The organism is Desulfoplanes sp. PS50, assembly GCF_053851535.1.
Map to the genome: position 1 here is coordinate 1 of NZ_JBSPZA010000012.1, position 56,794 is coordinate 56,794.

Sequence of the window (56,794 nt, forward strand, 5' to 3'; positions counted from 1 at the left end):
CTCGGAAGTTAAGCCCTCCAGCGCCGATGATACTCCGGTTCTAACCGCGGGAAAGTAGGTCGTCGCCAGGACTTCTTTTTTCAATCACCAAAGAGCCCCCACATCAAACGATGTGGGGGCTCTTTGGTGTCTGGAGAATCATTCCGAAGCCATCTTGACCAGTTTAGGATAAAAAAGGCCAATAGTCTCAACAAGTTCGCTTTGTGCAGACATCACTTGGTGAATATCTTTGTAGGCCATGGGGGCCTCATCGCATCCGGCCGAGATCAGGGTTACATGGTGTTTGTCCAGTTCGTTCTGGATGTCCGACCAGGAAAACCGCTGCTTAGCCTGTTTGCGGCTCATGCATCGCCCGGCTCCATGGGAGGCCGAACTGAGGGAGAGGGGATTTCCCAGGCCACGCACAATGTATGCAGGCATGGTCATAGATCCCGGAATGATTCCATGCATGCCTTTACCAGCTGGTGTTGCTCCCTTGCGGTGCACAATGACCTCTTTTCCTTGATGGATCTCTTTCCAGGCGAAATTGTGGTGGTTTTCCAGACTTGCCAGGGCGAACCTGCCGAGACGGCCGAGAATACCTGTGTGCATCAATTCATGGTTCGCCTTGGAATAGCCACCCATGAGTTCCATGGCTTTCCAGTATTCCCGGCCGAGTTCGCTGTCCATGTCCAGCCAGGCCAGGTGAGCGAGCGATTTGGGCAGCTCAGGATGCATTTCCCGGGCATATCGGCTGTAATACGAAGCGATTTCCCCTCCAGTTCCCCTGCTTCCACTATGACTTAACAAAGCCAGGTAGTTTCCCGGGGTAATTCCGAATGCTCCATGTTCGAGCTCGAGAATTCCGAATTCAACAAAATGGTTCCCCGCCCCGCTGGTCCCAAGCTGATTCCATGCCTTGTCCTTGAGGCCTTTGGTGATTCGCGAGAACGACCAATCTTCATCCATGACGGGATGGTTCTTGGGGGGTGAAAATGTACTGCCCACCCCGAATCGTGTTTCCTTTTCAATAGCCTGGATAAGCTTTTCTTGGTTGATTTCCAGGAGCTGTAAGTCTGTATCGATGACGCTCAGGCGCATTCGACAGGCGATGTCCATGCCCACGGCGTAGGGAATGACAGCCTTTTCGCAGGCAAGAACCCCACCAATGGGTAGACCATAACCGACATGGGCATCGGGAAGCAGGGCTCCCTGCACGGAGATCGGCAGACTGCATGCGTTTTCCATTTGCTGGACTGCAGCCGGATCGAGGTCATCTCCCCATGAGGCATAGGGCGCCGGTCTATCCCGCGGCACAAAAGTTTTTTGTGCCCTTTCCTTTTCCACAAGCATGGTTGCCAGAGGACCGAAAAGGTCATGGCCGCACCATGAATGCGGATCGTTGAGGATATCATTGATGGCAATGCGAATGGATTCTTTGTCCATGCCCTGAGCAGCTGCCTTTTTGGTTGTGCCTGTGGCTATTTTGCTGATTTTTCCTTTGGGAAGCCCCATTTTTATCAATTCGCCTGATCGCATGGCTGGATTCCGGTTATGGTTTTGAAAGGGCCCCTTCATGACTGCACAATGGTATGTAGAGTTCGTGAGCTGGCGTCAAGATTGCCGCAGCCAGGTTTTGCCCAATCTTTTTTTGGGGGTATCAAGGTCAGTTATCTCTGACATCACCGCTTCTGGTGCTCATTCCTGCAGGATGCATGATCCACAGGAACTTCCGGTGCCCTGGCATTTCGAAAAGGTGAATCCTCCTGGTAAAAATTTGTTTCGGTTTCCTTGACACGGTTCCCGCTTGGACCTAGGACCACTGCCTGCTACAGCTATCATTTTTACATCATTTTGTATTGTATGGTTTTTTTCAACTGAGGAGTTGTTTCGATGAAACGAGAACAATGGGGCACCAGGGTGGGGTTCATCCTGGCTGCAGTTGGTTCGGCCATCGGTCTTGGGAATATCTGGCGATTTCCCTATATCACCTATGAAAATGGCGGAGGTGCTTTTCTGATCCCCTATTTTTTCGCCATGCTCACGGCCGGTATTCCGTTCATGATTCTGGAATTCGGTATAGGGCATAAATGGAGGGGATCTGCGCCCAGAATTTTTGCCACCCTTTCAAAAAAATGGGAATGGCTCGGCTGGTGGCAGGTTGGGGTCGCGTTTACCATTGCGGTCTATTATGTGGCGGTTGTTGCCTGGTCCATTGTTTATTGCTGGCTCTCTTTCACCCAGGGGTGGGGGGAGAACACCAGTGATTTCTTTTTTAAAAGTTTTCTTCATCTTTCGGGAAGTCCGACTGAAATAGGCACCATTCAATGGCCTATTTTGGGGGCGATTACCTTTTCCTGGCTTGTCTGCTGGTTTTTTCTCTATCGGGGAGTGCGTACGGGAATCGAGACAGCGGGCAAGATCTTCATGCCGCTTCTTTTTTTCATGGTCATTCTGTTCATGGGAAGGGCCGTATTGCTGCCCGGGGCGAGTAACGGGCTGGAATGGTTTCTTAAGCCCGATTTTTCCCGGATTCTGGATTACAAGGTCTGGGCGGCAGCTTATGGTCAGATTTTTTATTCCCTGAGTATTGGTTTCGGGATCATGCTTACCTATTCGAGCTATCTGCCCAAGAAGTCCGACATCAACAACAACGCCTTCATCACCGTGTTTATCAATTGCGGATTCAGCATGATCGCCGGGTTGATGATCTTTTCAGTCCTTGGATATATGGCTGCTCAGCAGGGCGTACCTGTTTCGGAAGTGGTTACCTCTGGTGTGGGCTTGGCCTTTGTTACCATCCCCCAGGCCATCAATCTTCTGCCGGCGCCGGTCTTTTTCGGAAGTCTTTTCTTTCTGGCTCTGGTTTTTGCCGGGCTGAGTTCGGAAATATCCATCTGTGAAACAGTTATTTCTTCGCTGATTGACAAGTTCGGATGGAATCGGAAGATCGCCGCTACCATCTTTTGTGCTGTGGGCTTTGGCGTAAGTATTGTATTTTCAACAAGTGCCGGGCTTTTGATCCTGGATATCGTTGATCATTTCGCCAATAATTATGGAATTCTGCTCGGTGGATTTCTTGAGATTGTTTTTCTGTCCTGGCTGCTCAATCTCGAAGATGTCAGAACCTACGTCAATTCCATCTCGGATTTTACCGTTGGGGGCTGGTGGAATATAAGCCTCAAGTACGTGACCACCTTTTGCCTTGGCTACATGGTCATTGCCAATCTGGTCAGCGATTTTTCCCAGCCCTATGGCGGATATCCAACCAGTTCCCTGTTCTATTTCGGCTGGCATCTTCTCGAATTGACTCTGTTGCTGGCACTGATCATGCATTTCAAACCATCAGCTTCCGAAGTCCAGCCCGTCAATGTTTCCTGTCAGGGAGGTCATCACTAATGTCTACATCCGCAATCATTATGCTGGTCCTTGGATTGACCATCACCTGGGGAGGCGCTGCCGTGTGCATTTCCAAGGCGATGAAGAAAAAATAGAGATATCGTAGCAGTTCGACAACACATCACAAGGCCCCTGGTGTCATCACGCATCAGGGGCCTTGTGATGTGTCACGTGCGGGAAAGATTTTTGCAAACCAGTAAGCATCGATATGCCGTACAGAGGCCTGCATTCCAGGGAGCGGGAGTCTGCAAAGGGCCTGCAGAGCGGTCAGGATCCGGGCGCTGCTTTCGCTGCTTGTGCGTCTGAATAGACCAGGAGCAAAACGGCTCCCAGGATGGTCGAGACACCAAGATAGCCCAACAGGGTGAATCGTTCTCCCCACCAGAAATAGGCCATGACCCCGGCGACTACGGGCTCCAATGTGGCCACGACCGCGGCCTTGGATGCGTCGAGGTGTTTGAGCCCGATACAGTAGAAGGTGTAGGCTCCAAAGGTCGTTGCCAGGCCCAGGAAGAGGACCGCACCACAACCGATCAGGGTCATGGGGTGGAAATCGATCCACGGGATCAGTCCCAGCAATCCCACGGGAAGGGTGTAGGCAAAGATGGTGTGGGTCGGGTAGATGTTCAGGTAGTGTTTGCCGAAGATATAGTACAGGGCGTAGCTTAAACCGGCGACCAGACCGGCGGTAATCCCGAGAGAAGTGACATTGATGGTCTGACCGGATGATGAGCCAAAACCGACACCGATGACCCCGGCGATGGTCAGAAAAACGCAGACAAGTTTCATGGGTGTCAGGGTTTCCTTGAGAATCAGCCGCGCCAGGATGGCCACCCAGGCAGGTGCTGTATACAGAAGAACCGCAGCCAGGGCGGCTCCTCCGCTCTGAACGGCGATTTGATAGCTACCGAAAAATACGGTTACCCCGAGGAATCCGAATCCCACGATCATGGGAAGATCGTGCCTGGCGACCGTGTATTCCTTTTTCCATCCGGCCTGGACAAGAAAGAAGAGCCAGCCGAATCCTGCCCGCCAAAAGGCGACCTCCAGGGGCTCCATGCCCTGGGTGAAGGCAAGCTTGGAAAAAGGCCCCAGGCATCCCCAAAGGGTGGCGGCTGCGACTATGGGAAGAACTCCCCTGATGATCATTGTCTCTCCTTGTGATCCGTGTGCAAATGATGAATTAAAGGTAGTTACGAAGAGTCGGGAATGCGGGCAAGGGAAATCTTCTGCGCTCAATCAGAAGCTTGTGCCCGACTGCCAGAGGTGATTGGTGCTATGAGCCTATGTTCAGGCTGGTTTGCCCCTTTACCTGTGGGGCTGATGGTCGTAAGAGCCTTTTTTGTCGCTTGGCTGACTATGGATAGACGACCAGCTATAATGGAAGAACACGTATGGGAAAAAAGACGAACAAGGAAAAACGAGAGCGTCGGGCAGCAGAATCGGTCATGGTCGAACAATCTCGGACCATGCAGCGCAACACTGTCATCTATTATTGTATTCTTGCCGGGTTGTTCCTTCTTTTGCTTTTCGAAGTGTTCAATATCGTGTGACCCGTATGTTTTGACAACGTATCCCGGGCTGTGTCGCAACGTGTGTTTGCTGTGGCCTGTCTGATGAAATGTCTTTGAGCAGCTATTTCATTCGGGCCTTTCGGGGACCGGGAAAGCGGGATCGGAAAGATGGGCACGGCTCGCCGTGCCCCGACGGATTTTGGTCGAATCGCGGGATCGCCAACCATCACAAGGAGTTCCAATGCTAGAAATGACCATTGAAATGATCGAACGATTTCTTTTGAAGACACTGCCCGGCACTGTCAGGCTGACCGGGGTCGGGGAAATAGGATCGCTCGATGAACAGGGGATGAAGGATTTCGGATATGGCAAGCCCCTGCTCGTTTCCTATAAGCAGGACGGCGTTGCCAAACAGGCCGTCATCTCCTCCATGCGCGGTGACAAATACGGCCATCAGTTTTATTGGGACAGGGCAGCCATTCTCATGTTCCAGTATGAGACCGGAACCAGGATCAAGAAGCATGCACGTCCTCTCGGTCTGGGCTACGCCGATACACAGGGCAATCTGGTGCCCATGAACGATCCCGAGGAATTCTTCATCCTCAACGAAAAGGTCGAGGGGCATGATTATTTTCTGGACCTGGAGCGGATACGCAAGGGCCAGGACAGGAAGACCGACAGGGATCTGGCCAGAAAATTCGCCCTGTGGCTGGCTGATCTGCATACGGAAAAAAAGGATGATCCGGATCTGTATCTGCGCAGGACCCGGCAGCTCATCGGCGATTCCGAGTGTATCTGGGGGCTGGTGGACGGATATCCCCATCCGTACGAGCATTTCATGCCCGAGCGGTTTGTCGCCCTGGAGAAGAAACTGATCGACTGGCGGTGGAAGCTGCGTTCCTTTACCCATCGTCTGAGCGCCACGCATGGGGATTTCCATCCCTGGAATGTGCTCGTTCGGGAAGACAATGATTTCTCCGTGCTCGATTGCAGTAGGGGATTTTGGGGGGAACCCGGAGACGACGTGGCCACCATGAGCTGCAACTATTTTTTGTTCGGATTGTACGATCAGCCTCGATTGTCCGGACCCTTTGAGTCCATCTACCGCACCTTTTGGGATACCTATCTCGAGGCCACCGGGGATCAGGAGGTTCTCAAGGTTGTCGCTCCCTATTATGTTTTTCGCGGATTGGTCATTGCCTCTCCGGAATGGTATCCCAACCATCCCCTGGAAGTCCGCAAAGGGCTGCTTAGGTTTTTGGAGAATGTGCTCGAGGAGGATGTGTTTGATTACGCCAATATCAACAAGTATATGAAAGGATAGAAACGTGAGGAAGTGCGCAGGAAAGGCGAGGAGACGGGAGACAGGAGACGGGGAGACGGGACAAGGTGAATGTCGGTAGGGGCGAACCTTGTGTTCGCCCAAACAGGAGCGAAAAGTGACAATTTTTTTCCCAGGACTCGACACCATAAGGATGAAGACATGGCAGACCGTGTAGCAAGAAACAACAACGGCTGGGCTCTCTGGTTCGTGGGGCTGCCGGGTTCCGGGAAGAGTTCCGTGGCCAGAGGGGTCGCTGACGTGCTCAAGGGTCGGGGACTCGATGTCGTCTATCTGCAGATGGATGCACGCAGAAAGGCCTATTTCCCCCAACCCACCTATTCACCTGAAGAGCGGGCCAGTGCCTACGAGATGTTCGCCGAAGAAGCAGCCGATCTGGCCGGGCAGGGCAAGGGTGTCATCCTGGACGGAACCGCTCCGAAACGCGCCATGCGGACTCGGGCCAGGGAGATGATCTCCCGATTTGCCGAGGTGTATGTGGAGTGTCCTCTGGAAGTCGCCATGGAGCGGGAGAAGAGCCGTCCTGAAGGGTTGGTCATGGCCGGATTGTACGAAAAAGCCCTGGAACGAAAGGAAAAAGGGACTCAGTTCCCCGGTCTTGGGCAGGTCATCGGGGTAGATATTCCCTTTGAGGTGGATGCGCATGCCGAATGTGTCGTGGACAATGCAACATTGACTTTACAACAGGCCGTTGCCAAGGTCATCGACTGGTTCGACGGCTGGTCCCAAACCTTTTGAAGAAGGACTTTTCCGACCTCCTCGGCCCATGAAGGTCCGAGGAGGTATTCCGCTCGTTCGGAAAGAATCTTTTCCCCAGATACCATGTCATGCCGGATCTTTGCTCAACCATCCGATTTTCTCAACTTTCTTGAATTTCTCAAAGTTCATATTTTTTCTGAAATTTCCATACTTCTCAAATCTCTTACACTTTCTCAACCATTCATGAAATTTCATATCATCACCTTTGGTTGCCAGATGAACGTCTGCGATTCGGACTGGCTTTCCTATTATCTGCAAACCCTTGGCTGGGAACCTGTCGCCGAGGCGGAGGCCGAGTGCTTCATCGTCAATACCTGCAGCGTGCGGGACAAACCCGAGCAAAAGGTATATAGTCTTCTTGGGCGTCTCAAGGAATATTGGGAGGCCAATCCGCATTGTTTCGTGGCGGTTGGTGGATGCGTGGCCCAGCAGGTCGGAACGGCGTTCTGGAAGCGGTTTCCCTTTGTCCGTCTCGTCTTCGGGACCGACGGGGTTGCCAATGTCCCCGCTGCCCTGCAGCAGATCGGTGAGGATCCGGAAAAACGGATCAGCCTGCTTGATTTTCTCGACCAGTATCCTGAGCGGGAGAACCGTTTTCCTGCCTTTCTTCCGGCCCAGGCATTTGTGAACATCATGCAGGGGTGTGATAATTTCTGTGCCTATTGCATTGTTCCCTATACCCGGGGGCGACAGAAGTCCCGGGCGAGCAACCTGGTTATGGAGGAATGTCGCGCTCTGGTGGAGCGCGGTGTACGCGAGATTTCTCTGCTCGGTCAAAACGTCAACAGTTACGGCCTGGACAGCCACGGGGACGGGGTCAGTTTTGCCCAGCTTTTGACCAGCGTAGCTGTCATTCCCGGTCTCGAAAGGCTGCGGTTTACCACATCCCACCCCAAGGATATCGCCCCGGAAGTCATCGAGGCCTTTGGCGTGTTGCCCAACCTCTGTCCCCAGCTCCATCTGCCGGTCCAGTCGGGTTCCGACGTGCTCCTGAAATCCATGGGGCGCAAGTACACCCGAGAGCGATATGAGACAATCGTCCGTGAGCTTCGGTCGGTCTGTCCGGATATTGCCCTGACAACGGATCTCATTGTGGGATTTCCCGGAGAAACGGATCAAGATTTCGAGGAGACCCTCGACCTCATGCGTCTGGTCCGCTATGAAAGCAGCTTCTCCTTCAAATACTCGGACAGGCCGGGAGTACGCGCCGAGCGCATGGCCAACAAGGTCCCCGAAGAGGTCAAACAGGAGCGGTTGCAGCGGTTGCAATCCCTGCAGGCGGAACATACCATCGAGGCCCTTCGGGCGCGGGTGGGTAAACAGGATCAGGTCCTTGTGGAAGGTTTGAGCAGAAAGTCCCAGGATGCCACCTTGTGCTGGAGGGGACGAGATTTGGGAGGCCGGATCGTGAATTTCAGAAGCGAGACGCGGGATCTGGTCGGCAAGATCATTCCGGTGACCATCACCGGGGCGAAAAAGCACTCCCTCTGGGGAGAAGTGAGTGGTTCCCCATGGTAGAAATGAAGGTCTTTGGATTGGCATTGGACGAGGAATCTCAGATGCCGATTCTCATCCTCAAGGATGAAACCGATACCCATGTACTGCCTATCTGGATCGGGGCAGTGGAGGCCATGGCCATTTCCATGGCCATCAACAAGGTCGCCATTCCCCGGCCCATGACCCATGATCTGATTTTAAACGTGATGAAGGAGATGGGCGGTCGTTTGGATCATGTGGAGATCCTGGCCATAGACAAGGGGACCTATTATGCGGCCCTTGTTGTCAGCACCCCGCAAGGGATCAAACGCATAGACAGCAGGCCCTCGGATTCCATTGCCCTGGCCCTCAAGGCGGGTGTGTCCATCATGGCCTCCCAGTCCATGCTCGAACAGTCTCTTTCCCAACAAAAAGGGGAATATCAGGCAGTTATCGAAGGCGAGGATGCCAAACAATGGACCGAAATCCTGGCCAAATACAATCTTGACGATATCCGGTTCAAGATGTGAAAGGAATTTCTGAGTATGGGCGATTTAAAAAAATTTAGATATTTTAAACAGTTGAAATGGGTGTCATCAACCCCTTAAATTTCTCAGACTCTCTCATTTCTTAAATCCACTGTATAACGGCTCAAGGTATCCTTGAATATCAAACGGTTCGAGCAGCTCTTTTTTGACCCGAATAGGTGCGAATTTTTTTAACTTCCTTAACTCTTTACAACTTCGATACATCATCCATGATTGATCTGCATACCCATACCATTTTCAGCGACGGTGACCTCATTCCGGCCGAAGCTGCCCAGCGGGCCGCCACTGTCGGGTATCGGGCCATGGCCTTTACCGACCATGCCGATCCCTCCAATATCGATTTGATCCTGAAAAATATCTGCCGCGCAAGTGAACAGCTTTCCGTGTACGCAGATATTGAACTTTTTTGCGGGGTTGAACTGACGCATATTCCGCCGGGTCTGATCGATGAAATGACCAGGTATGCCCGTGCGGCAGGGGCTGAAATCGTTGTTGTCCACGGTGAGACCATTGTGGAGCCCGTTGCCGTGGGGACCAATCTGGCGGCTATCGAGGCCGGGGTGGACATTCTGGCCCATCCCGGACTGATAACGCCGGAAGAGGTTGCCCTGGCCGCTGAAAAAAACGTTGCCCTGGAGATTACCACCCGCAAAGGGCACAGCCTGACCAACGGACATGTGGCCGCTCTGGCCAGGGATTGGGGGGCGCATCTGGTAATCAACAACGATGCCCATACGGTGGGCGATATGGTTTCCAAAAAGATGCGACAAAAAATCGCCCTGGGGGCAGGGATGAGCATGGATGAAATTCGTAAGGCCGACACCACCTCGCAGTCTATTGTACAGGCTCTCATACGCCGGCGGATGCAGCGATTGGGGGAGATGACGGCTGAGAGTGCCCCGGCCGGGCCGAACGGATAGCCGGGCTAACCCGCATGATATTTCAGGCGGCTGGATGAGAACACATGTGCACCGGGACGTATTGAGTCCGGTCGTGCATGCCGACAATTGACATCAACGCCCGGGTAAAGGTTGTTTTCACCAGACAACGATCCGGGCATAACAGATGATGGGAATCACGCATGGATATGATGTCGCAACTTGGTTTTTGGTCGATGATTTCCGGGGCAACGCTTGTGGTCAAAAGTGTGCTCATCCTTTTGGGTGCCATGTCCCTGGGGAGCTGGACGATTATTTTTTTCAAGTGGATACAGCTTGCAGGTGTGAGGCGCCGGGCCCTTCGGGACCTCGAGGAGTTTGAGGCCACCGCGGATCTTTCCAAGGGCGTCGAGGTGTTGCGCAATGCCAAGGATTCACCGCTCTATCCCATCGCCTTTGATGCCCTGGCCGAAATGCGGCAGCTGGAAAAATCCTCCATGCACCCTTCCCTGCTCTTCAGGGTCTCGGGGGAGAATCTCAAGCGTGTCCTTACCCAGGGAGTGAGCAAGCAGCTCGGTCAACTCGCCTCGACCCTGTCCTTTCTGGGAACCTGTGCCAATGCCGCACCGTTTATCGGGCTGTTCGGTACGGTCTGGGGGATCATGCATTCCTTTCACTCCATCGGCCTGCAGAAGACAGCCGCCCTGGCGGCCGTGGCTCCAGGGATTTCCGAGGCCCTGGTGGCAACGGCCATCGGCCTGGGGGTGGCCATTCCTGCAGCCATTGCCTACAACTCCTTTCTTGGTCTGCTCAATGGAATCGAAACCGAGCTCGGGGCCTTTTCCGGGTCGTTTTTGAACCGGGCACAACGCGAGCTTCCCTGGATGCATGGCGGCACGACCAAAAAGGAATAGGACCGGGTCATGGATTTCAATCCCCATAAACGAGGCTTTCTGGCTGAAATCAATGTGACGCCCTTTGTGGATGTCATGCTGGTTCTTTTGATCATCTTCATGGTCACCGCCCCCATGCTCACGCAGGGGGTGGATGTGGACCTGCCCAAGACACAAACCGTGGAGACGCTGCCCGAGGACAGCGATCATCTCGTGCTGAGCGTCAAAAAGGACGGCTCCCTGTTTCTGGACACCTACGAGGTGACCCTCGATGAAATGGAAAAGCATATCAAGCGGCTGGTCAAGGACAAGAACAAGCTTCTGTATCTCAAGGCGGACAAGGATGTTGCCTATGGTGTCGTGGTCAAGGTCATGGCCCGGGTCAAGGCCGCGGGTATCGAGAAGCTCGGTGTGGTCGCCGACCCCGAAGAAGCACAACAACCATGAAAGGATGGCCTGTCCGTCTTTGCCATGATAGATTATGATCCGACTTGCCAGTCTGTTTTTTTCACTTGTTCTTCATGCTGCACTCATTGGTGCAGGGATGTATGCGTCCATGGGGAGTTCCATTCATGTTGATCTGAACAAAAAGGTCTACACGGTGGATCTGGTGCGTTTGTCCTCGCCCGAATCCTCCTCCAAACCGGCCCCGGTGAAGAAAAAGGTTGCGTCTGACAAGCAAAAGCCTGTGCCCTCCCCCTCAAAGACGGCTCCGACTCCTCTACCCAAGCCAAAGCCCAAGCCGAAGCCGACTCCTGAACCGTCCAAGAAGATCAGTCCCAAAAAATCACCCGCCCCGGCCAAGAGGATTGAGAAAAAAAAGCCTGCCCCTCCCAAGAAGACTGTTTCCTCCGAGCAGGTCATTGCCCAGGCCCTCAAAGGGGTTCAGAGTTCGGTGAGCAAAGAAACACAGCGTGAGCAACAGGATCTTGCCCGCGAACTGGCCGGGTTGCGCAAGAGTGTGGATCAGGATATCGAATCCTCTGGTAAGGGTGGCTCCAACGGCCAGGGCTCAGGACTTGTTCAGGTTTACGGCCGCATAGCCGAATCCGTCATCAAGGAGCATTGGCGTTTTCCCCGGGTGGGGGGAGCCAATTTGGTCGCTCGGATCGAGGTACGCATCGATCAAGCTGGTAACGTGCTCGGAACCAAGGTGGTTACCTCCTCCGGGCGCAGGGATTTCGATGGGTCGGCCCTGCGGGCCATTCACGAAGCAGAACCGCTACCCGAACCCCCTTCCCGGGATATCAAACGACTGATCATCAATTTCAATCTCAGTGAGCTGCAGGAATGAAAGTGACGGGAGACGGGAGACGGGAGACGGGAGACGGGAGACGGGAGACGGGAGACGGGGCGGCCGATGTCTGAGATTCGAATATTTTGTAGAGACAAGGCATATTTTGTCACCGGAGATGTCGACAATTGAAGAACATTGCAGATTGCAAATTGGCAAGTATTTTTAGGACATGACAACCTCTACGATGTGTTGCCCGGTCAAAGTGGTTCCCTCAACATAAGCATATTTGTGCCAGCCATTATGAATAAAAGTGTATTTTTTTGTCTGATCATTCTGCTTCTCGGCCTCCTGGTACCGGGAGCATCTTTTGCCGCAGAATCAACCGTATCCATTGATATCTACGGTCCGGGACAAACCCGGGTTCGTTTCTACCAGGCGCCCCCTCTGGGGATGGACAATCAACCCGTTACAGGGATTCCTGCCAGACTCGAGCAATTGGAGGCCGCCCTGGGGCGCAATCTCGATTTTTTGCCGTTTTTCGATTTTGTCACCAAGGGGGACATCCTGGGCGGGGACAAGCTGGGTGGATTTCGTGCCCGGGATATGGATTTCAAAAAGCTCCAGCTTTCCAAGGTCGATCTGGTCCTGACAACAGCCTGGGCTGACAAGGGAGAGCATGGCCAACAGGCGGATTCCGTGGAATTGCGTGTCTTTGAGACCTTTACCGGCAGGTTGGTTCTGGGTAAGGCCTATTATATCCAGAACGACAAGCAGGTTCCCGAAGTAGCGACCCGGTTTTGCGCCGCCCTGATGAAGGAGCTCACCGGGAGCGAGACTTTTTTTACCTCGCGGATCGCCTATGTCTGTCGGCAGGGGACGTTCAAGCAGATCTGTCTGATTTCCCCCCAGGGTAACGATCTTTTTCAGGTGACCCATTACGATGGTATGAGCCTCAGCCCGGATTGGTCTCCTGGCGGGGACAAACTGGCCTTTACCTATCTGAATGGTTCCGGGCACAGGTTGGCGGTGTGGGACCGGAAGACCAAAGAGATCATGAAATATGATCTTCCGGGGCACACCTGTATAGCCCCGGCCTTTGATGCGGATGGCAAGCTGGCCATAAGTATCGATCCGTTCGGCAATCCGGATATTTACGTCCTTGATTCATCCTACAAGGTCAAGGAATTGCGTTCTCCCCTGATTCAGAACAGGGCCATCGATATTTCGGCCTCCTTTGATCGCGAGGGCAGGCGCATGGCCTTTGTTTCCAGCAGGTTCGGGAATCCCCATATTTTTATTCTGGACCTGCAATCCGGTGATGTCACCCGAGTCACCTACGAAGGCAAGTACAACACCTGTCCCAGTCTCAGCCCGGATGGGAGCATGCTTGCCTTTGCCCGTCGGACCGATACCGGCCATAGAATTTTTGTCACCGACCTGGACACGGGCATGGAAAGGCAGGTAACCTTTGGTCCCGGTAATGATGAAGATCCGGCCTGGTCACCTGATGGTTACTTTCTGGCCTTCACCTCCAATCGGACAGGGAGGTATCAACTCTATGTGGCCACCAGGTACGGGGACAATGCCAAGCACATTCCCACGGGTTCCGGTGATGCGACGGCACCCAACTGGTCTCCCGTGGCCTGGTAGGGTGATACCTTTCGATATGTGAGGACGTTAAGAAATTCAGGAGAGCTCAAAAAGTGGGGCGAGGTTAGAAATTTTTGGTCTCTATTTTTCAATGTGCATAATTTTTTCAATCTCTTGGCTCCCGTACATTTCGTAAATTTTTTCCATTCCATATTCCAACAGCTTGAAACGACATTTTTACTTCTGGAGGGCTCTATGATGCACCATGGACTTCGTTGGTTGGTTTTGGTTGTTTTTTCATGCATTGTCTGTTTCGGTTGCGCCAAGAAACAGATCCCATCCGAGGCAACCTCGCCTGCCTCGCAGGAGCAGATTCAGTCGCAGACGCAGGAGATGACTCAGGCAGAAAAAGACCGGATGGCCGAGGAAGAACGTCAGAAAGCTGCAGAGGCCCTGCGGGAGCGCGAGCTGGCCGAGGAGCAGCGGGTCCAGGAAGAGCGGGCCAGGCAGGAATCCATGCTTGAAGAGGGCCTTCAAACGCTGGAATCCAACCTGATCTATTTTGATTTCGATTCCTTTGAGCTCAAGCCCCAGTCACGGACCATTCTTCAGAGCAAGGCCGAGATGCTCAAGAAATTGCCTGAGCTGAAAATGCGCATCGAAGGGCATTGTGATGAACGGGGTACGGATGAATACAACCTTGCCCTGGGTGAGAAACGTGCCCGCGTGGCCTATGAGTTTTTGATCCTCCTCGGCGTCGATCCGCAGCGATTGCAGATTATCAGCTACGGTGAGGAATACCCCGCCGATCCCGGGCACAATGAAACCGCCTGGGCTCAGAACAGACGGGACGAGTTCAAGGTTTTCAAATAAGGCATGATAAAATGTGTCCGTTTGGGTGGTGGATGCATGAGCTAGAAGTCACCCCGGCAAGATATTCATGCCGGTAAAGACGCGCTCCAGCGAATGTCTGACACAAGATCATAAACGGGTCAGGGGCACCGCCCTTGGTCGTTTACGATGCAAGCGAGTGCGGAGTACGGTTCATCGCTGGCGTCTGGGGCTGACACAGGGGAATACCGGCCTTGTCTGCAAGGCCGTGAAGGACAACGAAAAAGGCGAACCAATCTGGTTCGCCTTTTTCGTTGTCCTGTGTTTGGTAGGCTGAAAGAGTGTTGCCTTTATACCCCCAGGGCCTGTTTGATGGCCTGGAAATCCACGTTGGAATTGATGATCTGGGTGGCCTGGTTGATTTTGACGATATCCCTGAGTTTGTGGCTGATCTGGATGTTTTCCATCTTCTTGGCCACGGTGTAGGTGTCGTCCCTGACCACGATGATCGGTACGCCCAGGACTTCGGAACGGGTCAGGATGATGTCGTTGGGGTAGAGGTTGCCGGTCAGGATCAGACAGGGGGCGCCGCCCTCGAGGGCCACGAGCTGGACATCGGAACGGTCCCCGCCCACGATGATGGCCGAATTCTTGTTTTTCTTGAAGTGGGTCATGAAGTTTTCGACCTGCATGGTCCCGATGAGGAAGTTTTCCACGATCTTGTCCGCCTTGGAACTCACGGAGATGATCTTGCCGCCAAGCCGATTGGAAAGATCCCTGACGGTGATGGCCCGCATGATGGAATCCGGAGGAATGATACCAAGTACCTTGACCCCGTTGCTCTCGAGGAAGGGCTTGATCACGTTCTGGACTTCATCCATGACATGCAGGGGGATATCGTTGAAAATGACCCCGACCAGAGAATCGCCCAGAGATTCCTTGGCACACATCAGATAGTCGTAGTTGAGTTCCTTGGAGTAGCGATCGATCAGGATGGTCTTGAGCCCGAGAAGTTTGGTCAGGGTGGGGCCGTCCACTCCGCAGTATTTGCCTGAATGCAGGAAACTGCCCGATCCTCCCAGAACCATGACATCCGTATCCTGGCTGAGTTTTTCGTAGGCATCCTTGATCTGGAGGGCAGGGGTTCCGCATTCCCCGGCCAGTGCCTTGGTCTTGAAATCATGGGTGACGACAACCGGGGAAACCAGGCTTGGATCTTCGTTCAGGCCGAGCACTTCCTGGAGGAAGAAGGCATCTTCGTCGCCGACCTTTTCACCGGCCTTGCCAGGAACCGCACCTACCGGTTTCATGTATCCGACCTTGAGGCCGTCTTTTTGAAATTTCATACCCAAGGACAGGGCAATCATGTTTTTTCCGGCGTAACCTGTGGTCGATCCTATGTAGAGTCCTATCATATCTGCCCCCTTTGTCATGAGTGTTCTGGGAAGTGGGTATGGAAAAAAACAAGATAATTACTGACAATGCAACATCTATTACACATTTTTCAGACAATCCCAAGGGGAATGCACGGGAAAAACGGTGATTGGCCGGGCAGTTTTGGTCGTTGGACATATCCTCGCGGTGATTGGCGATCGCGAATATCCCGCTGTGCGGCCATGCTGCCGGCCTGATCGGGTTATGTCTGCAGCGAGATCCGGACATCGGCCACCACGGCCTTGTCCTTATTGACCAGGACGGGATTGAATTCCGCCTCGTAAATTTCCGAAAAGTCCAGGGAAAGTCGGGACATGGTCAAGAGGATGTTTTCAATGGCCCGGAAGTTGACCGATCGTTCGCCCCGGACCCCCTTGAGCAGCATGTACGAGCGGATCTCCCGGATAATATTGTGGGCGTCTTCTCGGCTCAGCGGGGCCAGTCGGAATGAGATGTCCTTCAAGACCTCTACATAGATGCCGCCGAGTCCGAACATGATCAAGGGCCCGAACTGATCGTCGCGTTTGAACCCGATGATGATCTCCTTGGCTCCCTTGGGCGCCATTTCCTGAACCAGGCAGCCGGAAATCAGGGCCTCGGGACGCATGCGCTGTGCCCTGGAGGTGATGTCCATAAAGGCGTCCTTGACCTCCTTGGCGTCTTTCAGGCCGATCTTGACCCCACCCACGTCACTTTTATGGGATATTTGTGGCGATGCAATTTTCAGGACAACCGGATAGCCGATAGCTTCGGCTATGGCCACGGCATTCTCACTGTGCCGGGCAAGTCCGGTGCGGGGAACGGGAAGGTTGTAGGCTGAAAGAATCTCCTGGGCCTGGAATTCCACGATTTCATCGGCCCCACCGGCAATGGCCCGGGAAATGACTGCGGCGGCCCGGTCCTTGTCCCTTTCAATCTCAGGGATAATCGGCTGGGCCGAGTGCCGCCATGCATGGTACTTGTACATGGCCTCCAGACTTTCAATGGCCGGCTCCGGAAATGTGTAGCACGGAAGACCTGCGTCCTGAAGCATCCTGTGTCCGTCAGCGACCCGCTTCTTGCCCATGAAGCAGGGAAAGACGGGTTTGTCCGTGGTTTTGGCCACGTCAATGATCGCCTGGGTGATGTTTTCCAGGTTGTCCGCAGCCGTGGAGGTCGGGGTGAGCATGACCAGGACGGCGTGGATATTGTCGTCCTTGAGCACGATGTCCAACGCGCTCCCAAACGCCGTGGCATCGGCATCCCCGGCAATGTCAATGGGGTTGTACAGGGAGGCATAGGGGGGAAGAACCCCCTTGAGTGTGTTCACGGTGGTCGGATTCAGGGAGGCCATATTCAGGGCCGAGCGTTCGCAGGCATCTGCAGCCATGATTCCCGGCCCTCCCGCATTGGTCAGAATGGCCAGGTTCGGGCCTTTGGGCATGGGCAGCTGGGAAAAGGCCTGGGCCAGATTGAACAACGTGGCGATGGAGCGTGCCCGGATAACCCCTGCCTGGTTGAAGGCCGCCGTATAGGCGTTGTCCGATCCGGCAATGGCCCCGGTATGGGAGGATGCTGCCTTGGCACCGGCCGAGGTGGTTCCGGATTTGACCATGATCACGGGTTTTTTGACCGTGACCTGTCTGGCCATACGGATGAAATCCTCACCGGAAGTGATGTTTTCAATATACCCGAGGACAACCCTGGTTGCCGGGTCATTGCCCAGATAGTCGAGCATGTGGCTTTCGGTGAGTACGGCCTTGTTCCCCAGGCTGATGAATTTGGAGAACCCCACGTTTTCTCCTGACGCCCAGTCCAGGATGGAGGAACAGAGGGCACCGGATTGGGAGAAAAAGGCGATGCTTCCGGGAAGGGGTCTGCCCGAGGCAAAAGAGGCGTTCACCCTGCCCCCGATATTGATCATGCCCAGACAATTGGGACCGATAAGGGCAATGTTGTTTGCGGTGCAGATCTTGGCCACCTGTTGTTCCAGCTTATATCCCTCATGTCCGACCTCCTTGAATCCGGCGGTGATGATGATGGCGGACTTGGCCCCCACGCCGGCCAATTGCTTCAGGGAGTTGACCACACCTTGTTTGGGAATGGTCATGACGGCCAGATCGATTCCTTGGGGCAGATCCTCGATGGATTTGGTCACGGGAAGACCGAGAATCTCGTCACTCTTGGGGTTCACCGGAATCAGGGTTCCCTGATACCCGGCTTCAATCATGTTGTGGACAATGGTGTGTCCGACCTTGCCCGGGACGGACGATGCTCCGATAACGGCAACGGATTCGGGATTGAACAGCGCCTGAAGATCATAATGGGATGGGGTCATACAGACAGCTCACTTGTGAGAGTTGGCACCATGGTCGGTTTGAAATTCTGCGTTCCGATGAGAAATTCGTTAGTTGAATCACGGGTATCCTTTACACCTTTGAGACTGTTCCTGCAATTTTGGATTTTGAGCGGTATCGGCGATTGTATCGTCATGTCCCAGCAGACGGTAATCTCAGTCATTCCGGATCACCACAAAAAGACACAGGGAGAAAGTCGGTTCATTCCAACTTTCTCCCTGTGTCGTGAGTTCAATGGCTGATCAGGGGGTTATTTTCCCGATCTGCCGTCATCGCAGGGACCATTGTCTCCGTCTGTCCGGGCGTGTTCGGCAGTGGATGTGGCCTCGCAGCGTTGCACATCTTCCTTGCTGGAAGTTGTTCGTGACGAGCCGGATTCCTGGACTGATTGAGCAAGAGGCTCCTCTTCGGCCATGCGCCGCAGGATCTCGTAGCGTTCCTGGTATTGGGTCTCGATGGCTGAACGCAGTTTCTTGGACTCGCCCGGGAAGGTTCGTTCCAGAAGTCCGTAACGGTTTTCACCGGACAGGAATTCCTGGAGCGTGCCGTCAGGGGCCTTGGAATCCAGGACAAAGGGATTCTTGCCCTGATCGGCCAGCAGGGGGTTGTACCGGTACAACGGCCAATACCCCGATTCCACGGCGAGCTGTTCCTCGTACTGGGACTTGCCCATGCCCTTTTTGATCCCCTGATTGATGCACGGGGCGTAGCAGATGACCAGGGAGGGGCCGGGATAGCTTTCGGCCTCGGTAAAGGCCTTCAAGAGCTGTTGTTTGTTGGCGCCCATGGCCACGGAGGCGACATAGACGTAGCCGTAGGTCATGGCCATGCGGCCGAGATCCTTCTTGCCGGTCTTCTTGCCCGAGGCCGCGAACTTGGCGATGGATCCCAGGGGCGTGGCCTTGGAGGACTGGCCACCGGTGTTGGAGTAGACCTCCGTATCCATGACCAGGACGTTGATGTCTTCGCCCGAGGCCAGGACGTGATCCAGACCGCCGTAACCAATATCGTAGGCCCAGCCGTCTCCGCCAAAGACCCAATAGGATTTTTTGGTGAACAGGTCCTCCATGGACAGGATCTCTTCAAGCAGCCCGTTTTTCGGGGCCGCAGCGAGGAGGGTCCGGAGTGTGTCCCCGTGTTTTCTGGAGGCCTCACCATCGTCTTTGCCCTTGAGCCAGGCCTGCATGGTTTTTTTGAGCTCTTCGGGCAGATCCGCTTCCAGGGCCTGGGAGATCTTCTTGGTCAGGGTGTTTCTGCGCTGGTTGATCCCCATGGAGAGGCCGTAGCCGAATTCCGCGGCATCCTCGAACAGGGAGTTGCCCCAGGCCGGGCCGTGACCGTCCTTGTTCGTGCAATAGGGCACGGCAGGTGCAGAAGCTCCCCAGATGGACGAACACCCGGTGGCGTTGGCAATGATCATTCGTTCGCCAAAGAGCTGGGTCAGCAGCTTGACGTACGGGGTTTCTCCGCAGCCTGCACAGGCGCCGGAGAACTCGAGCAGGGGCTGCTGGAGCTGGCTGCCCTTGAGGGACGTTCGTTTCATGAGCTCGTCCTTTGCCGTGACCGTATCGGCAAAGTCGAAATTGGGCACCTGTTCTTCGGTCTGGGTAGCCAGGGGCTTCATGACCAGGGCCTTTTCCTTGGCCGGACAGATGTCCGCGCAATTGCCGCATCCCAGACAATCCATTGTGTTCACCTGGATGCGGAAATGCAGTCCCTTGAGCTCCTTGCCCAGGGCCGGTTTGGTGGTGAAGGTTTTCGGAGCCTTGGCCAGTTCTTCGTCCGTGAGCAGGACCGGACGGATGGCTGCGTGTGGACAGACCATGGCGCATTGGTTGCACTGGATGCAATTGTCCATGATCCACTCGGGCACGTTGATGGCCACGCCGCGTTTTTCGTATTTGGTCGTACCCAGGGGGAAGGTCCCGTCGGGGGTGAAAACGCTCACGGGCAGCTTGTCTCCCTGCTGGGCGATCATCGGGCGCATGACGTTTTTCACGAAATCGGGCTCGTTTCGTTCCGCGGTCGGCTCGTCCACAGCATCCTTCCAGGATTCGGGCACGGTGATCTCGACCAGGTTGTCCACGGACTGGTCCACGGCGGCGATGTTCATGTTCACGATCTTGTCGCCCTTCTTGCCGTAGGTGGTCTTGATGGATTCCTTGAGCAGGGCCACGGCCTTTTCAAAGGGGATGACCTCGGAGAGCTTGAAAAAGGCCGTCTGCATGATCATGTTGATCCGGCCGCCCAGGCCGACCTTGCCCGCGATCTTGACCGCATCGATGATGTACATCTTGAGTCGTTTCTCGGCTATGGTCCTGCGCATGCCTGCAGGAATCTCCTTGTCCAGTTCCTCGGGGGACCAATGACAGTTGAGGACAAAGGTACCGCCTTCCTTGATGTTTTCCAGAATATCATAGGTGTGCACATAACTGGGGTTGTGACAGGCGATATAGTCGGCAGCCTCGATCAGATAGGTCGACTGGATGGGCTCTTCACCAAATCGCAGATGGGAAATGGTCAAGCCGCCTGATTTTTTGGAATCATAGGCAAAATAGCCCTGGGCGTAGAGATCGGTGTTGTCCCCGATGATCTTGATGGCACTCTTGTTCGCCCCGACCGTACCGTCGGAACCGAGCCCCCAGAACATGCACCGGACCGTACCGGCCGGCGCGCTGGAAAAGGTCTCGGGAATGTCCAGAGAGGTTTCCGTGACATCATCGACAATACCCACAGTGAAATGATTTTTCGGGGTGTTACCGAGCATGTTGTCAAAGACCGCCTTGACCATTTTGGGGGTGAACTCCTTGGAGCCCATGCCGTACCGGCCACCGGTAATGAGCGGCATCTCGCCCTGTTCCATGAACGCGGTGCATACGTCCTGATACAGAGGATCGCCCAGGGCGCCGGGTTCCTTGGTCCTGTCCAGCACAGTGATCCGTTCCGCTGTGGCCGGCAGGACGCGCAAAAAGGCCTCGGAGACAAAGGGACGGTAGAGCCGAACCTTGACCAGACCGACTCGTTCCCCAGCCTCGTTCATGGTGTTGACCGCCTCTTCGATGGTCTCGCAGGACGATCCCATGGATACGATGACCCGCTCGGCCTCGGGATGGCCCACATAGTCGAACAGTTTGTACTCACGGCCGGTCAGGGCGGAAACCTGGCGCATGCACTGGGTGACGATTCGGGGAAGGGCTTCGTAATAGGCATTGGCGGCTTCACGGCCCTGGAAGTAGATGTCCGGATTTTGGGCCGTACCCCGGATGTGAGGATGTTCAGGGTTCATGGCCCTGGCCCGGAATGCCCGAATCTTGTCGTAGTTGGCCAGGGAGGCCATGTCTTCGTAGTCGATGGTCTCGATTTTCTGGATCTCGTGGGAGGTCCTGAAGCCGTCGAAGAAATGGATAAAGGGAAGAGATGATTCAATGGCGGCCAGGTGGGCGACCAGAGCCAGATCCATGACCTCCTGGACCGAAGCCGAGGCGAGCAGGGCGAACCCGGTCTGCCGGGCGGCCATGACATCGGCGTGGTCGCCGAAAATGGACAGAGCATGTCCGGCAATGGCCCGGGCGGTCACATGAAAGACCGCAGGAAGAAGTTCGCCGGAGATCTTGTACATATTTGGAATCATGAGCAAAAGACCCTGAGATGCAGTGAAGGTGGTCGTCAGGGCACCTGCGGCCAGGGAACCGTGAACCGCGGCCGCAGCCCCGGATTCGGCCTGCATCTCCCGGATGGTCAGGGTATTGCCGAAGATATTTGTGCGCCCTTTGGCAGCCCATTCATCGGCGATCTCACCCATGGGTGAGGACGGGGTGATGGGATAGATGGCAGCGGCGTCGCTCATGGCATAGGCCACGTGTGCGGCAGCGGTGTTGCCGTCCATTGTTTTCATTTTTTTGGCCATGATTCACTCCTTGGATGTTAAGGATGACTCGAAATGGTGAGTGATTTTTGTTTGGTTGCGGACCGGGTCCGTTTGAGAAAAGCGTTTGCCCGTGAGGCCGGTTGGAGATTGAACAGACGTTTTTTAACTGAAAGAAACGTGTACTGAAGGGAGCCTCGGGTGACAAGGCGCTTGTTCATTTTAGTGTCCAGACAGAATACGAAACGGACAGTGCCTCATTGCTTATAAAAAAATGGCAGCAGCTACAAGAGCAAATGAAAGATTCTTATGCTAATGGACGGATTCGCTGATTGACTGGCATTGCGTCCCGGCGATGACAGAATCGGGGGACCGTAAGGTACGCTCAGGGGGGAAAAACGCCTTTTGCGGGCGGTGTGTGCCGTTTACGGGGAAGGGGAAGGAAGGGAGACAGGAGACGGGAGGCAGGAGACGGGAGACAGGAGAAGGGAGGCGGGAGAAAGACACGTTATCCCGGACTTGATCCAGAATCTCAAAGGGTTTGGCGTTGCATTAACATTGTGGCTACGCAGCAGGCGTCCAAAATTCCGGCCTTTGCAGGATGAGGGGAAGGGGGTACGCAGGACAAAAAAGTTTTGTAGCTATTCAGGACGACAACGCGACATGAGGCTATGCCTTTTCCCGTCTCCCGCCTCCCCGTCTCCCGTCTCCTTTTGTTTTCCTCATTCCGCCCGAAGGGCTTCGATGGGACTGAGCCGTGCGGCCTGGCGGGCCGGATAGAAGCCGAAGAAGATACCTACGGCCACGGAGACGCCCACCCCGAGAAAGATCGAGGTCATGGAAAAGATGAACTGCCAATTGGAAAAATAGGCGATCAGCCAGGAGGCGCCGATACCCACGGAGATCCCCAGGACGCCTCCCACGGAGCAGAGTACCAGGGATTCGATCAGAAACTGGGCCTGGATGTCTGATTGTCTGGCCCCGATGGCCCGCCGGATGCCGATCTCCTTTTTCCGCTCGGACACCGACACGAGCATGACGTTCATGACCCCCACGCCGCCGACAATAAGGGAGATGGAGCCGATGGCCCCCAAAAGCAGGGTGAACATGCGCATCTGTTTTTTCATCTGCTCGATGAGTTCCTCGGCGCTTCTGATCTCCACATGGGCGCGGGCGACCGCCTTGAAGTAGGAGGCAATTTCCTGGGTGGCCTCGTCCGTGGTGACTCCCGAACGGATCCGCGCGGTCAATCCCGTTATTGTGGGACGCCTGGGAAAGCGCATGGCCGTGGAGATGGGAATGATGATCCCTTCGTTGATTTCATAGGGACGCATGGAATTGATGGGCAATGGTTCCAGCACCCCGATGATGGTGAAAAAGCGATTGTTGAAGATAATAGTTTCACCCACGGGTTCGCGCATCCCGGCCTTTTCCAGTTTTTTCCTTGCCCCGGCACTCAACACACAGAAAAACATGTTCTGATCGAGATCGGAAATGAACCGTCCCTCGGCCATCCTGAGTTTGAACAGGGAAAAGGCTGATTCCGTAAGCCCCAGGGCGGACAGGCTCTCCCGGGTTGTCTGGTATTTGAGCTGTTCGTAGGCAGAGGCCTGAACCGTGACCATGGAGACAGACTCGGTTTTTTGGGGAAGGGCCATTGACTGGTGGAGGTCGAATCCCTTGCTGCCGCTGATTGCTCCCCTCCCTCCAGTGCCTGAATAGGCCTCTTTGATGGTCAGAATATCCGTGCCCATCTCCTTGAATTGCCGCAGGGCCTCGTTTTGGACAATGGTTCCCACCGAGACCATGGCGATGACCGACCCGATGCCGATGACAATGCCCAGCAGGGCGAGCAGGGACCGCTGTTTGGCCCCGAGCAGACTGTGCAGGGCTTCCTTGAGATTCTCCACGAGCATCATAGATTATCCGGCCTCCGAAAGCAGCCCGTCGCTGATACGTATGGGACGGGTGCATTGTCCGGCCACGGCGGGATCGTGGGTGATCAGGACCAGGGTGATGCCTTCACGGGCATTCAGATCCTTGAAGAGCTCCATGATTTCCCGGCTCGTGGCCGTATCCAGGGCCCCGGTGGGTTCGTCGGCCAGGATCAGTGACGGGGTTCCGGCAAGGGCCCGGGCGATGGCTACCCGCTGCTGCTGTCCCCCTGAAAGCTCGCTGGGACGGTGGTGGCCCCGGTCGCTCATGTTGACCCGGGCGAGCATTTCTTCGGCCACGGCCCGGCGTTTTTTCGGACTCACCCCCCGATAGACCAGGGGCAGGCTGACATTGTCCAGGGCGGTCAGTTTGGGCAGCAGGAAAAAGTGTTGGAACACGAATCCGATCTTGTTGTTTCTGATGGCTGAAAGTTCGTTGTCCGTGAGGTTGCTCACGTCCCTGCCCTCGAAGGCAATCGTTCCGGAAGTGGCCGTATCCAGAAATCCCATGATGTTCATGAGGGTACTCTTGCCGCATCCCGAGGTCCCGACGATGGAGATGAGTTCTCCCGGCCGGATGATCAGATCGATCCCCTTGAGAATCTCCACGGCAGTCTGTCCTATGTTGTAGGATTTGCGGATGGACTGCATGTTCAAAAGAGGGCGAACGGTCGTTGGCTGCGTATTCATCAGGGAATGACCACCATGTCTTCGGGGGAGAGTCCCTGTCTGATTTCCACCTCGGTCAGGGTGGTCATTCCGGTGACGACCGGTCGGGAAACGATCTCCCCGGAGACCGGGTCCTGGACCATGACGAAGCGGTCCTCTTCGATATAGGTCACCGCCCCGATGGGTACGAGCAGGGCCTCGGGATTGTTGTAGGTCTCCACGCGCATGTTCGCGGACATGCCCAGCCGGATATTTGTGCGCTGCTCGCCGGTCACCCGGGGGATGACCACCCTGACCGGAAACATGGTCGCGTCCATGTTTCCTGCGGAATTTTCAGCAATGGATGATACGGACTGGATTTTTCCCTTGAGCACGACCCCCAGAAACCCCTCCCCGGTGATGGCGACGTCCTGACCCTGCCGAACGTTCTGGACATCGACCTCGTCGACTCGGGATTCCACAGCCATGCCCTCGAGATTGCCCACGGCCACGGTGACCTCACCTTCCTGAAAGGATGCTCCCTTTTCAATGGACTTGCTGTCCTTGGTGTCTCCTCCGATGGGTTTGAGAACCACTCCGTCCACAGGGGCCCGGACACTGCTCATGGACAGCTTGGCCCGGATGCGGGTCCGCTTGGCTCTGGCATTTTCAAATTTCATGCGGGCCAGGGCGAGATTTTCCGCGTTCCCCTTGTTCAATACCGTGTCCAGCTCTTCCCTGGACTCTTTGTAGCTCATCTCGTTGTTCGCCAATTCTTCCCGGGCGTTGTCCAGGTCATTGGCCGAAACAATGCCGTTGTCGTAGAGAAGCTGGGATTCCGTGACCTTGTTCTTGGATTTGTCCAGGGCCATTTTGGCCTTGGACACCCTGCGCTTGATCTGGATGACTTCGTTGCTCGTTTCCCAGTTTGTAAGCTCCTCGTACTTCTGGCGCGACTGGATAAAGGTCTCCTCGACCTCGCTCAAGGTCTCTTCGAGTTCCGTGGAATCCAGGGTAAAGAGGATGTCCCCCTTGTTCACCTTCTGGCCGTACTCGAAACGCCGGTCTATGATCTTGGCGTTGTATGGGCAGACGATGTTGATGATCTCAAGAGGAACGAGCTTTCCTGACATGGATATGGACGAGGTCAGGGGCTTGATGGATACGGGAACCGTCCGAACGGCTGTCTGGGATCTGTCTGCCGACTGGGTGACTATGGTCTGGGATTTGACGAAGCCCAGCAGATCCTCACCCTTCCAGGTGTAGATGCCCGCGCCAAGGGCGAGGAAAAAGAACAGGCAAACAGCCGTGATCCGGGTTGCCCGGACCCGCTTCAACGCCTGCCTGAGGTCATCGGTGGTGCGTTCCTGCTCCACCCAGGCCTGCTGGAGACTGGAGTTGAGCGTTTCCTGCTCGTGCTGCAGGTTCTTGACCTGGGTAATGTCGCTGATGACGACGATGATTCCCTTGGATTCCTCTTCGCCCGAGGTGTGCAGAAAAGAGGAGGTCACCGAGAAGAATTTCGGATCGCCCGATGGAGGGGTGAATTCCACGACGCTGTTCTTGCCCATGCCTTCCCGGTTGATGGCATCGAGCACGGCCTGGTTGAAGTCGTCGTTGCCTTCCATCTCAAGCATGAAGACCACGGCGAATTCCCTGTTCAGAACCTTGTCGGCCGCGAGTCCGAGCAGCGCTTCAGCTGCCGGGTTGAAAAGGATAATCTTTCCGGTGAAATCCAGGGCCATGACCCCGTCGGTCAGGTTGTGGAAGATGTTCTGGTAGATTGCGGGATGCGCCATTTTTGGGTTCCCTTTGTTTATTGATTGAGCATCCATTCAAGCCGGCCCATATATCTCTCTTCAATCTCGGGACGGGTGGGCTGGAAGGCTATCTTGTAGGTGTCCAATGTGGTTGCCAGGGTCTGATCCAGACTGGTCAGGGTGTTCAGGTAGGCGATGATGGTGTCCACCTCGTTTTTCTGAGCGCTTGTCAGGGTGTCCTGAGATGAGATGAAATCCTTGTTCGAGATCCGGCCCAGGCGCAGTTTGAGCTGGTCGGTGGCAAAGGCTTTTTCTGAGAGATTAAGAGATTGTCTGGCCAGTTTGACCTGCTTGAGAGCGGAATGAACATTGCGGACTGCGTTGAGGATATCTGTTCGCAAATCATCCTCGATCTCCTTGAGACTCAACTGAGCCTTGTGGAGGTTGATACGTGCGCTGATCAGCTCCTTTTCATAATCGTATTTTTTCTGGCCATAAAGATGAAATGGCGCAGTGACCGATGCCCCGATCTGCCATTCGTCGTTGCGCGTGTCTTCTCCCGGTGTATACTGGCTCGCTGTTTGTCCGATCGACCCATCGATATTCAGATCCCAAAGCCGCTGATTTTTGGCCTCCATGACGGAGAGCTCGGCTTTTTTGACCGCATTCCGGGCGCTGATAATGGTTGCACTATTTGTCAGCGCCGCTTGCAGGCATGTCTCAAACTCTGGTTCGATGGGCTTGAATGAGACATCCATGATAGGATCAATGGCAAGGGACGAGTCCAGGTCCAGGACGTCGAGCAGAGTGAGCCGAGCCTGGTCCAGGGCATTTTTGTTCTGCTCAAAGGACAGCTCCTGGCGGGCGACATTGGCCTGGGTTTCATAGATTTCGCTTTCAGCCATGCGTCCCGTTTTGATGAGCAATTCGTTGATTCGGAGTTGTTCCTGGGCCCGGGTGAGGGATTGCTGCTGATTTTCAAGATTCTTGCGGGCCTGCAAAAAGTTGCGAAAAGAGGTTATGGTTGCGGAAACCGTTGTAATGACCGTGTCTCTAAGACGGAGCAGATTTTCCTGCTCGTCCATGTCGGCTCGTTTGATGGATGCGGTATTGTAGTCGATCCCTCCGTTCTTGAGAAGCGGCTGGCTGAATGAGGCCGACCATTTTTTCGTTTCTTCCTGATCGTCGTTTGTGGCTGAATCCCATGACTTGGCGAAATCCGCAGCCCATGAGAACACGAACTCCGCCCCGGTGGGCACCTTTTGGGTGATGGTCCCGCTCATGCCCGCATTGGTCGATTCGGTTTTCACCCCTGCGGAGTCACTTTCACTGTACTGGGTGTCAACACGCTGCGAGGTTATGTCAGCAGTGATATCGATGTCGAAATTCGGAGAAAATTTGGCCTTTTCCCGGGCAAAATCGAACCGGCTGAGCACCCTGTCCATGTATGCGCTTGTCACTGTCCGGTTGTTACGCAACGAGAGCAGGATGGCCTCGTAGAGATTGATGGTCAGGGTGCCGTTCTGGGGTTCGGGCGGGGTTTGTGCGCCTTGGGCCGGAAGCGGATAAATGCATGTCAGACAGACAAGCATGCCCATGACCCAGAAACAGGCTTGGAAACGGACGGTGATCGGATCGGCGATAAGAGACACGGGCGGTTTCCTTGCACAAAACAAATCGATCGGAATCGTTCCGAAAGGGACTTGGAGGAGACAATGTAACGATGAGGGGTCTTATCGTGTTTTATCCGCAGAATGCAAGACAGATGAACCGGAAATTTGGCCATGGAAACAAGAGAAAACGGCCCGGATAGAGTGGTTCAGGAGCTGGCGCAAAAGAAGAGAATTGGGGACAGGCAAACTATGTTGGTCCTTCAGGTGGGCGAAGACATGCTGTTTTTCAAGAGTATCTCCGTGTTGGCCTTGAACCCTGCGTGTTGCGATTCCTGCCCCGGTCTGAGTGCCTTCCACCTTCGTGCTAGCGATCAATTTAAGAGAATACATGGGTGTCGCTCAATCGACAATCGACAACCAGAATGCAAGTGTATCGGCGATGTTGTGAGCGCGTTTGGCAGTGTGAGAGCAAACAGGGATGTGCTTGGCGGATTTAAGGAGAGTTTGTCGGTGCCCGCGGTAATCGGCGGATGAATAAGGAATTCCGGGTGCGACGTTGCACCCGGGTTGTGCGCATTGGACACTTAAAGCGTTTGCAGGACCATATCCAGCCGTTCCAGCAATTGGTCCACATCCTCTTGCGAGGTCATTCTGCCCCAGGAAAACCGGATGGTTCCCAGGGCGTCATCCCGGTTTACGTGCATGGCCTCGAGCACGGCGGAGACACATTCCTGGCCGGCATGACAGGCCGCACCGGCCGACACCCCCACCTCATATCCCACCAGACCGGAGATGATGTCCCCGGCCCTGAGTCCGCTGAAACCGACGCTCATGGTCCCGGGAAGCCGTTGCGCCGTGTCCGCGTGGATGACAAAAGGGCGTTGCAGGGACATAAGCCCCTGTCTGAATCGTTCTCCCAGGAGCCGCTGCCGGACTTCCTCTTCGGAAAGATCCCTTATCATGGCGCAGGCCGCGCCGAGACCCGCTATATAGGGAATGTTTTCCGTTCCCGGCCGGATGCCGCCTTCCTGACCCCCGCCTTTGGTTCGCGGGGTGATGGTGAGTCCTTTTCGGATAAACAGCGCGCCGATCCCCTTGGGCGCATAGAGCTTGTGCCCCGCAATGCTCATGAGATCGACCCCGAGCTCTTTCACGTTGACCGGAATTTTGCCCACTGCCTGGGCCGCGTCCGTGTGCACGAGGATGTTCTGCTTTCGCGCCCAGGCGGCGATGTCCGCTATCGGCTGGATGGTTCCGACCTCGTTGTTGGCCAGCATGACCGAGATCAGAGTCGTCTTCCCGGTCCGGGCGGCCTGAATGTCTGCAAGACGTACCCGGCCCTGGTCATCCACCGGCACGACGGTCACCTTGAGCCCTTTTTTCCGGAGATCCCGGGCGGGTTCCATGATCGCGGGATGTTCCACCGCGCTGATGATCAGGTGCTGATTTTTCGGGTCCGTGAGCGTTCCGTACAGGGCGAGATTGTTCGATTCCGTGGCCCCGGAGGTGAAGATGAGCTCCTCGTCACCTGCCCCGATGGCCGAGGCGACCTGATGCCGCGAAGTGTCCAGACCGTTTTTCGCCACCATCCCCCACATATGGGGTGATCCCGGATTGCCGAAGCGTTCGGTCAGCCAGGGACGCATGGCCTCGAAGACCAGGGGATGAATCGGAGTGGTGGCGTTGTAATCGAAGTACAGAGGGCGCATGGGTGACTCCGTTTGGACGGATGGGGACTTTCCGGGGCAGATCAGGGGATCTGGGCCATGATCCTGTCGAGCACGGTACTCACGTTGATCTCCCGCATACAGGCCATATCCTGGGTGCACCGTCCCCGGCCGTGCAGAGAACAGGGTGAGCAGGGTTTGTTCAGAGAGATGACCCGGTCTCTGGGGCCCGAGGGGTAAAACCCCCATTGGCGGCAGGTCGGGCCGAAAAGGGCGATGACGGGTGTGTCTACCGCGGTTCCGAGGTGCATGGGGCCGGAATCGCCGGATACAAGAACGTTTGCCCGCTCGAGCACGGCCGAGGTCTGGGCGAGATCGGTTTCATTGGTCAGGTCCATGTCAGGCGGGACCGAGCCCTCTGGAAGAGAACCGGCTTCTGGCCCGACAAAGGGAAGATCGCTCTGACCGATGATCATCGTGGCGATGCCCTTGCGGTGCAGTCTGTCCACAAGATCGAACCACCGTTCCCTGGGCCATGTTTTGGCCGGATGGGTGGCATAGGGGTGGAGGGCTACAATGGGCCGATGGCCAAGCGGTTCCAGGGTGCGCCGTGCCCATGCCCGTTCCTGGTCCCGCAGAAAGATCCGCGGGGCCAGTTCGTTTGCAAACGGTGGGGTCTTTTCCAGGGCCAGACTGTACCGTTGGGGAACATTGGTCGCGTCCAGCCGTTTCTTGGAAGGCTCATGCCGGAAATGCTGGTACAATCGCCTGGAACATCCCATCTTGGGGTATCTGAAGACCTTGGAAGGCCACAGCGCGCCCAGGAGACGGGAACGCAGAGTTCCGTGCAGGTCGATCAGGGGGAGGTTTCCGTATCGTTTGCGAAGAAAGCGGCAGAACCCGATCCATGGCCAGAAGGGCTTCTCGTTGCCGGTCACCGAGACGAGATCCCTGATTGCCGGATGGTGGAAAAAAATGGGCAACATGGCCTGGGAGGTGACCACGTGAAAGGTCCAGCCGTGTTTGCGGTGCCAATAATCAAGGACACCCGTGGTCAGGACCACGTCTCCGAGATGGCTCAGGCGGATGACGAGAAATTGTTTGTTGGTCATGGAAAATTCAGATCAGGTAATATATAGGAAGATCAGGACGGATCCTGACTCATTGAAAAAGTGACTGGTAGACATTCATCAGATTGTTGGCCACGGTTTGCTCATGGAAACGCAGGGCGTGTTCATGGCCTTTTTCCCGCATGGTCGCGGCCAGTTCCTGGTCGCCGAGCACCGTTTTTATGGCGGTTTTGAGCTCTTCGACATCTCCGGGAGTCGTATAGCGGGAATACCCGCCTCCGGCCTCCTGAAAACAGGAACCCGTGGAGGTGATTACCGGGGTCCTGCTGAACAGGGCCTCCAGGATGGGAATGCCGAAGCCTTCGAACCGGGAGGGGTAGATGAAAACTTGTGCCATCTGATAGATGGCGGGCAGGTCCTGCCCGGGAACAGCGCCCAGAAACATGACCTCGTTGCCGATCCCTGCCTGTTCGATGGCTGAGTGCAGTTTCGTCATGTACCCTTTGTTACCCGTGCCCACAAGGACCAAAGGCGGTCTGGATTCCCCGGGGATCTCTCCCAGGGCGCGAACCAGAGTGGTCACGTTCTTTCGTTCCGCCAGGGAGCCCACATACAGGACATAGTTTCGGGGCAGACCATAGGTTTTCCGGATGGTATCGCGCACAGCGTCCCCGACCCGTTCATAGAACCGGTTGTCGCAGGATTGATAGACCACCTCGATCACGTCTTCCCGGATATTGAAGTATTCGATCAGGTCGTTTCTGGTCTGTTCGCTGATGGCGATGATCCGGTCGGCACGGCGGCAGCTGGACCGGTATTTGGCCCTGTACACGGCCACGTCGAGCCGGTTGTAGAGCTCAGGGTGGCGCAGAAAAATGAGATCGTGCATGGTGACCACCTTCTTGGTGGTCACGGGCAGGCCATGGGGGATCTCGTGGGAGAGACCGTGAAAGATGTCCAGGTTGTCGCGGCCTGTTTCCCGGCCCAGGAGAAAACTTCTCCACACGGGGTGGAGCATCCGGGTCAGGGCGTTTTGGGGGGTTCGGACATGAAGATGCGTTTCTTCCCGGATGCAATCGGGCCGGTCGGTACGTCTGGGCGTGTACAGAAAATAATCGTGCTCCGGAAAATAGGTCAGCAGCAGGCGCACGGTCGTCCGGCTGTAGGCGCCGAGACCCGTGGCGTTGAGAAAATAGCGTTTGGCGTCGAATCCGATGTGCATGATAGGTGATCCAGGATAATATATCCCCCCTTTCCAGGGAAGGATTTCCTCTAATCGCAGATGAAGCAAACGGCAAGCCAAAGAGGTGCGTGTTCAGCGTCGACGTTCCCATGGTTGGTTTGCCCCGTTCTGGTTGGTTTGAAACTCCCTCGCCGGCTTCGTACCATCAAGCCGTTGCTCAACAAAGGCGAGGTGTTCCGGCAAGACGGTAGACAACGGCTTGATGAACGATGCCTGGCTCGGTCAGACAGTCAAACCGACCAGAACGGGGCAAACCAACCATGATAATTCAAGTGGTTGGATAAGAACAACTATGTCTTGGGTGCGTGTCCAGGGGCGATTTGTTGTGGTGGCTGGTTCACCCCGCTTCCGGGTCATGGAACGCTCCGGCCAGTTTGAGGAGTTGTTTTCTGTCGAGGACGGTCACGGTTCGCTCGGCCGTGGCGATGATTTTCTGTTCTGCCAGCCGTTTGAGGACCCGGGAGAGGGTTTCCGGGGTGGTTCCGATGATCTTGGCGATCTCCCGCTGGGAGACCTGAAAGGTGACCGTGCCGTTGTCCTGACAGTAGGAGTGGACAAGGAACAGGGCCAGCCGGGAAGGGATCTCGCGCAGGGAAAGAGCATCGACCATGTCCATGGCCTCCTTGAGACGCCGGGAAAGGATCTGGACGATCTTGAGGAGCAGGAGGGGATGCTCAATCGTTGTCCTGCTCAAACAGTCCCAGGCCAGGGAGAGAACCTTTGTCGGCTCCAGGGCCTGGGCGCTGGCCGGCTGCACGGATCGGCTGTCAAAACCGCTGCACAGGCAAAAAGGTTCCCCCGGACCGAACAGATAGACGGTCTGTTCCTTGCCCTCGCTGGAGCTGCGGAAGATCTTGACCCTGCCCGAAAGCACGATGTGGAAGGATCCCGCGGTTTCGCCCCGCATCCAGAGAATGTCGCCTGTCCGGTATGTCTGTGATCGGGCGCAGGCGGCCAGAAGATCCATGTGTTCCCGGGAGAGGTCCTGAAACAGGGGAATGGTCGCGATGGTCTGTGATTCGATCATGAAATCCACACCTTTTTGGATATACGTTGATCCGGATCAATGCGTTCGCAGAAGGTTTCGGGCATGAATGCATTGTTACTCACCCCACAAACGGATAGTTAGAACCAATCTGTCCGGATTGGCCGTGAGAAGTTTTTGTTTGTCATCCCCTGACTCCTGTTCGTCAAGGGAAGACCGTCATAACCGGCAACAAGGAGAACCGCCATGCTCCATTATCTGTCCTTCATCCAGAAAAATCTGGTCTGGACCATTCCCGTATCCATGCTCGCGGGACTGCTCTTCGGCTATCTGTTCGAGGCCGCTTTTCTGAAACAGTTCATCATTCCGATCACCTTTATCATGGTTTATCCCATGATGGTCACCCTGAACGTCAAGAGTATTCTCAAGGGAGAGGACAGCAAGCTCCAGGTGATCACCCAGGTGATCAATTTCGTGATCATCCCGATCATCGCCTTTGTCATCGGCAAGATATTTCTCGGTGGGGAGGCCTCCAAGTATGCCCTGTGGGCCGTGGGGCTCTTTCTGATCGGGGTGCTGCCCACCTCGGGCATGACCATCTCCTGGACCGGATTCGCCCGGGGAAACAAGGAGGCGGCCATCAAGATGGTCGTGTTCGGGTTGATCATCGGTTCCCTTGCCGCGCCCATCTACACCAAGCTGTTCATGGGCGCGACCGTGGAAGTGGACATGATGCACATGTTCAAGCAGATCGGGATCTTTGTTTTCGTGCCTCTGTTCGTGGGGTTGGCGACCCAGTTCGTGGGGAAGAAGAAATACGGCGAACAGGTCTGGAACCGGAAGATCAAGCCCCGGTTTCCTCCCTTTTCCGCTCTGGGTGTGGTGCTGATCGCCTTTGTGGCCATGTCCCTGAAGGCCAGGCATATCATCGCCCATCCCGGTGATCTGTTGATCATTCTGGTTCCCCTGACGGTTTTCTATCTGCTTTCCTATGGTCTGCTCACGGTCGTGGGCAGATATTTCTTTTCCAGAAAGGATGCCGTGGCCATGGTCTTCGGCGTGGTCATGCGCGATCTGTCCATTGCCCTGGCCATCGCCATGACCGCCTTTGGCAAGGAAGGCACGACCATCGCTTTGCTCATCTCCCTGGCCTATGTCATCCAGATTCAGTCCGCCGCCTGGTATGTGCGCTTCGTGGATGTCATCTTCGGCAAGGCGGAACCGGTCGAGGAAGAGGAAGCGGTGCCTGCGCCGGTTTCGGAGCCGAAGATTGCTGCGTCCATGGATGTCGCCTTTCGCAAGATCCTTTTTGCCACGGATCTCTCTGAGACCGCCAGATACGCGGTCAAATACGCGTGCAATCTCGGGAACACGTATGGAGCCGAAGTGTTTGCCATCCACGTGGTGCCCGACGTGCTCGAGGAATATTCCTCGGGAACGGGCAAGGATCTGTCCCATGTGGTGGATGAGGCAGAACGCGAGGCCTTTAACCGAAACAACCTGGAACACGCCCGGCAGGTCATGCACGAACGCATGCAGTCCACCTCGCGTCAGATCCTCGAGACGATGCCTTCCTGCCCGCTTTCCCCCAACAGGACCATCGTCAGGGTCGGCGATCCGGTCCAGGAGATCGTGACCATGGCCGAACAAGAAGGATTCGATCTGATCATCATGGGGACCCATGGATACGGGGAATTGGAAGAGATGGTCATGGGCAGCACGGCCGCCGGAGTCATTCAACATTCCAGAGTCCCCGTGCTCGTGGCTCGACCATCGTAAATCAACGAAGGAATGTTGGGATTTATTAAAGGAGGAGCATCTGCTGTTTTTAAATAGATGCTTCTCAATCCTTTTTCCTCAATCCTTTTCTTTCTTTTCTTTTTTTATTTTCTTTTTTTTTTTTTAGGGACAGGCAAACTATGCTGGCTCTCTTTGTCGTTTCATGCTACCGAAGTTCCAAGTTTCCAAATCCGCCTTTTCCACTTACTTCCTGAACCCGGAGGTCGCCATGCCCCGCATTCCCCGGCTTCTCGTGTCCGAGTCCCCGACCGTCTATCATGTCATATCCCGCACGGCCCTTGACGGACTCCCTTTTGACGGTTCTGACAAGGACCGGCTGCAGTGGTTGATCCATCACTTTTCCCGGATCTATTTCACCGAGATCCTGGGATTTTGTCTTATGGACAACCATTTCCACCTTCTGGTGCGCATGTTTCCCGAGAACTACGCTGACGAGTCATCTTTACGTGAGCGATTCAAGCTCGCCCATGGCGACACGGCCGTGTTCTCGTCGGAGAAAATTCCAGATCTTCGGGTGAAGTGGAGTTCCCTGTCGGAGTTCGTCAAAGAAATCAAGCAGAGTTTTTCCAGGTATTTCAACAAAAAGAATAAGCGCAAGGGGTATTTCTGGGGTGAGAGATTCAAGAGCGTCATCGTTCAGGACGGTCGGACCCTGGTCAATTGTCTGGCCTATATCGATCTCAACCCCGTGCGGGCGAACATCGTCAAACGTCCCGAGGACTATCGCTGGTCGTCACTAGGGTACCATTTGCAGACCCGCAATCGGGACGGTTTTTTGAGTCTGGATCTGGGCATGGCCGAATGGGATGTGAAGCCGGATGAACGGTTGCGGAAGTACCGAGAATTCGTCTATGAAACCGGGGCGCTGGATACAGGCAAGGGTGCACGGCTGGATCCAGCTTTGGTTAATAAGGAACGTAGGAAGGGATACAAGCTGACCACTGCGGATCGACTTCGATGCCGAACCCGCTATTTTACGGACTCGGGGATTATCGGAACCCGAGAATTCGTTGCCCGCAATTCCAGGCGCTTTCACGACCACTTTGCCTGCAAGCATGAGAAGATCCCCCGCAAGGTGGAAGGGCTGGAGGGTATGTTCTCCCTAAAGCGTCTTTCCAACGCCTGACCGAAGAGCGGTTTATCCGAATAAATATTTTCAGTGCGTGGTCATGTGGTTGCGCATTGTTTTCTTGCGCCCAAGATTCTGCAGGGAGATGGAAAGGTGATCGTCTTGCCTGAACCGGGCGGATTGCGCCCAGGACGCTCCAGCTTCATGAGTCTGCGGGGCTGAATTCTCGGCAAAAGTTGCGTCCTTCGTTTGAAAACGTATAAGAAATTACATAGATTGCCTGTCCCTAATTTCCGTACCTAATTTATTTCCGTAGTCAGTCCTCTGTAGCACATCCTGATGCATGTGTATGCTATTCCTACTCGCTAATTGATAATACGACAGATATTTTGCCGCTTTCATCGGTAACGGCAATCATTCCGCTTTGATTGTGTTTGGTGATCATTAACTGGTAAACATCGGCATTTTTGAGCTCCATGGCGATATTCCAGCCGGAGTGTTCAGCTTTTTTTTGGTAATAATCATAGACAGTTTCAGGGGATGTCTTTTCGCATTGGAGAACAGCTTGAACCATGCCTTCCGCAGCCATGATATGAACAATCGTTGAGCCGGGGTATTGAGTGAACTCCGTCTTGATTTTTTCGGGCATGTTGGGCCCTGCAAGGGCTATGGAAAAGCTGATAAGAACAAAGAGTACGATAAGTTGTGGTTTAATCAACATGCGGCACCTCCTTTTCGTTGTGGTGATGGACGCCGCATATCTCCGGCCTCCGATATTCCCCTGGCGATGGCGATGATCATGAATCGATCCAATCGATCCCGGCCTCGTTTCCCGCCCTGATATCACTGACTTGAAGTTTGTATCAAGAAAATAATTGCCAGATCTTGTTTTGAGCAACTGCCTGACGAGAAACAGATCCGTCATGAGGTGCAGCACATAGTTTGCCTGTCCCCAAAAAAAAGTGTTCTTTTATGCGTTGGGTAAGAGAGGAGAGAACCGGTCGTCATTTAATCCCGGTATTCGGCGGGCGAGGAGGAGGCAGGGGATTTGGTCACGGTAGAACGCCGGGCGATTTTGCTTTTGGCAAACGCGATGAGAACCAGGGCGGATGTGAGCCAGGCGGAGCTTCTGAGCAGGGTGTGGACGGTGTGTCCGAGGAATATGGCCTCCGAGGCCCAGATGCGACAGGAAAATGAGAGAACCAGGAGGGCAAAGGTCAGGGCGGCAAGGAGATGCTGCAGATATCTTTTCCTGAGATAGAGCAAGGAAAAGATACCAAAATGGACGGCAAAAATTGCAAGAAGGGTTTTGAGCCAGAAAAGAGACATGATTGGTTATGAAAGAGCTGGTTTGGAAGGGTGCAATCGCAGCAATGTCCTGTTCAGGATACTCTGTTGTTGTGATCCCGGAATTCCCGGAGAAGCTGATAGAGCTGGGTTCGGGTGATGTAGCCCTGCTTGACGAAGAACATTCCGAGCCGTTGTTGCTGATTGCGCTGATGTCTGAGCAGGGTCTTGACCTGGAAGGGGGTGAGCAGCTCCAAGAGAATCGCTTTTTCCCCGAATCGACCTGAAAGGGATCGGTTCATGAGTACCTCCTGGACCGTTTCGGCATCGAGCCATCCCCATTTGGTGGCTATGGCTCCGAGCAGGGGCCGCTGCCTCCGTTGCCAGACCAATCCCTTGACCAATGCCTGGTGGGAGATGATTCCCCTGTAGACGAGATAAAGCCCGAAAAACATTTTTTGTCGGGGGATGTGAATATCATGTGCTGTCGTCTGTGAATGCGGTCGTGCGGGGCGCTGGCGAGATGGCTGGGGATGTTCGGGACGTTGTTGGGGCTGTTGCCGGTGGGAGGTAGGGATGGATGGTTTCCAGATCCCTGAATCCCGTTGTTTAAGGAACGCCTTGAGCACCTCGTAGGCCTCGGAGACATTGCGAAATGCCTCGGTACGCTCGGCCTCCAGGGGGTGGCAGTCAACGCCCAAAAGATCCGGATGGGTCTCCCGCGCTCTGCGTCGGTACGCGGATTGAACACCCTTTGGCTGGAGATAGAAGAGAAAATCTCTGGAAAGGTTGATCTCCGGACCGAGCAGAACCCGGCAGGCGTCAAAAAGTTGGGGTTCCGGCAGGGATTGGATCAATCTGTTTCCTCCATGAAACACGGTAATGATGGGGCTGCATACGTCATGAAGGCATAAATCTCAAGCCATGAAATCCGATCTCTTCATATACAGAAAATGATTTTTTCATGGCAGAAAACGCCTTTCTTCAGGATCGTTGCAGCAATCTGCCTCGACCTGCAAGTGCACCTACCAGGCTGAATACGCCCAGCAGCATCACCAGACCGAGGTGGAGCCAGTCTATCCACATGGTCGTTTCCGGGCTGAAGTGGATGTCTGGCTGGTTTTTGGCAACACGCATGATTCCCGTGACAACGATGCCCAGCCAGAGGGCTGTGCTCGTCCAGCCGCTTCCAGTGAGTGTGAACCGTTTGCTCCATACCGTGAGATAGACGACCACCACATAGGTAAAAAAGGCCAGAAGCAGGGCCGCCAGGATATAGTGGAGCCGGTGGTTGAGATAGTAGTCGGCAGTCCAGGCGAATCCAGGGATATCGGCCAGGTAATACCGTTTGAAGATGGGCATCTGGGCGAACCCGGTGAACAGAAGAGCAAAGACGATCAGGTGGTAGATGCGGACAACTCCCCTGGGGAGGTACTCATTTTTCTTCATCATCGCGCTCCTTGTCCGTTTTTTGTCCCAGGGCCCGAACCGTATGCAATATGCCGGCGGCGACTCCGGCAACCGGGGCGAAGAACATGGCCCGAAGCAGTTTGTCTTCCGGGCTCATAGGATCACCCACCGGCTGAAATCCCGGCCGACCCGGTCCCTTGTCGATTACCTTGTCGATTTCCTCGAAAGGAACCGGGGATACATACACGGTGTTTGTCCCGCCGTTTTCCATCTCGCCATAGATGAAACCATCTATCTCTTTGGCCAGTTCATGGGCCATAGCCATGATTTCGGATCGGGGACCAATGGTCTGAACATTTTCCGGACAGGCCTCGATGCAGGCGGGAATCTCCCCTCTCTCGATCCGGTCGTAGCACCGGTCACATTTGTACATGACGCCGTTTCCGGCAAACCCGGGAGCCAGATCCAAATAGAGTCCCACGCCGGTCTGGCGTTCCGGAATGTCCCAGGGGCAGACATCCTTGCACTTGGACCCGCCCAGACAGATCCTGTCATTGATCCGTACAATGCCGTTGTCCTGCTTCAGGGCCGCCCCCCAGGGACAGAGATTGGCACAGGGAGGGTTGGTACAATGCAGGCAGCGTCTGGGAATGGTCAGTGCATACTCCTGCCCGTTCCAGGTGACATCCGCGTATTGGATATACAGCCAGTTGTAGGGTGTCAGCCGGTCGTCTACGTCCTGCTTGTCCGACCAATCGGCGACTTTGACCCGGTCGGGATACATTGTGGGAAAAGGCTTTTCAGGTACCGGATACTTGTGCTCGTTGGCCTCGCGACAGGCATACACGCACTCATTGCATCCGATGCACTTGCGGATATCGAGGAGTGTGGCCAGTTCTTCTCCCCTGGCAGCAGCCTGGGATGTCGAGGGAAGGACCGATCCCAGACCGGCCAGGGCCGCAGTCTGTAGAAAACGACGTCTGGAAATGGACATGGAGGCTCCAAATAGGTGTCAGCAGTGCGTGAGTGGGAGATTGAAGAAGTATGTGCCGTCAGCAACGTTCGTGCTATGTTGGAGTTTCACGGTGTGAATCCATTGATTTTTCAAAAGTTTCGCAAGGAATCCCTTCCCCTCTTGTGAAGCTCCGTTCGGATTTTGGAATTGGTTTTTTCGGGATTTTTGTCCAGATGGATATATCTGTTGGCAGCGGTCTTGGCCAAGCGTTCGATGATCTGTTTCAGATCGGAATCCGTTATGGCCCGGGCAAAGGCGGGTTGGGAGTTCAATCCTTCCTTTATCTGAAAATACGGTGCCTCCCCGGGATCAAGAACAATATGTTCACGTTCAAAGACCACCTGATCGCCAAACATTGTGTCGAAAAGATCTCGCAGGGTTTGAAAGAAGAATTTTTTAACGTCCTCGGTGGACTCGGCCTTGCCGATTTTCATCCTGAATACGGGGCGTGCTTCGTCCTCAAACTTGGTGAAGGAAATCTGTTCGCTCATGACCTGTCTCCTGCGTGTTGGTGACCCGTGCGGTTGATTGGCAGACCTCAGGGTCGGTGGAGAAAAAGACCTGGTCATTTTCTAGGGCCTTTTTGGGAAAAATGCAATGATGGTTGCAATTATAGCCAGCCATCATATTCCAGGTACTTGGATGAGAATACATCGGGCCTGGCCATGACAATGTTTTTTTGAGCCGTGATGAGGGCACGGTCTTTTTTGGTGATTGCGATCCGTTATGACCTGTCGTAAGAAAATAAATCCATTATGGAATAGAGATCAATGCAAAAATCTTGGATGAACCGTGGAATATACTGAAGCCATGCGCGGTCATGTGGTCCGCCGGGTCACCTGGGTGGGGCTGCTGGTCAATCTGGGATTGGCCCTGGTCAAGGGGATCACCGGATATCTGGGCGGGAGTCAGGCGGTACTGGCCGATGCTGTACACAGTCTGTCCGATTGCGTGACCGACATCGCCGTGCTGATTGGTTCCCATTATTGGTCCAGACCCCCGGATGCCGAGCATCCTTATGGTCACAGGCGGTTCGAGACCTTTGTGACCATTCTTATCGGGCTGGCATTGTTTGGAGCTGCAGTGGGAATCGGGTGGGAGGCCGTGACCTCCATCCAATCGGATACCCACAGGGTGCCCGGCTGGATAGCTGCCCTGGCGGCCGCGGTATCCGTGCTGGCCAATGAAATTCTGTACCGCTGGTCTGCCCGCTGGGGGCGTGCGACAAAGAGCACTGCGGTGCTCGCCAATGCCTGGCATCACAGGCTGGATGCGATCAGTTCCATTCCGGCCCTGCTTGCCGTGACCGGGGCGATCCTCATTCCTTCGTGGACCATGCTGGACAGGATCGGTGCGCTCCTTGTGGCCCTGCTTGTCCTTCAGGCCGCGCTTAGGATCATCTGGCCCGGGCTCAAGGAGCTCATGGACTGGGGTGCCCCCCGGGAAGTCTGCGAGAAGATTCGCGATGTGGCCCTGGCCCATCCTGCAATCCGCGATGCGCACAGGGTCAGGACCAGGTATCAGAGCGGGTCCATCTTTGCAGATCTGCATATTGTCGTAGATGGCAACATGTCTGTCATGCAGGGCCATTCCATTGCCGAACATGTGCGCAAGGCCGTGATCCAGGAGGTTCCCGACGTGGTCGATGTCATCGTCCATGTGGACCCCCATCAGGTTGAACACGTACATGTTGATGATCCCTGTCTGCGGGAGTGACGATGGGCGCTGCGATCCATCCCCCGGTACCGGTCGAGGACCACGAATCCTTTCCGAAACAGCGTACTCCGCTATCCATCTTGTATCTTTTACCCTATCTTCTTGATCATAGATTCTAATCTTCCTCCCACCCGAGCTTGCCGATCAAGGGGACAAAGGCCACGGCCAGCAGGTTGTCCGTGTGGAATAGATCCCGGTCCACCCGCGTCTGACGGATCAGTTTCTGGCCGTAGCGCAGACTGCCCACCGGCATGACCAGAGTTCCCGGGATGGCGAGCTGCTCAGACAGGGGCGCTGGTATGCGGGGTCCGGATGCCGTGACCAGAATGGCGTCAAAGGGGCCCTTTTCCTCCCATCCCAGCGTGCCGTCCCCGACGCGCACCTCGATATTGCTGATGTCTAGTTTCTTGAACGTTTCAGCGGCCTTGTGTGCCAGTTCGGGAACACGTTCGATCGTAAAGACCCTGCCGGCGATCCTGCTTAAAACGGCGGCCTGATACCCTCGTCCGCATCCTATCTCCAAAACGGTTTCCCCGCCCGCAAGTCCCAGGGCCTCGGTCATGTAGGCTACGATAAAGGGTTGAGAGATGGTCTGGTTCCACCCGATGGGCTGGGGCGAATCATCATAGGCCACCTCCTGCAGATCCTGCGGCATGAACATATGTCTGGGAACCGAACGCATGGCCTCGAGGATCAAGGGGGCATGGATACCCCTGGCCTCGATCTGGGTGGTGACCATGGTCTGTCTCCTGGTGCGGGTCGTGGGGGTATCGTATTGGCTCATACGCGGTTCCTCTTTCAATTGCTTGATTTTCATGATAGAGTTCTGATATTCTCATGTTATTTTCCAGCTATGTATTCCCAGGTACATCAGAAACAACCATTTTCCAAGGAGGATCGATGAAAACAGAAAAAGGTGTATGGAGTCCGTATCTGGCCGGGGCGTTGAGCGGGGTTTTAGGGGTCGTTTCCGTTGCTGTGGCCGGAAAGTTCGTGGGGGCCTCGACCACCTTTGTCCGGGCTTCCGGGATGATCGAAAAGATATTCGGATCGGAAGCCGTGGCCAACAATGTCTATTACATGTCCAAGGGTGTGAAGTTCGATTGGCAGTTTCTGTTTGTCATTGGCATTTTCCTCGGTTCCCTGATCGGCTCCCTCTCTTCGAAGACATTTTCCTGGCAGCCTGTACCTGACATGTGGAAAAACAGACATGGTCCGGGTGTGGGCAAGCGAGCCGTGGTCGCCTTTGTCGGCGGTATCGTGGCCATGTACGGGGCACGGCTTGCCGGAGGATGTCCCAGCGGCCATGGTCTGAGCGGATTGATCCAGCTTTCGGTGAGTGGGTTCATTGCTGCGGCCTGCTTTTTCGGGGCCGGTGTTCTCATGGCCGCCATTGTGTATCCTCGGACCGGAAAATAGGATCATCGCTGGTCGATACAACGAATTTGTCGAAATCATCTGACCGGACCCGCATTGTCCGGTGTATCGCAAGGAGGCGTGTATGGCTCTCATATATGGATTGGTAACTGGGATCGTGTTTGGATTTTTGCTGCAAAAGGCCCAGGTCATCAGGTACGATAAACAGCTCGGGGCGTTGCGGCTCATGGATATGACCATCGTCAAATTCATGCTTTCGAATATCATTGTGGGCATGATCGGGATCTATCTCTTAAACGACATGGGCGTGGTCAAACTATCGGTCAAGGCGACATCGGTGGGGGCCAATGTCCTTGGAGGGATTCTGTTCGGTCTGGGATGGGGGCTTCTGGGATATTGCCCCGGCACCTCGGCCGGGGCCCTGGGAGAGGGACGCTGGGATGCCCTCTGGGGTATCGGCGGGATGCTCGTGGGGGCATCGATTTTTGCCCATACCTATCCGGCACTCAAGGATACTGTGTACACGTGGGGAAGTTTCGGCAAAATCACCCTGCCCCAGGTTCTGGGGATCAACCACTGGATTGTGATCATCGTCCTGGTGATCGCGTATGTTGCGCTGTTTCGGTGGTTTGAACGCAAGGGGTTGTAGGGAAGCAACAGCAGGTACAATTGAAGATCGAGAATCAATAAGAAAGGGCGGACCCATGATGGGTCCGCCCTTTCTGGTTTTTCAGAATGCGTCTACGTTCGTTATTCCGCTCTGTTTTCCTGGCTCTTTGGTCGTTCCAGACTGATGCGACCGATGATCCCGTTTTTCAGTTCCCGCAAAAACAATTCCGATGCCTTGTGCAGATCGATCCCGCCTCCGCGAACCAGACATCCCCGCTTGCGTCCGATGGCCTCGAGCAAGGCCGGACCGTCCACGGGCAGCTGTTTGAGTTTGTACCGATGCATGAGCAGATCGGGATAGCTGCCAAGAAGATGGTTTCCCGCGTAGATGGCTACCTCGGGATAACTCATGGCCGTGTCCCGGATGGCCCCGGATGCAGCCAGCAAAAAGGCTCCATGCCTGTCTTCGAGTTTGGGCCACAGGATACCCGGGGTATCCGAGAGAACAACCCCGTTTTTCAGATCGATGTGTTTGGGTTTGCGGGTGATGGCCGCCTGATTGGCTGCCTTGGTGATCTCCCGGCCGACGATGGTATTGATCAGGGTGGATTTACCCACGTTGGGAATGCCGGCCATCATCACCCGGACGGGTTTGAACAGGTAATCCCGCTTCGGGGTCATTTTTTTGCACAGGCCAATGATCCGCAGGGCCTCTTTCTTGTTTTTGGCGCAGAGACCCAGGGCCCTGACCCCCTTTTCGCGCTGGAAATAGTCGATCCATTCCCCGGTTGTTTCCGGATCGGCAAGATCAACCTTGTTCAAAACCCGAATGCACGGCTTGTCTCCCCTGAGCTGACCAAGCAGGGGGTTTTGGCTGGAAAGGGGCAGCCGGGCATCGAGCACCTCCACGACCACGTCGATGGTGGGCATGACCTTGGCGATGGCCTGCCTGGCCTTGTGCATGTGTCCTGGGAACCAATTTATATCCATTTGATTTTTTGATTCTTATTGGTAATAGTTTGGCTGCCTGTCCTTTGGAAGATGGTCCACGAAAACCGTTTTTTCATGGACGCTATCTGAAATGAACGGGGCAGTTTGGTCATGATCGATCATCATTTATGCGCGTTTTTCACTCCGTGTTGCGGACAGATGTCGTGCAATTCACATGTATTACATCGGGGTGATCTGGCGTTGCAGACCTCGCGGCCGAACAGAACCAGACAATGATTGATATTTCCCCAATGTTGTTGAGGAAAAAGGGGCATGAGATCCTTTTCGATGCGGATGGGATTGGTCGATTCGGTCAGACCCAGACGTAGAGCTATTCTCTTTACATGCGTGTCCACGGCAATGCCTTCATGAATGCCAAAGGCGTTGGACAGAATGATGTTGGCGGTCTTTCGGGCCACCCCGCCCAGGGTGATCAATTCCTCCATGGTTCGAGGGACCTGACCGGCGAAATGGTCCACAATGGTTCGGGCCGCATGGATGAGGTTTTTGGTCTTGTTTTTGTAAAACCCTGTCGAGTAGATGACCCGTTCCACGTCCCGGGGATCGGCTTTTGCCATGGACTGCACGTCCGGCCAGGTTGCAAAGAGAGCGGGGGTGACCATGTTCACCCGTTCGTCCGTACACTGGGCCGAAAGGGCCGTGGCCACGAGAAGTTCCCAGGGGGTGGACCAGGTCAGGGCCGACTCGGGTTGGGGATAGCGTTTGGCAAGGCGTTTGAGAACAATCGCAGCCCGTTGTTTTTTCTCTGTTTCCCGGCCGTCTGCCTGCAGTCTAGGCGAGCTCAATCTTCTCTCCCGGACGCATGATGATCGGTTTGGTGGCCGGCGCGAACCTGCGGACCTGCCTGGTGAAATTCTCAGGATCGGCAGCCAGGGCAGGGAAGGTTCCCCAATGCATGGGAACCGCCTGGCGGCATGTGAGCAGGGAGCAGGCCATGGCGGCCTGACGGGCATCCATGGTAAAGACATCGCCCGTGGGCAGGAGAGCCAGGTCCATGGGACACAACTCGCCCCAGATCTTCATGTCCCCGAAGATGCCGGTATCACCGGCATGATAGAGGGTGAAACCGTTTTCCAGACGAATGATGAATCCCACCGGCGTGCCCACACCACAGGAATGAAAGGCCTGGGTCATGGTGATCCGCGTCCCGCCGACCTCCACGGTGCCGCCGATGTTGAAACCGATCCCATTGACTATCTGATCCTGATCAAGGCCCTGGTTTTTCAGGGAACAGGCCAGCTCCACCTGGGCGGCCAGTGCGGCCCCGGTCCGTTTGCAGATCTCCATGGTATCGCCCAGATGGTCGTCATGGTCATGGGTAAGCAGCACCAGATCGGCGTTTTCTATGTCCCCGGCGCTGCAGTCCGCAGAGGGGTTGCCTGAAAACCAGGGGTCGATGAGGATGGTTTGCGTGGGGGTGGTTATCTCGAAATTCGCATGGCCGTGCCAGGTCAGAAAATAGGTCATGAGCAATCTCCTTGCTGTTGGGTGAAAGATGGATTCTTCACTCTCTCCACAGACCCACGAACGATACCAGAGGGCTGATCGCCCGGGAATGTAGAAAGTTTTGTACCGCTTGGCAACGGACAAATGAACCGTCACGGGTAGATGACGTTCCAAGACGATTCGTGCCTTTTCCCTATGCTCTTTGTGAACAAGGGGTAAAGAACCGTCCTTCATGCGCGTGTCAATGTACCACGTGTGGAAAGAGGCGTGTCAAGAGGAATCGTTTTGACATGCGCTGCAGGTCTCTGTACAGGTGATACCTTGCCAAAACAGCGTAAGGAATGGATGATGAAGGACAAGATACTGCAGATCAAACAGACATTTACGGACGCGGTCGTTTCGGTCCTGGAGACCATGGCCAGAGTGGAGACAACTCCCGGCAAGGCGTTTACCAAATCCGCGGGTCCGGCCACGGGGGACATCTCGGGGGTTATCGGGATGTCCAACAACAACGGGCCGGGCAGGGGATCCATGTCGCTGACCTTTACCAATGAATCGGCGCTGGGGATTGTCGGAAGAATGTTCGGTGAGGAAATTGTCGAGGTGAACAAGGATGTCGTGGATGCTGTCGGGGAGATGACCAACATGGTCTGCGGTCAGGGGCGCAAGGGAATGGCGGATTGCGGCATCGTCTATTCGGGCGCCATTCCCACCGTGGTTACCGGCACGGGTCATACCATCAAACATGTGTCCACTTCGGCGGTTCTGGCTATCCCCTGTGATACGGAGTACGGGCCTGTCACCGTGGAAATCTGTTTTGGATAAACCGGGCATGTCATAGGTTTGATCGTCCAAGAGATATGTGGAGAACAAGAGCAACATGAAAAACAGAGTCTGTTATATAGAAGGTGATGGGGTGGGCCCGGAGATTTGGGCCGCGGCACGGCCGATTATCGATGCGGCGGTTCATGAATGCTATGCAGACGCACGCTCTATCGAATGGGTCGAGCTGCTGGCCGGGGAAAAGGCCATGCGCGAGCAGGGGGAATATCTGCCCCAGGAGACAATGACCGCCCTCAAAGAGGCCACCTTTGCCATGAAGGGGCCCTTGACCACGCCGGTTGGTTCGGGATTTCGCAGTCTGAACGTGACCATGCGCCAGAGTCTCGATCTGTACGCCTGTATCCGTCCGGTGCGCTATTTTCAGGGCATTGAATCCCCGGTCAAGCATCCCGAGCGTGTGGATATGGTCATTTTTCGGGAGAACACCGAGGATGTCTACGCTGGAATCGAATGGGAATCCGGGAGCGATGCGGCCAAAAAGCTGATCGGGTTTCTCCATGATGTCCTGGGCGTGGATCTCGATGCGACCAGCGGCGTGGGCATCAAGCCCATGACCCCGAACGGTTCCAAGCGGCTTGTGCGGCGGGCCATTCAGTATGCCCTGGATCAGGGCAGAAAGAGTGTCACCCTGGTGCACAAGGGCAATATCATGAAGTATACCGAAGGTGGGTTCCGCAAGTGGGGATACGAGCTGGCCGCCGAGGAATTCGGGGATCTGATTCACACCGAGGGGGAACCCGCCGAGGGTAAACCTCTGGAGATCAAGGACCGGATCGCCGATGCCATGTTCCAGGAAGTGCTCATGCGCCCTGCCCAGTATGACGTCATTGCCACGACCAATCTGAACGGGGACTATATTTCCGACGCCCTGGCCGCCCAGGTCGGCGGTCTCGGTCTGGCTCCGGGGGTGAACATGGGCGATACCCTGGCTCTGTTCGAGCCGACCCACGGTACCGCGCCGACCATAGCGGGCAAGGATATGGCCAATCCCGGAAGCCTCATCCTTTCAGGGGCCATGCTTCTGGATCACATGGGCTGGAACGAGGCCGGTGATCGCATCCGCCAGGCCGTGGAACGGGTGATCACCGGCAAGCGGGTCACCGTTGATCTGGCCGGTCAGATCAACGGCGCCACCCAGGTCGCCTGTTCGGCATTCGGCGAACTCGTCGGTCAGGCACTCGCGACTCGGTGATGTGGCTGATGCCCTGACCTTTGCGCGTCCCTGTCAAGAGGCCTTTCCAACGCCCGGTCGCTGGAAATTATCAAGGCGGAACGGGGCAGACACTTCGTCCGATCCTGCCGGGTCTCTTCGTAAGCCATTTCGAGGAGATCCAGCAGGGCCGTTCAAATGGTGTAACGCGTTGAAGCAACCCTATGATTCGATGTATCAGGAAGCATACCAAGGAAACGGCATGACACATCCCAGCAGCGAGCCCTTCAAATCCAAGGCCGATATCTTCAAGGCATTGGGTCATCCCGCCCGGCTGCTCATGGTCGAGGAATTGTCCCGGGGAAACAGGTGCGTGTGTGAATTACAGCGATTGGTAGGATCGGATATCTCGACGGTATCCAAGCATTTGCGTATCCTTCGAAAACTGGGGATTGTCGCGACGCACAGGAACGGAACCCAGGTCATCTATGAGCTGCGTCTGCATTGTCTGGGAACGTTCATGCAATGTGTGGAGCGCTTTCTCACGAATCGTTTCGATCGAAACATCCTTCCGAAATCCCCTTCCTCCTCCACGGACTAGCAGCCGTACTCTCTACCTTCTATTCCCCTTGCGAGCCTTTCTGCTCGTTATTCAGTATCTATTCAGCAGGGTTCCAACGATTGTCGTAAAAACGTCATCCCGGCGTAGGCCGGGATCTCCGGAGCTGTGGGCATTGTATGTTGAACAAGCAACTGCCCCGTCGTGCAGAATCCCGGATCAAGTCCGGGATGACGATCAAAAAAGACACGCGCCTTTTTGGGGATTTCTGAATAGTTACCTGAATAGTCAGGTTATTCATTTCCTTTTTTCAACGAGTTCCAACGCCCCGGGCAGGGCGTCGATGATCTCCAGGACCTGGGTCGCTGGAGTGGGGCAACAGAGATGTCCGGCATGCCTGTTGGTCAGGGCCGCCTTTTTGCCGGCCTCTTCGATGGATAATCCCGCGTCGATCAGGGCCGCGCAGATTCCGGTCAGTGTGTCGCCGGTTCCGCCCATGGCCTCCATGGCCTCGCTCGAGGGGGAATCGAGTTGCCAATGGATGCGGCCGTTTGTGGCGAACATATCCGTACTTCCCTTGATCAGCAGATGGCTTGCGGCATTGTCGTGTTTGTACGCCCGGTCGATGAGGGAAGGTGCGTCGGAGTTGTTGTGCAGGATGAATCCCCGGGTATAAAAGGGGTGGGGCGCGGTTTCGTCGGCCAGAAAGGCGAGTTCGCCCATGTCCGGGGTGAACAGGTCATAGGAGGAGGAAAACCCGCTCATCTTGGCCGCATACATGAATCCGGCATCCGCGATCAGCTTGGGACGGGGATCGCAGTGATCGTCGATGGCCATGAGCACGCGGTTGTGCCAGTCAACGTCGGGCTGAAGATAATGGAAGACCAGGGTGGTCGCAGGCAGCTCATGGACGTGTTTTGCAAGGTGGGCATAGAGTTTTCTGCTCCCGTGTCCGAGTCCCTCATCGCCGACCAGCAGGGCGTACGGCAGGGGATGGCCATATACCCGGGCGGTCTGCAAGGCAGCTCCGATCAATGCGGGGGTTCCCCGATTGATGGGAACGGTGTGGCCTTCTATGGTGATTCGGTCGCCACTTCGCTCGACCGGTCCATAGGTCAGCGGAAATGTGGGATCGGGTACGGTTCCGATTATGACAAGCATTGGCGTGAGAGCTCCTCGTAGGCGAGCTGAAGGGCGTATCCGCACAGGGTATGCCCGATTTCGCGGGGTGATGTGGCCTCGTGGAGTGTGTATCCTGTGAGGCGTTCTGCCAGAAAGGGGACGTCGGGACATCCGCCGCCCGAGATATTGACGATGGTCAGATCGTGTTTGCAGATGGTCATCTTCATGTTCGCCGCCCGGACCATGAGGTAGTCGCCAAAGTCCTTGGAGTGGAAAAGATCCACCGGGGTAAGCAGGGGGCTGGTCACAGGAACGACCTCGATGGGACGGACATCACCGGTCTCGAGCAGGCGCAGGATGTTCATCTGCTCGACCAGGGGGAACTCCACGACCAGGTCGCATCCCTTTTGGATCTCCGGCGGAGGGCCCATGACCCGGATCCGCCATCCGGCCTGCTTGATGAGTTCTTCGGCCCGGATGACATCCGAGGTATGGTCAAAGATCATGATTCCCTTGTCCCATTTTGATTCCCGGGCAGGGGATTTTTTTTTGCGAAAAAGGTTTTTGAGGAACATGAGAGATCCGTGAGGTCGTGTCGATAATCGTTAATCGGCAATGGGTAGGGGCACGGCGTGCCGTGCCCCTTGGGAATTGCATGGAGATTGTCTCGATGTTGCTGATCGTTGCAGGATGTGCAGACGGATGCAAATCTCTGCTTTAGGATTTGACCATGGTCAAGGTATATTCCCCATCGTTTTCATCGATGGATGAGACATTCCATCCCTTGCCCTGGGCGGCTCGGGCCACGTTCTCCTTGGAGGCCTCGGTATCCACCAGGACGGTGATGGTGGTGTCGCTGGTGGTCTGAATGGCCATCATGGTATCCAAAACGGGTTGCGGGCAGGAAAGTCCGCGGGCGTCGACTGTGGTGCTCATTATCTGCTCCTTGGTGTGTGAGTGTGCGCTGTGAGCGTGTTTTACGGGGAGGCGGTGGATAGTGGGGACGGACACGGACTGACACGGACAACCGGCACGGACAAAGTACACGGAGATCGACTTCCGACCTCCGACTTCCGACCTTGTCCTTTCCCGTCAGCTCTGCATAAGGTCTGCTAAAGCTCGCAAGCTCGCTAAGCATTCACTTTAGCTCTGCATAAGGTCTGCTAAAGCTCGCAAGCTCGCTAAGCATTCACTTTAGCTCTGCATAAGGTCTGCTAAAGCTCGCAAGCTCGCTAAGCATTCACTTTTCCGGTCTCCCGTCTCCTTTTTTTTATTTTTTGCGCATGAACCAGCCTATCCCCAGACAGACGATCAGGCCGATGATCACGGCGGCGATGCCGTGCGGGCCGACACCCTTGGGGGAACTGGCCAGGCCGAAATTGTGGGAGAATCCCGCGCCCACGATCATTCCGAAGACAAAGACTGCTGCATCCCCGTCACCCTCTCCGGCCAGGAAGAGCTGCCGTCCGGGACAGCCTCCGGCCAGGGCAAAGGCGAGGCCCGCCAGGACCATGCCCATGAAATTCCAGAGTCCCTGGGTGTGGGCGACCGGTTGGCCGGCGAATCCATAGTTGAACTGACCGAACACCAGGTTGGCCAGAAAGGCGGCCAGGATCAGGGCGACCACCCCGCCGAAGAGATGGGTCTGCTTGAAGAGGATCAGGTCCCGGAAGGCCCCCATGGTGCAGAACCGGCTTCGCTGGGCCAGGATGCCTACGCCAAGACCGATGGCAAGGGCGATGAACAGGGGCGCGTGCATGGCACCGGGGCCCTTGAGACTGTAAAAGAGAATCCCGGATTTGGGTTCGCCGGGAATCTGGGGGTAGATGAGTGCCAGGGCCAGAAATCCGAGCATGACCAGGGAGATGAGCATGCCGCCGGCCGGATAGGTCTTTTTGGCGGGGCCGAGATTGTAGCCGTTTTTAAGGAACAGGGTGCCGATATAGACCCCGGTAACCAGTCCGAGAAGACCGAAGACGGCATTCATGTCCCCGCCGGCCAGACGGAGCATGGCCCTCCAGGGGCATCCCAGAAAGACGAGCGCTCCGATCATGGCGAAGATCCCCAGGATGAAGCGGACGAACGGGGCCGATCCGGTTCGGGGTCGGAAATCCCTGAAGGCAAGGGCGGCGCCAAGGGATCCTAGGACGAAACCGATGATTTCCGGGCGCATGTACTGCACCACGCCGGCACGATGAAAACCAATGGCTCCGGCAATGTCCCGCTCGAAACAGGCCACGCAGATGCCCATGTTTCCCGGGTTGCCGAGTTTTTGTAAAAGGGCGGCCAAGATCCCGATAACCGCCCCGACGCCGATGATACCCCATCTGGAAGCGAAATAATTTTTCATTGTCCGTGGTTCTCCCTGGGTAGAGGTTGATAGAAGGGGACGCATGCCAGATATTGGTTTGCTCGTCCCATGAAATAAAAGCATTACTATGCCCAGGAAAGAGATGATGACAAATTCAAAGTCCTGATTCATGAAGGAACAACGTATTGGTAAAAACTATTGCTCAGGGCGTTTGCGCGGCAGAGAGGGGGAGAATCGCAGGGAGGATCAAGCAGAGGATGGGACGTTGAAAGGGTGTGCGTGCTGTCCTTTGCGCACGGAGCGCATTTTTCCATATTGCTTTTTCAGATGAGTCAAGTTAGAGGCTTCCAATATTCTTTCATGTCTATTTTTGAGGGACGTTTTATGAAGATACCCATGCGTCAATTACAGGTGAATCAAAAGGGCCGTATCGTGTCCGTGGCCGCCCGGGGGGAATTGGGGCGGCGGATTCGGGACATGGGCCTGATTCCCGGCACCGAGATAACCATTGTTGGGCACGCCCCCTTGAAGGATCCTGTAGCCATCAGGCTCAAGGGATTCACCATGAGTCTTCGCAACAGCGAGGCCGATCATATCGTTGTCGAGACGAGCGAGCAGGAAGGATGATGGACCGAGCAATACGAGTCGCCCTGGCGGGCAATCCCAATTGTGGCAAGAGTACCACCTTCAACGCCATTACCGGCTCCAAGGAACGGGTGGGCAATTATCCCGGCATTACTGTCGAACGCAAGGAAGGGTGCTCCCGGATCAACGGGACCACCCTGCGGATCATCGATCTCCCCGGGACCTATTCCCTGACGGCCTATTCCATGGAAGAGCTGGTCGCTCGGCAGGTTCTGGTGGACGAGAATCCGGAACTGGCCATTGACGTGGTCGATGCCACGGCCCTCGAGCGGAGTCTCTATCTGGCTGTGCAGCTCATGGAGCTGGGGGTTCCGGTTGTCCTTGCCATGAATATGATGGATGAGGTGCGTGAAAAAGGGATTCACATCCATACCCACAAGTTGTCCCGGCGTCTGGGCGTTCCGGTTGTCGAGACCGTGGCCAAGACCGGCAAGGGTATCGACAAGCTCATGAAGACCACGGTGGACTACGCCAAAGGCGAGGCCATCAAGGAGTTTTCTCCCCTGCACATACCCTATGGTCCTGAACTGGATCCGATCATCGACAAGATGGTCGCCAGGATCGAGGAAGAGAAATTTCTCACTGAGCGCTATCCTGCCCGATTCATTGCGGTCAAATATCTGGAAAACGACGAAAGTCTGGTCAAGCGAGGTCGTGAAAAAAGCCCCCTGGGGCTGGAACTCGAGGCCATGGCCAAAGAGGCCGAAGCGATTTGTGACAGCTCCTCAGGGACCTATCCGGAAGCGATCATTGCTGACTACCGGTATGGCTTCATCAATGACATTCTCAAGGAAGGGGTTCTCGAGATCGATCCAAGCGACGATGTCTATACGCGTTCGGACAAGATCGACACCATCCTGACCCACAAACTTCTCGGTCCTGTGTTCATGCTGGCCATCTTGTACGGGATGTTCGCCGTGACCATCGAGCTCGGGGCCTATCCCCAGGAATTGTTCATCGCCGGGTTCGAATGGCTGGGGAATGTCTGTACGCGAATACTTCCCGACGGCATGCTCCAGTCCATGGTGGTTTCGGGAATTGTCGACGGGGTGGGCGGGGTGCTCAGTTTCGTGCCTCTCATCCTGATCATGTTCCTCATGCTCACCTTTCTGGAAGATCTCGGGTACATGGCCCGAATGGCCTATATGATGGACCGCGTTTTTCGATTTTTCGGACTGCACGGCTGTTCGGTCATGCCCTTTATTATTTCCGGCGGTATTCCGGGAGGCTGCGCGGTTCCCGGCATCATGTCCGCCCGGACCCTGCGCAGTCCCAAGGAGCGGTTGGCCACACTGGTGGTCTCGCCGTTCATGATGTGCGGGGCCAAACTGCCCCTGTTCATCATGATGACTGCGGCCTTTTTCCCCAATCATGCCGCACGGGTCATGCTGCTTTTTTCCCTGGGCGCCTGGGTCATTGCCCTGATCACGGCCCGTTTGCTCCGCTGGGCGATCATCAAGGGAGATCCGACCCCCTTTGTCATGGAACTCCCTCCCTATCGGATTCCTACCCTGCGCGGGATCTGGCTCCACACCTGGGAAAGGACCTGGCAGTATATCAAGAAGGCAGGAACGGTCATTCTGGCCATCTCCATCCTCATCTGGGCGGCCATGACCTTTCCCCAGCTCCCTCAGGAACAGGTCCGGGCCTTTGACGCACGGGTGGCCACCGTCATGCAGACACAGAACCTTTCCCAGGAAGAACGTGATCGCACGATCACAGCCATTCGCGGGGAACAGGCGGAAACCACATTGCGGAACACCATTGCCGGGCGTGTCGGGGATGCGTTGCTCCCGGCAACCTCGCTGGCGGGATTCAATTGGAAGATGAACATCGCGGTGATCGGCGGGTTCGCGGCCAAGGAGGTCATTGTCTCCACCCTGGGGACCGCCTATTCCATGACCGAGGTCGATACCGAGGATGCCACGGCCCTTGGGGAACGTCTCAAAAGCGATCCCCATTGGACCAGCCCCGCTGTGATCGGATGTATGGTTTTCATTCTTTTGTACGCCCCCTGTTTTGTGACCGTCATCGCCATGGCCAAGGAATCCAATTGGAAATGGGCCGCCTTTGCCGTTGTATTCAACACCCTTCTTGCCTACACCCTGGCCGTGATTATCTATCAGATCGGAGCGGCCGTGACCGGCTGACAATCGGGATGAGCCAGCCATCCTGGTTCAGCTACCTGCACGAGAACACATGTGTCCTTGGAGATGTTCGGGTTGTATTTGACTCCCATAATAAAATTCACTAGCTCTAACTTTCGTGAAATCAACATATGATCATGGCAGGGTAAGGTATATGTTTTCAGGCAAGCGGTGCAGGAGACGGGGAAAAAAAGGGCACGGTAAATGTACTGGATGCAGTTTACGGGCCCAATGTCCTCTTTCCACGCTTCAGATGGGCGAGAAACGATTGGTGGCCTGCATGAAATCCAACCGGCAGCTGGTTGGTCATCTGGCGGCCATGGGTATTTTGCCGGGAACCGAGATCGATGTGCTCAGCAATAATGACAGCGCCCTGGTCATTGGTGTGCGGGGCGGTCGGGTGACCCTGTCGCGGGAGATCGCCGATACGATCATGGTCGCCTGATTTGTCGGGTTTTTTTAAAGTCAGATGCAAAGAAAACATGCAGCGGAGGTGCGGTGACCATTCCGCCACGCTCATGCACTACGAACACGAGGTTGACCATGTCCTGGGACACACTATTTGTTTACGCGATCATCATCATAGCGGCGGTGTACATCATCAGCCGATTTGTACGCAAAAAGGGGCTTGGCTGCTTGGGTTGTCCGGGGAATTGTTCGGGAACCGAGGAGGGCGAGGCCTGTAAAACCTGCCCCCTTGCCCAGCATACGATCAAGCACACCCTCGAGGAAGAGGATAAGGATTCGAAATCGTCCTGACAGGTGTTTTCATACGCTCCATAAAAAAAGTACGCATGTTCATGCGTACTTTTTTTATGGTCGACCAGTCCGGGCTTGAAATTTCCCCGGTATTGCCAAGCATGGGGCATTGATTGTATGGAAGCGGGTCGTGGTCGAGTACGATCGGCCTGTAGAACAACAAAACGGTCATATTGTCATTCAGGGCGGAATCACTCGCCTTTTCACGTCAAGGACGTCGTATGCGGCTGCAGCATTTTCTTTTCTTTGCCCTCACCCTTCTGGTGGCAGCGGGGTGCGCCCCGTTTGCCCCGCAGACAAGGCCACCTTCCCTTGTCCATATTCCCTCCAGCTATTCGTTGTACGCGGAAAACGCTTCTCTTGAGACGCCCTGGTGGAAAGGATTTGCCAGCCCAGAACTCGATCGGTTGCTGGACGTGGCCCTGAGTGACGGATTCTCGATCCGTCAGGCCCGGGCCCGTCTGGACCAGGCCACGGCTGCCGCCCGCAAGGCCGGGGCATCCTTGTACCCCACGCTTTCGGTGGAGGCGGGATCATCCCATACACGGCAGAAAACAGAGAATGGCCCGGGAGGGGAACGGACCTATACAACCACCAAGAACCATTCCCTGGGCCTGGCCGCCCGGTACGAGCTCGATCTCTGGGACCGGATCGGATCCTCCCTGGAGGCCGAACGGCTTGCTGCTCAGGCCAGCCAGGAGGACGTGCATACCGCGTTCATGACCCTTTCCGCCCAGATCGCGTCCAATTGGATCGAGATCCTCCGGGTTCGCCGGGAACAGACATTGATCAAGGCCCAGATCGCGACCAACGAGACCTATCTCGAGGTTTTGGAGCTGCGTTTTGACAAATCCCTTTCCAGTGCCCTCGATGTGCTTCAGCAACGCGAAATACTGGCCCGTTCCCGGACGCTTCTTCATCCCCTGGAGGCCAGGGAGCGGGTTCTCATGCATGAAACCGCAGTGCTCATGGGCAAATCCCCGGATTTCGATCTCGGCCTGACAGGCGATCTGCTGCCTTCCCCCCTGCCTCTGCCTGCAACCGGCATTCCCGCAGATCTGCTGGCCAACCGGCCGGATGTCCGGGCCGCGGGGCTGCGTCTGCGTTCTTCGCAATGGGCGGTCTCCAGTGCCCGGGCCGACCGTCTTCCTGCCATCACCCTGACCGGACGGGCCGAGTATGCAAGTGATCAATTCAATACACTGTTTGATAATTGGCTGGCCAATCTGGCCGCGGGGCTGACCGGACCCATCTTTGACGGCAACCGGCGGTCCGCCGAGGTGGACCGTACCCGGGCCGTGGCCAGGGAACGGCTGGTCGACTACGAGCAGACCGTTATGGAGGCCATCCGGGATGTGGAAAACGCCCTGGTGAATATCACCAAGCAGCAGGAGTATCTCGAGGCCGTTGACCGGCAACTGGCTCTTGCCCGGATGACCCTGGAACAGGCCGGAGAACGCTATCAAAACGGGGTGGTTACCTATTTGACCGTTTTGACCAGTCTGCTCGACGTGCAG

At 55.4% G+C, this 56,794-nt stretch carries 54 protein-coding genes (1 of these 54 cut by a window edge); 27 read left to right on the plus strand and 27 right to left on the minus strand.

The window, feature by feature from the left end; genetic code table 11:
* Positions 1–138: 138 nt before the first annotated feature.
* Positions 139–1,518 carry an RtcB family protein gene (locus ACTVJH_RS07060; protein ID WP_455988871.1) on the minus strand — a complete coding sequence of 460 codons (1,380 nt, stop codon included), beginning with the start codon at positions 1,516–1,518 and terminating at the stop codon, positions 139–141.
* A gap of 354 nt (positions 1,519–1,872) precedes the next feature.
* Here ACTVJH_RS07060 and ACTVJH_RS07065 point away from each other — a divergent pair, with 354 nt between their 5' ends.
* A complete protein-coding gene (locus ACTVJH_RS07065) occupies positions 1,873–3,378 on the plus strand; it encodes a sodium-dependent transporter (RefSeq protein ID WP_455988873.1) in 1,506 nt (501 codons plus the stop codon).
* A complete protein-coding gene (locus ACTVJH_RS07070) occupies positions 3,378–3,473 on the plus strand; it encodes a methionine/alanine import family NSS transporter small subunit (RefSeq protein WP_455988875.1) in 96 nt (31 codons plus the stop codon). The genes ACTVJH_RS07065 and ACTVJH_RS07070 overlap by 1 nt, the downstream gene beginning before the upstream one ends.
* Positions 3,474–3,645: 172 nt before the next feature.
* Here ACTVJH_RS07070 and ACTVJH_RS07075 read toward each other — a convergent pair whose 3' ends face one another.
* Complete coding sequence (locus ACTVJH_RS07075; RefSeq protein ID WP_455988877.1) at positions 3,646–4,527, minus strand: DMT family transporter; 882 nt, start codon at positions 4,525–4,527, stop codon at positions 3,646–3,648.
* A 245-nt stretch (positions 4,528–4,772) separates the two neighbouring features.
* Here ACTVJH_RS07075 and ACTVJH_RS07080 point away from each other — a divergent pair, with 245 nt between their 5' ends.
* The 12 genes from ACTVJH_RS07080 to ACTVJH_RS07135 all read left to right on the plus strand — a co-directional run bounded on the left by ACTVJH_RS07080 (position 4,773) and on the right by ACTVJH_RS07135 (position 14,783).
* Entirely contained in the window at positions 4,773–4,931 is a 159-nt protein-coding gene (locus ACTVJH_RS07080; RefSeq protein ID WP_455988879.1) for a hypothetical protein, read from the plus strand.
* 202 nt (positions 4,932–5,133) lie between these two features.
* Positions 5,134–6,216 carry a phosphotransferase family protein gene (locus tag ACTVJH_RS07085; RefSeq protein WP_455988881.1) on the plus strand — a complete coding sequence of 361 codons (1,083 nt, stop codon included), beginning with the start codon at positions 5,134–5,136 and terminating at the stop codon, positions 6,214–6,216.
* A 159-nt stretch (positions 6,217–6,375) separates the two neighbouring features.
* Positions 6,376–6,972, plus strand: a complete 597-nt coding sequence (locus tag ACTVJH_RS07090; RefSeq protein ID WP_455988883.1) for an adenylyl-sulfate kinase — start codon at positions 6,376–6,378, stop codon at positions 6,970–6,972.
* 204 nt (positions 6,973–7,176) lie between these two features.
* The gene (miaB, locus tag ACTVJH_RS07095; protein WP_455988885.1) at positions 7,177–8,511 is read left to right on the plus strand and encodes a tRNA (N6-isopentenyl adenosine(37)-C2)-methylthiotransferase MiaB; all 1,335 of its coding nucleotides are present in this window, start codon (positions 7,177–7,179) and stop codon (positions 8,509–8,511) included.
* 41 nt (positions 8,512–8,552) lie between these two features.
* A complete protein-coding gene (locus ACTVJH_RS07100) occupies positions 8,553–8,999 on the plus strand; it encodes a bifunctional nuclease family protein (protein ID WP_455988887.1) in 447 nt (148 codons plus the stop codon).
* A 227-nt stretch (positions 9,000–9,226) separates the two neighbouring features.
* Positions 9,227–9,937, plus strand: a complete 711-nt coding sequence (locus ACTVJH_RS07105; protein ID WP_455988889.1) for a histidinol phosphate phosphatase domain-containing protein — start codon at positions 9,227–9,229, stop codon at positions 9,935–9,937.
* 161 nt (positions 9,938–10,098) lie between these two features.
* A complete protein-coding gene (locus ACTVJH_RS07110; protein WP_455988891.1) occupies positions 10,099–10,809 on the plus strand; it encodes a MotA/TolQ/ExbB proton channel family protein in 711 nt (236 codons plus the stop codon).
* Positions 10,810–10,818: 9 nt separating this feature from the next.
* Positions 10,819–11,235, plus strand: a complete 417-nt coding sequence (gene tolR, locus ACTVJH_RS07115) for a protein TolR (RefSeq protein ID WP_455988893.1) — start codon at positions 10,819–10,821, stop codon at positions 11,233–11,235.
* 34 nt (positions 11,236–11,269) lie between these two features.
* Complete coding sequence (locus ACTVJH_RS07120) at positions 11,270–12,082, plus strand: energy transducer TonB (RefSeq protein WP_455988895.1); 813 nt, start codon at positions 11,270–11,272, stop codon at positions 12,080–12,082.
* 243 nt (positions 12,083–12,325) lie between these two features.
* Complete coding sequence (locus tag ACTVJH_RS07125; protein ID WP_455988897.1) at positions 12,326–13,675, plus strand: hypothetical protein; 1,350 nt, start codon at positions 12,326–12,328, stop codon at positions 13,673–13,675.
* A 195-nt stretch (positions 13,676–13,870) separates the two neighbouring features.
* Positions 13,871–14,488: a peptidoglycan-associated lipoprotein Pal gene (gene pal, locus ACTVJH_RS07130; RefSeq protein WP_455988899.1), complete on the plus strand. Its 618-nt coding sequence runs from the start codon at positions 13,871–13,873 to the stop codon at positions 14,486–14,488.
* 67 nt (positions 14,489–14,555) lie between these two features.
* Positions 14,556–14,783: a hypothetical protein gene (locus tag ACTVJH_RS07135; RefSeq protein WP_455988901.1), complete on the plus strand. Its 228-nt coding sequence runs from the start codon at positions 14,556–14,558 to the stop codon at positions 14,781–14,783.
* A gap of 13 nt (positions 14,784–14,796) precedes the next feature.
* Here ACTVJH_RS07135 and ACTVJH_RS07140 read toward each other — a convergent pair whose 3' ends face one another.
* The 11 genes from ACTVJH_RS07140 to ACTVJH_RS07190 all read right to left on the minus strand — a co-directional run bounded on the left by ACTVJH_RS07140 (position 14,797) and on the right by ACTVJH_RS07190 (position 33,043).
* On the minus strand, positions 14,797–15,861 hold the full coding sequence (locus ACTVJH_RS07140) for a phosphotransacetylase family protein (protein WP_455988903.1): 1,065 nt from the start codon (positions 15,859–15,861) through the stop codon (positions 14,797–14,799).
* Between the two features lie 221 nt (positions 15,862–16,082).
* On the minus strand, positions 16,083–18,197 hold the full coding sequence (locus ACTVJH_RS07145) for an acetate--CoA ligase family protein (protein ID WP_455988905.1): 2,115 nt from the start codon (positions 18,195–18,197) through the stop codon (positions 16,083–16,085).
* A gap of 269 nt (positions 18,198–18,466) precedes the next feature.
* On the minus strand, positions 18,467–22,123 hold the full coding sequence (nifJ, locus tag ACTVJH_RS07150; RefSeq protein ID WP_455988907.1) for a pyruvate:ferredoxin (flavodoxin) oxidoreductase: 3,657 nt from the start codon (positions 22,121–22,123) through the stop codon (positions 18,467–18,469).
* Between the two features lie 680 nt (positions 22,124–22,803).
* The gene (locus tag ACTVJH_RS07155) at positions 22,804–24,000 is read right to left on the minus strand and encodes an ABC transporter permease (protein ID WP_455988909.1); all 1,197 of its coding nucleotides are present in this window, start codon (positions 23,998–24,000) and stop codon (positions 22,804–22,806) included.
* Between the two features lie 3 nt (positions 24,001–24,003).
* Positions 24,004–24,705, minus strand: coding sequence for an ABC transporter ATP-binding protein (locus ACTVJH_RS07160; RefSeq protein WP_455988911.1), 702 nt, complete (start codon positions 24,703–24,705; stop codon positions 24,004–24,006).
* Positions 24,705–26,462 carry a PAS domain S-box protein gene (locus tag ACTVJH_RS07165; RefSeq protein ID WP_455988913.1) on the minus strand — a complete coding sequence of 586 codons (1,758 nt, stop codon included), beginning with the start codon at positions 26,460–26,462 and terminating at the stop codon, positions 24,705–24,707. Before ACTVJH_RS07165 ends, ACTVJH_RS07160 begins: the two co-directional genes overlap by 1 nt.
* 17 nt (positions 26,463–26,479) lie before the next feature.
* Complete coding sequence (locus ACTVJH_RS07170) at positions 26,480–28,075, minus strand: TolC family protein (RefSeq protein ID WP_455988915.1); 1,596 nt, start codon at positions 28,073–28,075, stop codon at positions 26,480–26,482.
* Between the two features lie 545 nt (positions 28,076–28,620).
* Positions 28,621–29,745 carry a cysteine desulfurase family protein gene (locus ACTVJH_RS07175; protein ID WP_455988917.1) on the minus strand — a complete coding sequence of 375 codons (1,125 nt, stop codon included), beginning with the start codon at positions 29,743–29,745 and terminating at the stop codon, positions 28,621–28,623.
* Between the two features lie 41 nt (positions 29,746–29,786).
* A complete protein-coding gene (locus ACTVJH_RS07180) occupies positions 29,787–30,815 on the minus strand; it encodes a glycosyltransferase family 9 protein (protein ID WP_455988919.1) in 1,029 nt (342 codons plus the stop codon).
* A 49-nt stretch (positions 30,816–30,864) separates the two neighbouring features.
* Positions 30,865–31,995 (minus strand): glycosyltransferase family 4 protein, encoded by a 1,131-nt coding sequence (locus tag ACTVJH_RS07185; protein WP_455988921.1) that lies wholly within the window; start codon positions 31,993–31,995, stop codon positions 30,865–30,867.
* A gap of 358 nt (positions 31,996–32,353) precedes the next feature.
* Positions 32,354–33,043 (minus strand): Crp/Fnr family transcriptional regulator, encoded by a 690-nt coding sequence (locus tag ACTVJH_RS07190; protein WP_455988923.1) that lies wholly within the window; start codon positions 33,041–33,043, stop codon positions 32,354–32,356.
* A 204-nt stretch (positions 33,044–33,247) separates the two neighbouring features.
* Between ACTVJH_RS07190 and ACTVJH_RS07195 the strand changes: the two genes are divergently transcribed.
* Together ACTVJH_RS07195 and ACTVJH_RS07200 are read left to right on the plus strand one after the other, a co-directional pair.
* Positions 33,248–34,780 (plus strand): universal stress protein, encoded by a 1,533-nt coding sequence (locus tag ACTVJH_RS07195; RefSeq protein ID WP_455988925.1) that lies wholly within the window; start codon positions 33,248–33,250, stop codon positions 34,778–34,780.
* Positions 34,781–35,009: 229 nt separating this feature from the next.
* On the plus strand, positions 35,010–35,927 hold the full coding sequence (locus tag ACTVJH_RS07200; RefSeq protein WP_455988927.1) for a transposase: 918 nt from the start codon (positions 35,010–35,012) through the stop codon (positions 35,925–35,927).
* A 301-nt stretch (positions 35,928–36,228) separates the two neighbouring features.
* On the opposite strand, the gene ACTVJH_RS07205 is transcribed toward ACTVJH_RS07200, so the two are convergent.
* From ACTVJH_RS07205 to ACTVJH_RS07230, 6 genes are all read right to left on the minus strand, one after another.
* Positions 36,229–36,591 carry a hypothetical protein gene (locus ACTVJH_RS07205; protein WP_455988929.1) on the minus strand — a complete coding sequence of 121 codons (363 nt, stop codon included), beginning with the start codon at positions 36,589–36,591 and terminating at the stop codon, positions 36,229–36,231.
* Positions 36,592–36,878: 287 nt separating this feature from the next.
* Positions 36,879–37,199, minus strand: a complete 321-nt coding sequence (locus ACTVJH_RS07210) for a hypothetical protein (protein WP_455988931.1) — start codon at positions 37,197–37,199, stop codon at positions 36,879–36,881.
* Positions 37,200–37,252: 53 nt separating this feature from the next.
* A complete protein-coding gene (locus tag ACTVJH_RS07215; RefSeq protein WP_455988933.1) occupies positions 37,253–38,014 on the minus strand; it encodes a J domain-containing protein in 762 nt (253 codons plus the stop codon).
* A 127-nt stretch (positions 38,015–38,141) separates the two neighbouring features.
* Positions 38,142–38,609 (minus strand): FeS-binding protein, encoded by a 468-nt coding sequence (locus tag ACTVJH_RS07220; RefSeq protein WP_455988935.1) that lies wholly within the window; start codon positions 38,607–38,609, stop codon positions 38,142–38,144.
* Positions 38,593–39,561 (minus strand): 4Fe-4S dicluster domain-containing protein, encoded by a 969-nt coding sequence (locus ACTVJH_RS07225; protein ID WP_455988937.1) that lies wholly within the window; start codon positions 39,559–39,561, stop codon positions 38,593–38,595. The genes ACTVJH_RS07220 and ACTVJH_RS07225 overlap by 17 nt, the downstream gene beginning before the upstream one ends.
* Positions 39,562–39,671: 110 nt before the next feature.
* Positions 39,672–40,073 (minus strand): hypothetical protein, encoded by a 402-nt coding sequence (locus ACTVJH_RS07230; RefSeq protein ID WP_455988939.1) that lies wholly within the window; start codon positions 40,071–40,073, stop codon positions 39,672–39,674.
* Positions 40,074–40,374: 301 nt separating this feature from the next.
* Here ACTVJH_RS07230 and ACTVJH_RS07235 point away from each other — a divergent pair, with 301 nt between their 5' ends.
* Complete coding sequence (locus tag ACTVJH_RS07235) at positions 40,375–41,298, plus strand: cation diffusion facilitator family transporter (protein ID WP_455988941.1); 924 nt, start codon at positions 40,375–40,377, stop codon at positions 41,296–41,298.
* Between the two features lie 115 nt (positions 41,299–41,413).
* On the opposite strand, the gene ACTVJH_RS07240 is transcribed toward ACTVJH_RS07235, so the two are convergent.
* Positions 41,414–42,082: a protein-L-isoaspartate(D-aspartate) O-methyltransferase gene (locus tag ACTVJH_RS07240; RefSeq protein ID WP_455988943.1), complete on the minus strand. Its 669-nt coding sequence runs from the start codon at positions 42,080–42,082 to the stop codon at positions 41,414–41,416.
* Between the two features lie 116 nt (positions 42,083–42,198).
* Here ACTVJH_RS07240 and ACTVJH_RS07245 point away from each other — a divergent pair, with 116 nt between their 5' ends.
* On the plus strand, positions 42,199–42,717 hold the full coding sequence (locus tag ACTVJH_RS07245) for a YeeE/YedE thiosulfate transporter family protein (protein ID WP_455988945.1): 519 nt from the start codon (positions 42,199–42,201) through the stop codon (positions 42,715–42,717).
* Between the two features lie 82 nt (positions 42,718–42,799).
* The gene (locus ACTVJH_RS07250) at positions 42,800–43,324 is read left to right on the plus strand and encodes a DUF6691 family protein (protein WP_455988947.1); all 525 of its coding nucleotides are present in this window, start codon (positions 42,800–42,802) and stop codon (positions 43,322–43,324) included.
* A 101-nt stretch (positions 43,325–43,425) separates the two neighbouring features.
* Here ACTVJH_RS07250 and ylqF read toward each other — a convergent pair whose 3' ends face one another.
* From ylqF to ACTVJH_RS07265, 3 genes are all read right to left on the minus strand, one after another.
* Positions 43,426–44,274 (minus strand): ribosome biogenesis GTPase YlqF, encoded by an 849-nt coding sequence (gene ylqF / locus ACTVJH_RS07255; protein ID WP_455988949.1) that lies wholly within the window; start codon positions 44,272–44,274, stop codon positions 43,426–43,428.
* A gap of 122 nt (positions 44,275–44,396) precedes the next feature.
* The gene (gene nth, locus ACTVJH_RS07260; protein WP_455988951.1) at positions 44,397–45,080 is read right to left on the minus strand and encodes an endonuclease III; all 684 of its coding nucleotides are present in this window, start codon (positions 45,078–45,080) and stop codon (positions 44,397–44,399) included.
* On the minus strand, positions 45,067–45,762 hold the full coding sequence (locus tag ACTVJH_RS07265; protein ID WP_455988953.1) for a metal-dependent hydrolase: 696 nt from the start codon (positions 45,760–45,762) through the stop codon (positions 45,067–45,069). The genes nth and ACTVJH_RS07265 overlap by 14 nt, the downstream gene beginning before the upstream one ends.
* A 300-nt stretch (positions 45,763–46,062) precedes the next feature.
* Between ACTVJH_RS07265 and ACTVJH_RS07270 the strand changes: the two genes are divergently transcribed.
* The 3 genes from ACTVJH_RS07270 (at position 46,063) to ACTVJH_RS07280 (ending at position 48,335) form a co-directional block, all read left to right on the plus strand.
* On the plus strand, positions 46,063–46,566 hold the full coding sequence (locus tag ACTVJH_RS07270) for a chemotaxis protein CheX (protein WP_455988955.1): 504 nt from the start codon (positions 46,063–46,065) through the stop codon (positions 46,564–46,566).
* Positions 46,567–46,621: 55 nt separating this feature from the next.
* Positions 46,622–47,776, plus strand: a complete 1,155-nt coding sequence (icd, locus tag ACTVJH_RS07275) for an NADP-dependent isocitrate dehydrogenase (RefSeq protein ID WP_455988957.1) — start codon at positions 46,622–46,624, stop codon at positions 47,774–47,776.
* Between the two features lie 220 nt (positions 47,777–47,996).
* Complete coding sequence (locus ACTVJH_RS07280; RefSeq protein ID WP_455988959.1) at positions 47,997–48,335, plus strand: ArsR/SmtB family transcription factor; 339 nt, start codon at positions 47,997–47,999, stop codon at positions 48,333–48,335.
* 255 nt (positions 48,336–48,590) lie between these two features.
* On the opposite strand, the gene ACTVJH_RS07285 is transcribed toward ACTVJH_RS07280, so the two are convergent.
* The 4 genes from ACTVJH_RS07285 to yedE all read right to left on the minus strand — a co-directional run bounded on the left by ACTVJH_RS07285 (position 48,591) and on the right by yedE (position 51,765).
* Positions 48,591–49,454, minus strand: a complete 864-nt coding sequence (locus tag ACTVJH_RS07285) for an NAD(P)H-hydrate dehydratase (RefSeq protein WP_455988961.1) — start codon at positions 49,452–49,454, stop codon at positions 48,591–48,593.
* Entirely contained in the window at positions 49,442–49,990 is a 549-nt protein-coding gene (locus ACTVJH_RS07290) for a DUF3343 domain-containing protein (RefSeq protein ID WP_455988963.1), read from the minus strand. The genes ACTVJH_RS07285 and ACTVJH_RS07290 overlap by 13 nt, the downstream gene beginning before the upstream one ends.
* A gap of 142 nt (positions 49,991–50,132) precedes the next feature.
* Positions 50,133–50,351 carry a sulfurtransferase TusA family protein gene (locus tag ACTVJH_RS07295; protein ID WP_455988965.1) on the minus strand — a complete coding sequence of 73 codons (219 nt, stop codon included), beginning with the start codon at positions 50,349–50,351 and terminating at the stop codon, positions 50,133–50,135.
* Between the two features lie 334 nt (positions 50,352–50,685).
* Positions 50,686–51,765, minus strand: a complete 1,080-nt coding sequence (gene yedE, locus ACTVJH_RS07300; RefSeq protein WP_455988967.1) for a YedE family putative selenium transporter — start codon at positions 51,763–51,765, stop codon at positions 50,686–50,688.
* Between the two features lie 357 nt (positions 51,766–52,122).
* On the opposite strand from yedE, the gene ACTVJH_RS07305 reads away from it, so the two are divergent.
* The 5 genes from ACTVJH_RS07305 to ACTVJH_RS07325 form a co-directional block, all read left to right on the plus strand.
* Positions 52,123–52,353 (plus strand): FeoA family protein, encoded by a 231-nt coding sequence (locus tag ACTVJH_RS07305; RefSeq protein WP_455988969.1) that lies wholly within the window; start codon positions 52,123–52,125, stop codon positions 52,351–52,353.
* The gene (gene feoB, locus ACTVJH_RS07310) at positions 52,353–54,521 is read left to right on the plus strand and encodes a ferrous iron transport protein B (RefSeq protein WP_455989015.1); all 2,169 of its coding nucleotides are present in this window, start codon (positions 52,353–52,355) and stop codon (positions 54,519–54,521) included. The genes ACTVJH_RS07305 and feoB overlap by 1 nt, the downstream gene beginning before the upstream one ends.
* Positions 54,522–54,672: 151 nt before the next feature.
* Positions 54,673–54,963 (plus strand): FeoA family protein, encoded by a 291-nt coding sequence (locus ACTVJH_RS07315; RefSeq protein WP_455988971.1) that lies wholly within the window; start codon positions 54,673–54,675, stop codon positions 54,961–54,963.
* 98 nt (positions 54,964–55,061) lie between these two features.
* Complete coding sequence (locus tag ACTVJH_RS07320) at positions 55,062–55,277, plus strand: hypothetical protein (protein ID WP_455988973.1); 216 nt, start codon at positions 55,062–55,064, stop codon at positions 55,275–55,277.
* A gap of 221 nt (positions 55,278–55,498) precedes the next feature.
* Positions 55,499–56,794, plus strand: partial view of an efflux transporter outer membrane subunit gene (locus ACTVJH_RS07325; RefSeq protein WP_455988975.1) — the 5' portion only. 183 nt of this gene lie beyond the right edge of the window; the window shows 1,296 of its 1,479 coding nt (coding positions 1–1,296); it begins with the start codon at positions 55,499–55,501; its stop codon lies off the right edge, out of view.

What these genes read in the sequence shown, in the direction of transcription:
- ACTVJH_RS07060 (WP_455988871.1), bottom strand. Translation starts at nt 1,518, where the DNA reads ATGCGATCAGGCGAATTGATAAAAATGGGGCTTCCCAAAGGAAAAATC.
- ACTVJH_RS07065 (WP_455988873.1), top strand. Translation starts at nt 1,873, where the DNA reads ATGAAACGAGAACAATGGGGCACCAGGGTGGGGTTCATCCTGGCTGCA.
- ACTVJH_RS07070 (WP_455988875.1), top strand. Translation starts at nt 3,378, where the DNA reads ATGTCTACATCCGCAATCATTATGCTGGTCCTTGGATTGACCATCACC.
- ACTVJH_RS07075 (WP_455988877.1), bottom strand. Translation starts at nt 4,527, where the DNA reads ATGATCATCAGGGGAGTTCTTCCCATAGTCGCAGCCGCCACCCTTTGG.
- ACTVJH_RS07080 (WP_455988879.1), top strand. Translation starts at nt 4,773, where the DNA reads ATGGGAAAAAAGACGAACAAGGAAAAACGAGAGCGTCGGGCAGCAGAA.
- ACTVJH_RS07085 (WP_455988881.1), top strand. Translation starts at nt 5,134, where the DNA reads ATGCTAGAAATGACCATTGAAATGATCGAACGATTTCTTTTGAAGACA.
- ACTVJH_RS07090 (WP_455988883.1), top strand. Translation starts at nt 6,376, where the DNA reads ATGGCAGACCGTGTAGCAAGAAACAACAACGGCTGGGCTCTCTGGTTC.
- miaB (WP_455988885.1), top strand. Translation starts at nt 7,177, where the DNA reads ATGAAATTTCATATCATCACCTTTGGTTGCCAGATGAACGTCTGCGAT.
- ACTVJH_RS07100 (WP_455988887.1), top strand. Translation starts at nt 8,553, where the DNA reads ATGCCGATTCTCATCCTCAAGGATGAAACCGATACCCATGTACTGCCT.
- ACTVJH_RS07105 (WP_455988889.1), top strand. Translation starts at nt 9,227, where the DNA reads ATGATTGATCTGCATACCCATACCATTTTCAGCGACGGTGACCTCATT.
- ACTVJH_RS07110 (WP_455988891.1), top strand. Translation starts at nt 10,099, where the DNA reads ATGGATATGATGTCGCAACTTGGTTTTTGGTCGATGATTTCCGGGGCA.
- tolR (WP_455988893.1), top strand. Translation starts at nt 10,819, where the DNA reads ATGGATTTCAATCCCCATAAACGAGGCTTTCTGGCTGAAATCAATGTG.
- ACTVJH_RS07120 (WP_455988895.1), top strand. Translation starts at nt 11,270, where the DNA reads ATGATCCGACTTGCCAGTCTGTTTTTTTCACTTGTTCTTCATGCTGCA.
- ACTVJH_RS07125 (WP_455988897.1), top strand. Translation starts at nt 12,326, where the DNA reads ATGAATAAAAGTGTATTTTTTTGTCTGATCATTCTGCTTCTCGGCCTC.
- pal (WP_455988899.1), top strand. Translation starts at nt 13,871, where the DNA reads ATGATGCACCATGGACTTCGTTGGTTGGTTTTGGTTGTTTTTTCATGC.
- ACTVJH_RS07135 (WP_455988901.1), top strand. Translation starts at nt 14,556, where the DNA reads ATGCCGGTAAAGACGCGCTCCAGCGAATGTCTGACACAAGATCATAAA.
- ACTVJH_RS07140 (WP_455988903.1), bottom strand. Translation starts at nt 15,861, where the DNA reads ATGATAGGACTCTACATAGGATCGACCACAGGTTACGCCGGAAAAAAC.
- ACTVJH_RS07145 (WP_455988905.1), bottom strand. Translation starts at nt 18,197, where the DNA reads ATGACCCCATCCCATTATGATCTTCAGGCGCTGTTCAATCCCGAATCC.
- nifJ (WP_455988907.1), bottom strand. Translation starts at nt 22,123, where the DNA reads ATGGCCAAAAAAATGAAAACAATGGACGGCAACACCGCTGCCGCACAC.
- ACTVJH_RS07155 (WP_455988909.1), bottom strand. Translation starts at nt 24,000, where the DNA reads ATGATGCTCGTGGAGAATCTCAAGGAAGCCCTGCACAGTCTGCTCGGG.
- ACTVJH_RS07160 (WP_455988911.1), bottom strand. Translation starts at nt 24,705, where the DNA reads ATGAATACGCAGCCAACGACCGTTCGCCCTCTTTTGAACATGCAGTCC.
- ACTVJH_RS07165 (WP_455988913.1), bottom strand. Translation starts at nt 26,462, where the DNA reads ATGGCGCATCCCGCAATCTACCAGAACATCTTCCACAACCTGACCGAC.
- ACTVJH_RS07175 (WP_455988917.1), bottom strand. Translation starts at nt 29,745, where the DNA reads ATGCGCCCTCTGTACTTCGATTACAACGCCACCACTCCGATTCATCCC.
- ACTVJH_RS07180 (WP_455988919.1), bottom strand. Translation starts at nt 30,815, where the DNA reads ATGACCAACAAACAATTTCTCGTCATCCGCCTGAGCCATCTCGGAGAC.
- ACTVJH_RS07185 (WP_455988921.1), bottom strand. Translation starts at nt 31,995, where the DNA reads ATGCACATCGGATTCGACGCCAAACGCTATTTTCTCAACGCCACGGGT.
- ACTVJH_RS07190 (WP_455988923.1), bottom strand. Translation starts at nt 33,043, where the DNA reads ATGATCGAATCACAGACCATCGCGACCATTCCCCTGTTTCAGGACCTC.
- ACTVJH_RS07195 (WP_455988925.1), top strand. Translation starts at nt 33,248, where the DNA reads ATGCTCCATTATCTGTCCTTCATCCAGAAAAATCTGGTCTGGACCATT.
- ACTVJH_RS07200 (WP_455988927.1), top strand. Translation starts at nt 35,010, where the DNA reads ATGCCCCGCATTCCCCGGCTTCTCGTGTCCGAGTCCCCGACCGTCTAT.
- ACTVJH_RS07205 (WP_455988929.1), bottom strand. Translation starts at nt 36,591, where the DNA reads ATGTTGATTAAACCACAACTTATCGTACTCTTTGTTCTTATCAGCTTT.
- ACTVJH_RS07210 (WP_455988931.1), bottom strand. Translation starts at nt 37,199, where the DNA reads ATGTCTCTTTTCTGGCTCAAAACCCTTCTTGCAATTTTTGCCGTCCAT.
- ACTVJH_RS07220 (WP_455988935.1), bottom strand. Translation starts at nt 38,609, where the DNA reads ATGATGAAGAAAAATGAGTACCTCCCCAGGGGAGTTGTCCGCATCTAC.
- ACTVJH_RS07225 (WP_455988937.1), bottom strand. Translation starts at nt 39,561, where the DNA reads ATGTCCATTTCCAGACGTCGTTTTCTACAGACTGCGGCCCTGGCCGGT.
- ACTVJH_RS07230 (WP_455988939.1), bottom strand. Translation starts at nt 40,073, where the DNA reads ATGAGCGAACAGATTTCCTTCACCAAGTTTGAGGACGAAGCACGCCCC.
- ACTVJH_RS07240 (WP_455988943.1), bottom strand. Translation starts at nt 42,082, where the DNA reads ATGAGCCAATACGATACCCCCACGACCCGCACCAGGAGACAGACCATG.
- ACTVJH_RS07245 (WP_455988945.1), top strand. Translation starts at nt 42,199, where the DNA reads ATGAAAACAGAAAAAGGTGTATGGAGTCCGTATCTGGCCGGGGCGTTG.
- ACTVJH_RS07250 (WP_455988947.1), top strand. Translation starts at nt 42,800, where the DNA reads ATGGCTCTCATATATGGATTGGTAACTGGGATCGTGTTTGGATTTTTG.
- ylqF (WP_455988949.1), bottom strand. Translation starts at nt 44,274, where the DNA reads ATGGATATAAATTGGTTCCCAGGACACATGCACAAGGCCAGGCAGGCC.
- ACTVJH_RS07265 (WP_455988953.1), bottom strand. Translation starts at nt 45,762, where the DNA reads ATGACCTATTTTCTGACCTGGCACGGCCATGCGAATTTCGAGATAACC.
- icd (WP_455988957.1), top strand. Translation starts at nt 46,622, where the DNA reads ATGAAAAACAGAGTCTGTTATATAGAAGGTGATGGGGTGGGCCCGGAG.
- ACTVJH_RS07280 (WP_455988959.1), top strand. Translation starts at nt 47,997, where the DNA reads ATGACACATCCCAGCAGCGAGCCCTTCAAATCCAAGGCCGATATCTTC.
- ACTVJH_RS07285 (WP_455988961.1), bottom strand. Translation starts at nt 49,454, where the DNA reads ATGCTTGTCATAATCGGAACCGTACCCGATCCCACATTTCCGCTGACC.
- ACTVJH_RS07290 (WP_455988963.1), bottom strand. Translation starts at nt 49,990, where the DNA reads ATGTTCCTCAAAAACCTTTTTCGCAAAAAAAAATCCCCTGCCCGGGAA.
- ACTVJH_RS07295 (WP_455988965.1), bottom strand. Translation starts at nt 50,351, where the DNA reads ATGAGCACCACAGTCGACGCCCGCGGACTTTCCTGCCCGCAACCCGTT.
- yedE (WP_455988967.1), bottom strand. Translation starts at nt 51,765, where the DNA reads ATGAAAAATTATTTCGCTTCCAGATGGGGTATCATCGGCGTCGGGGCG.
- ACTVJH_RS07305 (WP_455988969.1), top strand. Translation starts at nt 52,123, where the DNA reads ATGCGTCAATTACAGGTGAATCAAAAGGGCCGTATCGTGTCCGTGGCC.
- feoB (WP_455989015.1), top strand. Translation starts at nt 52,353, where the DNA reads ATGGACCGAGCAATACGAGTCGCCCTGGCGGGCAATCCCAATTGTGGC.
- ACTVJH_RS07315 (WP_455988971.1), top strand. Translation starts at nt 54,673, where the DNA reads ATGTTTTCAGGCAAGCGGTGCAGGAGACGGGGAAAAAAAGGGCACGGT.
- ACTVJH_RS07320 (WP_455988973.1), top strand. Translation starts at nt 55,062, where the DNA reads ATGTCCTGGGACACACTATTTGTTTACGCGATCATCATCATAGCGGCG.